The sequence below is a fragment of the Streptomyces sp. NPDC030183 genome (assembly GCF_055573455.1).
On the sequence record NZ_JBVIBK010000027.1, the window covers coordinates 1 to 57,671 of the forward strand.

The window sequence follows — 57,671 nt, forward strand, 5'->3', positions numbered from 1 at the left end:
CCCTGACCCGAGTACGTCCAGTACACGGGTCAGGGCCCGGCACGCCGAGAGCACGCACCTGACGCCGCGGGGCCGCCCTCCGGGCGACGGCGGGAATATGACGACAGGCCTAGCGGCCTCCCCGTTTGCTCGCGGAGCGCCACGTGGGTGCGGGCCACTCGGATCCACGACATGCGGTTCGGGCGGATGCGGCCCGGCCCGTCCGTCTGCTGGACCTGTGACCGGCTCCCGCCCCGGACGTGGGAGGATCGGAAGTGGCGGGCCGGGGCCGCGCACCCGGTCGCCGTCGCCGTACGCGAGGACACGCGTACACGCAGGCAGGACGCAGTACCAGGGCGCGAGCACTGAGGAGCACCGTTGAGCAGGTTGCGCTGGCTGACCGCGGGGGAGTCCCACGGTCCCGCACTTGTCGCGACGCTGGAGGGCCTTCCCGCCGGCGTGCCGATCACCACGGAGATGGTGGCGGACCACCTGGCCCGCCGGCGCCTCGGTTATGGGCGCGGTGCGCGGATGAAGTTCGAGCGCGACGAGATCACGTTCATCGGCGGCGTGCGGCACGGGCTGACCATGGGCTCGCCCGTGGCGATCATGGTCGGCAACACCGAGTGGCCCAAGTGGGAGCAGGTCATGTCGGCCGACCCGGTCGACCCCGAGGTCCTCGCCGGCCTCGCCCGCAACGCCCCGCTGACCCGCCCCCGCCCCGGCCACGCCGACCTGGCCGGCATGCAGAAGTACGGCTTCGACGAGGCCCGGCCGGTCCTGGAGCGCGCCTCCGCCCGGGAGACCGCCGCCCGTGTGGCCCTCGGCGCCGTGGCCCGGTCGTACCTCAAGGAGACGGCCGGGATCGAGATCGTCAGCCATGTCGTCGAGCTGGCCGCGGCGAAGGCGCCCTACGGCGTGTACCCGACCCCCGCCGATGTCGAGAAGCTGGACGCCGACCCGGTGCGCTGCCTCGACGCGGACGCCTCGAAGGCGATGGTCGCCGAGATCGACCAGGCCCACAAGGACGGCGACACGCTCGGCGGTGTCGTCGAGGTGCTGGCGTACGACGTGCCGGTGGGCCTCGGCTCCCACGTGCACTGGGACCGCCGCCTCGACGCCCGGCTCGCCGCCGCGCTGATGGGCATCCAGGCGATCAAGGGCGTCGAGGTCGGCGACGGCTTCGACCTGGCCCGGGTGCCGGGCTCCAAGGCGCACGACGAGATCCTCGCCACCGACCAGGGCATCAAGCGGGCCACCGGCCGCTCCGGCGGCACCGAGGGCGGCCTGTCCACGGGCGAGCTGCTGCGGGTGCGCGCCGCCATGAAGCCCATCGCGACCGTGCCGCGCGCGCTCCAGACCGTGGACGTCACCACCGGCGAGGCCGCGCAGGCCCACCACCAGCGCTCCGACGTGTGCGCGGTGCCGGCCGCCGGCATCGTCGCCGAGGCCATGGTCGCGCTGGTCCTGGCCGACGCGGTGGCCGAGAAGTTCGGCGGCGACAGCGTCACCGAGACCCGCCGCAACGTCCGCTCGTACCTCGACAACCTCGCGATCCGGTGAGCCCGGTGCCTCTGGTCGTTCTCGTCGGCCCCATGGGGGTCGGCAAGTCCACCGTCGGACAGCTGCTCTCCGAGCGGCTCGGCGTCGCCTACCGCGACACCGACGACGACATCGTCGCCGAGCAGGGCCGCACGATCGCGGGGATCTTCGTCGACGAGGGCGAGGCCGCCTTCCGCGCCATCGAGAAGCAGGCCGTGCACTCGGCGCTCGCCTCGCACGACGGGGTCCTCGCCCTCGGCGGCGGCGCGATCCTCGACCCGGACACCCGCGCCCTCCTCGCCGGACAGCGTGTCGTCTACCTCTCGATGGACGTCGAGGAGGCCGTCAAGCGCACCGGCCTCAACACCGCCCGGCCGCTGCTCGCCGTCAACCCCCGCAAGCAGTGGCGGGAGCTGATGGAGGCCCGCCGCCACCTGTACGAGGAGATCGCCACGGCCGTCGTGCCCACGGACGGCCGCACGCCCGAGGAAGTCACCCAAGCGGTCCTGAACGCCCTGGAGTTGAAGGAAGCATGAGCGAGACAGTGACCCGGATCCAGGTCGGCGGCACGGCGGGCACGGAGCCGTACGAGGTCCTGGTGGGCCGCCAACTCCTCGGTGAGCTGGGTGGGTTGATCGGCGGCAGTGCCAAGCGTGTCGCGGTGATCCATCCCGAGGCGCTGGACGAGACCGCCGAGGCCCTGCGCGCCGACCTCGCCGAGCAGGGCTACGAGGCGGTCGCCATCCAGGTGCCCAACGCGGAGGAGGCGAAGACCGCGGAGGTCGCCGCCTACTGCTGGAAGGCGCTCGGCCAGTCCGGCTTCACCCGCACCGACGTCATCGTGGGCGTGGGCGGCGGCGCGACCACGGACCTCGCCGGGTTCGTGGCGGCGACCTGGCTGCGCGGCGTCCGCTGGATCGCCATCCCGACCACCGTCCTCGCCATGGTGGACGCGGCCGTCGGCGGCAAGACGGGCATCAACACGGCGGAGGGCAAGAACCTCGTCGGTTCCTTCCACCCGCCCGCCGGGGTCCTCTGCGACCTCGCCGCGCTGGACTCGCTGCCGGTCAACGACTACGTGTCCGGGCTCGCCGAGATCATCAAGGCCGGCTTCATCGCCGACCCGGTGATCCTCGACCTCATCGAGGCCGACCCGCAGGCCGCCCGGACGCCCGCCGGACCGCACACCGCCGAGCTGATCGAGCGGTCCATCCGGGTCAAGGCCGAGGTCGTCTCAGGCGACCTCAAGGAGTCCGGTCGCCGCGAGATCCTCAACTACGGGCACACCCTCGCCCACGCCATCGAGAAGAACGAGCGCTACAAGTGGCGCCACGGCGCGGCCGTGTCCGTCGGCATGCACTTCGCCGCCGAACTGGGCCGCCTGGCGGGCCGGTTGGACGACGCGACCGCCGACCGGCACCGCACGGTCCTGGAGTCCGTCGGACTGCCGCTGCACTACCGCTACGACCAGTGGCCCAAGCTGCTGGAGACCATGAAGGTCGACAAGAAGTCCCGTGGCGACCTGCTGCGCTTCATCGTCCTCGACGGCCTGGCCAAGCCCACCGTCCTGGAGGGCCCCGACCCCGCGGTCCTCCTCGCGGCATACGGCGAAGTGGGCCAGTAACGCCCGTTCGGGCGCCACTTGCCCGATTCGCCTTGTGGCCATGGCCACTTGGGCACTCCGGGACGCCCCCGGCCGTTCACCAAACGGCGGCCGGGGGCGGTACCGTTCGGTGAGGGCGGGGGTCCCAGAGTCCCGCCTGCCAGTGTCGATGTGACTGTACGAGACGGAGTGGCACCGGATGCAGCACGCAGTGGGAGCTCCGCTGCCGCCGCCCCACCGGCCGGGGCAGGACCCGGCGACCCCCTGGTCGCCCGCCGCGAACCACCAGGGACACCCCGCCGCGCCTCACTCGGGAGCGCCGGGCGCCACCCCGCCCGGACACCCCGGCGCGAGCCACCCCGTGCCTCCCCCCGTGCCCCCGGGCCCGCATCCGGGCCACGCCCCGGCAAACCCGCCCGCGCCCATGGCGCCCCCCGCGCCGGCGGCACCGCCGGGATCGGTGCCCCCGCCCGCGCCGGGCTTCGCGGGAGGCTCCGGGCACCCGCCCGCCTCGCCCCCGCAGCACACCGTCGTTCCCCGGGACACCACCGGACACGTGCAACTGCCGCCGGGCGGCCCGGTCACCATGCCGAGCCCGCCGCCCGCCGCCGGCGCACCGGACGTCACGACCACCACGCTCGCGGTGCTCCTCATCGGCCCCGCCGGCGCGGGCAAGACGAGCGTCGCCAAGTACTGGGCGGACCACCGCCGGGTGCCCACCGCGCACATCAGCCTCGACGACGTCCGCGAATGGGTGCGCTCCGGCTTCGCCGACCCGCAGTCCGGGTGGAACGACAACTCCGAGGCGCAGTATCGTCTCGCCCGCCGCACCTGCGGCTTCGCCGCGCGCAACTTCCTGGCCAACGGGATCTCGTGCATCCTCGACGACGCCGTCTTCCCCGACCGCCCGGTCGTCGGCCTCGGCGGCTGGAAACGCCACGTCGGCCCCGGCCTGCTCCCCGTCGTCCTCCTGCCCGGCCTGGAGATCGTCCTCGAACGCAACGCGAAGCGCACGGGCAACCGCCGCCTCACCGACGAGGAGGTCGCCCGCATCCACGGCCGCATGGCCGGCTGGTACGGCTCGGGCCTCCCCATCATCGACAACTCCCAACTCGACGTCCCCGCCACAGCCCGGGTCCTGAACGAGGTCCTGGCCAGATCAATAGCAAGCCCCCCGAAGTGGTAGCGGGACCGGCGAGACGGCTCCAGGTCCGACGGGGCAGACCGGGGTCGGCCGGGTAGTCCGGGCATGTCTGCCGGCAGGGTAGGTCGGGGCTGTCGGGGCTGTCGGGGCGGTAGGCCGAAGGCGGCCAGGCGGATCTGGGACCGGCGGGGTAGGCCGCGGGCGGCCAGGCGGATCTGGGACCGGCGGGGTAGGTGGAGGGCGGCCAGGCGGATTGAGACCGGCAGGGCAGACCGAGGTCGGCGCGAGGTAGGTCGAGGGCGGCGAGTTAGTTCTGAGGGTGGCGCCCCAGGTCACAAGGGCGGCAGGCGGGCCAGGGGCCGCGAGGCAGCCCGACGGAACCGGTGATCACCGCTCAGCCGCAGCCACCCCAGGGGCGCGGGGAACTGCGCGACCAGCCCCCACCCATCCGCACCCGGCCCACAACCTCCCCACCCCCCTCCAGACACCGCCCCCACCCACCCGTATCCACACTCGACCCCCCACCCCCCGCGGAGCGCCCCCCCACTCGGCCGCACTGAACCGGCGCTCGCCCAGCGGAGCTCATACGCTCGGGGCATGTCAGACGCCCACGCCGCCCGCCGGGCCCGGCTGAGAGAACGCTGCCAGGCGAGCGGCAGCGCCACCGCTCTCGTGACCCGCCCGGCCAACGTGCGCTACCTCACGGGCGCGGCCCCCCACGGCGCCGTCCTCCTGCTCGGCGCGACCGAGGACGTCCTCCTCTGCGGCGCGCCCCCGAGGGGCGACAGCGCCGAGGGGCGGCCCGACGACGCCGTACGCCTCCATGTCCTGCCGAAGCCCGGCGGCGACCCGGCGGTGGTGGCCGCCGACTTCGTCACCGCCGCCGGCGCCGAATCCCTCGCCGTGGAGGAACACCACCTCACCGTGGCCCGCCACCGAGCCATCCGCTCGGTCGCACCCCGGCTGCGGCTCGCCGACCTCGGCGGCGCCGTCGAGCAGCTCAGGGTCGTCAAGGACGAGGAGGAGATCTCCTGCCTGCGGATCGGCGCGGAGATCGCCGACCAGGCCCTGGGCGAACTCCTGGAGTCGATCCTCGTCGGCCGCACCGAACGCCACCTCGCCCTCGAACTGGAGCGCCGCCTCGTCGACCACGGCGCCGACGGCCCCGCGTTCGCCACCTCCGTCGCCACGGGCCCGAACGCCGGCCGCCGAGGCCACCTCCCCACCGACCGCCGCGTCGAGGAAGGCGACTTCCTCTCCGTGTGCCTCGGCGCCGTCTACCGCGGCTACCGCTGCGAGATCGGCCGCACCTTCGTCATCGGGACCTCGCCGGCCGACTGGCAGATCGAGCTGTACGACCTCGTCTTCGCAGCCCAGCGGGCGGGCCGCGAGAGCCTGGTCCCGGGCGCCGCCTACCGCGCCGTCGACCACGCGGCCCGTCACGTACTGGACTCCGCGGGCCACGGCGCGGACCTCCCGGCACTGATGGGGCACGGTGTGGGACTCGAAATCGACGAGGACCCGCAGTTGGCCCCCGCGGCCATGGGTAAACTGGACGCTTGCGTGCCGGTCACCGTCGAACCGGGGGTCCACCTCCCGGGCCGGGGCGGTGTCCGGATCGATGACACGCTCGTCGTGCGCCCCGAGGCGGACGGCGGACCCGAGCTACTCACCATCACGACCAAGGAGCTGCTCGCGCTCTAGCCCTTGAGCTGCGCGCGTGCCCCGGGGTCGTCCACGTAAGTCCAGGAGATTGAAGCAACCGTGGCTTCCACGAACGACCTCAAGAACGGCATGGTGCTCAAGCTCGACGGCGGCCAGCTCTGGTCCGTCGTCGAGTTCCAGCACGTCAAGCCCGGCAAGGGCCCGGCCTTCGTGCGCACCAAGCTCAAGAACGTGCTCTCCGGGAAGGTCGTCGACAAGACCTTCAACGCCGGCGTGAAGGTCGAGACGGCCACCGTCGACAAGCGCGACATGCAGTTCTCCTACATGGACGGCGAGTACTTCGTCTTCATGGACATGGAGACCTACGACCAGCTGATGGTCGACCGCAAGGCCGTCGGCGACGCCGCCAACTTCCTGATCGAGGGCTTCACCGCCACCGTCGCGCAGCACGAGGGCGAGGTGCTCTTCGTGGAGCTGCCGGCCGCCGTCGAGCTCGTCATCCAGGAGACCGAGCCGGGCGTCCAGGGCGACCGCTCCACCGGTGGCACCAAGCCCGCCACCCTGGAGACCGGCCACCAGATCCAGGTGCCCCTCTTCATCACCACCGGTGAGAAGATCAAGGTCGACACCCGCACGAGCGACTACCTCGGCCGGGTGAACAGCTAACCGTGGCTGCCCGTAACACGGCCCGCAAGCGCGCCTTCCAGATCCTCTTCGAGGGCGACCAGCGCGGGGCCGACGTCCTGACCGTCCTCGCGGACTGGATCCGGCACTCCCGGTCCGACACCAGGCAGCCGCCGGTCAGCGAGTACACGATGCAGTTGGTCGAGGGGTACTCCGAGTACGCCAAGCGCATCGACGAGCTGATCGCGCAGTACTCGGTGGGCTGGACCCTCGACCGGATGCCGGTCGTGGACCGCAACATCCTGCGGCTCGGCGCCTATGAGCTGATCTGGGTGGACGAGACCCCGGACGCGGTGGTGCTGGACGAGATGGTGCAGCTGGCGAAGGAGTTCTCCACGGACGACTCCCCGTCGTTCGTGAACGGACTGCTCGGGCGCCTCAAGGACCTGAAGCCGTCGCTCCGCAGGGAAGCCGAATAGGGGCCTCCCAGGCGAGGCCGACCCCCCTGCGAGGCCGCGGGAGGGCGACCTGGCACGGGAGGTCGTCGGCGATGCGGACCCGTCCGCGTCCCCGCCCGCCCCTCCGCGTCCCTGAAGACAGAAAACCGCCGGGGTGGCCCGAACCGAAAGGTTCCGGCCACCCCGGCGGCACGTTTCTGCTGAGCCCGTCCGAGGGGTCAGCCCTCGTCGTGGGAGACGGCGCGACGCGCGTCCGCGTCCAGGACACCCCAGCTGATCAGCTGCTCGGTCAGGACCGAGGGGGACTGGTCGTAGATGACGGCGAGTGTGCGCAGGTCGTCCTGGCGGATGGAGAGCACCTTGCCGTTGTAGTCACCGCGCTGGGACTGGATCGTCGCGGCGTACCGCTGGAGCGGGCCCGCCTTCTCGGCCGGGACGTTGGCCAGGCGCTCCAGGTCGAGGACGAGCTTCGGCGGCGGCTCGGCCGCGCCACCGGGGGTCGTCCCGGGAAGCAGCTCCTGCACGGGGACCCCATAGAAATCCGCCAGCTCCGCAAGGCGCTGCACGGTGACGGCGCGGTCGCCGCGCTCGTACGAACCGACCACGACCGCCTTCCAGCGTCCCTGGGACTTCTCCTCGACTCCGTGGAGGGAAAGGCCCTGCTGGGTGCGGATGGCCCGGAGCTTGGCCCCGAGCTGTTTGGCGTATTCGCTGGACATATAGCTCCCCGGACGAAGGCTGGTAACTCACTGTGAGGTTACGCAGCGTGACTCTGCCCCGTCAAGCCGAATGGTCCGGACCGACTCTTCCGTGGTAAACGCTCTCCATTGGGCCAGGGGGGTGATCAGGGGCGTTGCCCGGGCCTGCTACCGTGGATGGCGCAAATCCGACGTCCTTTAAGGTCCGTCCCGTGAGGCGGAGAAGGAGGTCCGTTTCGTATGGACACGCAGGAAAATCCGCAACAGGATCCGCAGCCGTCCGATGCCAGGCCCGTCCTCGAGGCCCCCGACATCGCACGCGTACTGACCCGCATCGCCCACGAGATCGTCGAACGCGCCAAGGGTGCCGACGACGTGGTGCTCCTCGGCATCCCGACCCGGGGCGTCTTCCTCGCCCGGCGGCTCGCCGACAAGCTGGCGGAGATCACCGACCGCAAGATCCCGGTCGGCTCGCTCGACATCACCATGTACCGCGACGACCTGCGTATGCACCCGCCGCGTGCGCTGGCCCGTACGGAGATCCCCGGTGACGGGATCGACGGCCGCCTCGTCGTCCTCGTCGACGACGTCCTCTTCTCCGGCCGCACCATCCGCGCCGCGCTCGACGCGCTGAACGACATCGGCCGCCCGCGCGCCGTCCAGCTCGCGGTCCTCGTCGACAGAGGCCACCGCGAACTGCCCATCCGCGCCGACTACGTCGGCAAGAACCTCCCCACGTCGCTGCGGGAGACGGTCAAGGTCCAGCTCGCCGAGGAGGACGGTCGGGACACCGTGCTGCTCGGTGCGAAGCCGGCCGCCCGGGGCGCGCAGCTGTAGCGACGGGCCGGCGTGCGGCGTTGCCGCGCGCCCGACGTCGCGCGCTCGCGCACCCGCCCGCCCGGCTGTGCCCGGCCGGCCGGGCCTCGCCTCCCGACACCGAACTGCCTTACGGAGCCTGACAGATGCAGCGTCATCTCATCTCGGCCGCCGACCTCACCCGCGACGACGCCGTCCTGATCCTCGACACCGCCGAGGAGATGGCCCGGGTCGCCGACCGGCCGATCAAGAAGCTGCCGACCCTGCGCGGCCGCACCATCGTCAACCTCTTCTTCGAGGACTCCACCCGTACCCGGATCTCCTTCGAGGCCGCCGAGAAGCGCCTCTCCGCGGACGTCATCAACTTCTCCGCCAAGGGATCGAGCGTGTCCAAGGGCGAGTCCCTCAAGGACACCGCCCAGACCCTCGAAGCGATGGGGGTCGACGCCGTCGTCATCCGCCACGGCGCCTCCGGAGCGCCGTACCGCCTGGCGAACTCCGGCTGGATCGACGCCGCCGTCATCAACGCGGGCGACGGCACCCACCAGCACCCCACCCAGGCCCTGCTCGACGCCTTCACCATGCGCCGCCGGCTCGTCGGCAGGGACGCCGGCCTCGGCCAGGACCTGTCCGGCAAGCGCATCACGATCGTCGGCGACGTCCTGCACAGCCGCGTCGCCCGCTCCAACGTCGACCTACTGCACACCCTCGGCGCCGAGGTCACCCTCGTCGCCCCGCCCACCCTGCTGCCGGTCGGCATCGAGACCTGGCCCTGCGAGGTGTCGTACGACCTCGACAGCACCCTGCCGAAGGCCGACGCCGTGATGATGCTGCGCGTCCAGCGCGAGCGCATGCACGCCGCGTTCTTCCCCACCGAGCGCGAGTACTCCCGGCGCTACGGCCTCGACGGCGACCGCATGGCGCGGATGCCCGAGCACGCCATCGTGATGCACCCCGGCCCGATGGTCCGCGGCATGGAGATCACCGCCGAGGTCGCCGACTCCGACCGCTGCACCGTCGTCGAGCAGGTCGCCAACGGCGTCTCCATCCGCATGGCCGTCCTGTACCTGCTGCTCGGGGGCAACGAGCCCGCCGTCACCCACACCCGTACCACCGAGGAGAAGTAAGACAGATGAGCAAGATCCTGATCCGTGGTGCGAAGGTGCTCGGCGGCGAGCCGCAGGACGTGCTGATCGACGGCGAGACCATCGCCGAGGTGGGCGCCGGGCTGTCCGCCGAGGGCGCCGAGGTCGTCGAGGCCGGCGGCAAGGTCCTCCTGCCGGGCCTGGTCGACCTGCACACCCATCTGCGCGAGCCCGGCCGCGAGGACTCCGAGACCGTCCTCACCGGCACCCGCGCGGCCGCCTCCGGCGGCTACACGGCCGTGTTCGCCATGGCCAACACCTTCCCGGTCGCCGACACCGCCGGCGTGGTCGAGCAGGTGTACCGGCTCGGCCAGGAGCACGGCTACTGCGACGTCCAGCCCATCGGCGCCGTCACCGTCGGCCTGGAGGGCCAGAAGCTCGCCGAGCTGGGCGCCATGCACGAGTCGGCCGCCGGCGTCACCGTGTTCTCCGACGACGGCAAGTGCGTGCACGACGCGGTGATCATGCGCCGCGCCCTGGAGTACGTGAAGGCCTTCGACGGGGTCGTCGCCCAGCACGCCCAGGAGCCGCGGCTCACCGAGGGCGCCCAGATGAACGAGGGCGTCGTCTCCGCCGAGCTGGGGCTCGGCGGCTGGCCCGCGGTGGCCGAGGAGTCGATCATCGCCCGTGACGTCCTGCTCGCCGAGCACGTCGGGTCCCGCGTCCACATCTGCCACCTGTCGACCGCCGGGTCCGTCGAAATCGTCCGCTGGGCCAAGTCCCGCGGCATCGACGTCACCGCCGAGGTCACCCCGCACCACCTGCTCCTCACCGACGAGCTGGTGCGCTCGTACAACCCGGTCTACAAGGTCAACCCGCCGCTGCGCACCGAGCGCGACGTGCTCGCCCTGCGCGAGGCGCTCGCCGACGGCACGATCGACATCGTCGCCACCGACCACGCCCCCCACCCGCACGAGGACAAGGACTGCGAGTGGGCCGCGGCCGCCATGGGCATGGTCGGCCTGGAGACCGCCCTGTCGGTGGTCCAGGAGACGATGGTCGAGACCGGGCTGCTCGACTGGGCGGGCGTCGCGGACCGTATGTCCTTCAAGCCCGCGCGGATCGGCCAGGCGGCCGGTCACGGCCGTCCCGTCTCGGCAGGTGAGCCCGCCAACCTCACGCTCGTCGACACGGCATACCGTGGTGCGGTGGACCCCGCGGGCTTCGCCTCGCGCAGCCGCAACACCCCGTACGAGGGCCGCGAGCTGCCGGGCCGTGTCACGCACACGTGGCTGCGGGGCAAGGCCACGCTCGTCGACGGGAAGCTCACGTGACACCTGTAATTCTGCTGGCCGCCCAGAAGGAGTCGGCCGAGGTCACCAACTGGGCCGGACGCATCGGCTGGGTCGTCGGACTCGCCCTCTTCGTCGCCCTCGTCTACTGGCTGATGCGCGAGGGCTGGAAGTGGCGCGGCACGCTCCAGAGCGACCTGCCGGAGCTGCCCACCGTGCCGGAGAAGCCCGGTGCGGCCAGACTGACGATGAGCGGCCGCTACCACGGCTCCACCACCGCCGGGCAGTGGCTCGACCGCGTCGTGGCGCACGGCCTGGGCACCCGCAGCAGGGTCGAGCTCACCCTGACGGACACGGGCCTTGACGTCGTACGGCCCGGAGCGACGGACTTCTTCGTCCCCCGCGAGGCACTGCGCGAGGCCCGGCTGGACAAGGGCATCGCCGGCAAGGTCCTCACCGAGGGCGGACTGCTCGTCGTCACCTGGGCCCACGGCGACAAGCTCCTCGACTCCGGGTTCCGATCCGACCGCGCGGCCGAACACAACGAGTGGGTCGAGACCCTGAACCAGATGATCAAGAAGACGGAAACGGAAGGCGCACGATGACGACCTCCACCAGGGGAGCCACCAAAGTTCCCGCCGTACTCGTCCTGGAGGACGGCCGGATGTTCCGCGGCCGCGCCTACGGGGCCGTGGGGGTGACCTTCGGCGAGGCCGTGTTCTCCACCGGTATGACCGGCTACCAGGAGACCCTCACCGACCCGTCGTACCACCGCCAGGTCGTCGTGATGACCGCCCCGCACGTCGGCAACACCGGTGTCAACGACGAGGACCCCGAGTCCAAGCGGATCTGGGTCGCGGGCTACGTCGTACGCGACCCCGCGCGCGTGCCCTCGAACTGGCGCTCCCGGCGCACCCTCGACGAGGAGCTCGCCCAGCAGGGCGTCGTCGGCATCAGCGGCGTCGACACCCGCGCCCTCACCCGCCACCTGCGCGAACGCGGCGCCATGCGCGTCGGCATCTTCTCCGGCAACGCCCTGCCCGACGAGGGCACCATGCTCGCCGAGGTCCGCCAGGCCCCCGAGATGAAGGGCGCCGACCTCTCCGCGGAGGTCGCCACCCAGGAGGCGTACGTCGTCCCCGCGATCGGTGAGAAGAAGTTCACCGTCGCCGCCGTCGACCTCGGCATCAAGGGCATGACCCCGCACCGCATGGCCGAGCGCGGCATCGAGGTGCACGTGCTGCCCGCCACGGCGACCGCCGACGAGGTGTACGCCGTGAACCCCGACGGCGTCTTCTTCTCCAACGGCCCCGGCGACCCGGCCACCGCCGACCACCCCGTCTCCGTGATGCGGGCGGTCCTGGAGCGCGGCACCCCGCTGTTCGGCATCTGCTTCGGCAACCAGATCCTCGGCCGCGCCCTCGGTTTCGGCACCTACAAGCTGAAGTACGGCCACCGCGGCATCAACCAGCCGGTGCAGGACCGTACGACCGGCAAGGTCGAGGTCACCGCGCACAACCACGGCTTCGCCGTCGACGCCCCGCTCGACAAGGTCTCCGAGACCCCCTTCGGCCGCGCCGAGGTCTCCCACGTCTGCCTCAACGACAACGTGGTGGAGGGGCTCCAGCTCCTCGACCGCCCGGCTTTCAGCGTCCAGTACCACCCCGAAGCGGCAGCCGGCCCGCACGACGCCGCCTACCTGTTCGACCGCTTCGTATCCCTGATGGAGGGCCAGCGTGCCTAAGCGCACCGATATCCAGTCCGTCCTGGTCATCGGCTCCGGCCCGATCGTCATCGGCCAGGCCGCCGAGTTCGACTACTCCGGCACGCAGGCGTGCCGCGTCCTCAAGGCCGAGGGCCTGCGCGTCGTCCTGGTGAACTCCAACCCGGCGACGATCATGACCGACCCGGAGATCGCCGACGCCACCTACGTCGAGCCGATCACCCCCGAGTTCGTCGAGAAGATCATCGCCAAGGAGCGCCCCGACGCGCTGCTCCCGACCCTCGGCGGCCAGACCGCGCTCAACACCGCCATCTCGCTCCACGACAACGGAGTCCTGGAGAAGTACGGCGTCGAGCTGATCGGCGCCAAGGTCGAGGCGATCCACAAGGGCGAGGACCGCGACCAGTTCAAGCTGGTCGTCGAGGCGGTCAACGCCAAGATCGGCCACGGCGAGTCCGCCCGCTCGGTCATCTGCCACTCCATGGACGACGTCCTCGAAGGCGTCGAGACGCTCGGCGGCTACCCCGTCGTCGTCCGCCCGTCCTTCACCATGGGCGGCGCCGGCTCCGGCTTCGCCCACGACGAGGAGGAGCTGCGCCGCATCGCCGGCCAGGGCCTCACCCTCTCGCCGACCACCGAGGTGCTCCTGGAGGAGTCCATCCTCGGCTGGAAGGAGTACGAGCTGGAGCTGATGCGCGACAAGAACGACAACGTCGTGGTCGTCTGCTCCATCGAGAACTTCGACCCCATGGGCGTGCACACCGGTGACTCGATCACCGTCGCGCCCGCGATGACGCTCACCGACCGCGAGTACCAGGTGCTGCGTGACGTCGGCATCGCGATCATCCGCGAGGTCGGCGTCGACACCGGCGGCTGCAACATCCAGTTCGCCGTGAACCCCGTCGACGGCCGGGTCATCGTCATCGAGATGAACCCCCGTGTGTCGCGCTCGTCCGCCCTCGCCTCCAAGGCGACCGGCTTCCCGATCGCCAAGATCGCCGCGAAGCTCGCCGTCGGCTACACGCTGGACGAGATCCCCAACGACATCACCGAGCAGACCCCGGCCTCCTTCGAGCCGACGCTCGACTACGTCGTCGTGAAGGCCCCGCGCTTCGCCTTCGAGAAGTTCCCGTCCGCCGACTCCTCGCTCACCACCACCATGAAGTCGGTCGGCGAGGCCATGGCGATCGGCCGCAACTTCACCGAGGCGCTGCAGAAGGCGCTGCGCTCGCTGGAGAAGAAGGGCAGCCAGTTCACCTTCGTCGGCGAGCCCGGCGACAAGGCGGAGCTGCTGCGCGAGGCGGTCCGGCCGACCGACGGGCGCATCAACACCGTCATGCAGGCCATCCGCGCCGGCGCCACCCAGGAGGAGGTCTTCGAGTCCACGAAGATCGACCCCTGGTTCGTCGACCAGCTCTTCCTCATCAAGGAGATCGCGGACGAGCTGGCCGCCGCCGACAAGCTCGACCCCGACCTCCTCGCCGAGGCCAAGCGGCACGGCTTCTCCGACCAGCAGATCGCCGAGATCCGTGGGCTGCGCGAGGACGTCGTGCGCGAGGTCCGGCACGCGCTGGGCGTACGCCCGGTGTACAAGACGGTCGACACCTGCGCCGCCGAGTTCGCGGCGCGGACCCCGTACTTCTACTCCTCCTACGACGAGGAGAGCGAGGTCGCGCCCCGCGAGAAGCCGGCCGTCATCATCCTCGGCTCCGGCCCGAACCGCATCGGCCAGGGCATCGAGTTCGACTACTCCTGCGTCCACGCCTCCTTCGCGCTCAGCGACGCGGGCTACGAGACCGTGATGGTCAACTGCAACCCGGAGACCGTCTCCACGGACTACGACACCTCCGACCGGCTCTACTTCGAGCCGCTCACCCTGGAGGACGTGCTGGAGATCGTGCACGCCGAGTCGCTGGCCGGCCCGATCGCGGGCGTCGTCGTCCAGCTCGGCGGCCAGACCCCGCTGGGCCTGTCGCAGGCGCTCAAGGACAACGGCGTACCGGTCGTGGGCACCTCCCCGGAGGCCATCCACGCCGCCGAGGACCGCGGAGCCTTCGGTCAGGTCCTCGCCGAGGCCGGCCTCCCGGCCCCGAAGCACGGCACGGCGACCACCTTCGCGGGCGCCAAGGCCATCGCCGACGAGATCGGCTACCCCGTCCTCGTCAGGCCGTCCTACGTCCTCGGCGGACGCGGTATGGAGATCGTCTACGACGAGGCGCGCCTGGAGGCGTACATCGCCGAGTCGACCGAGATCAGCCCCTCCCGGCCCGTCCTCGTCGACCGGTTCCTCGACGACGCGATCGAGATCGACGTCGACGCCCTCTACGACGGCGAGGAGCTGTACCTCGGCGGCGTCATGGAGCACATCGAGGAGGCCGGCATCCACTCCGGCGACTCGGCGTGCGCCCTGCCCCCGATCACCCTCGGCGGCTTCGACATCAAGCGCCTGCGCGCCTCCACCGAGGCCATCGCCAAGGGCGTCGGCGTCCGCGGACTGATCAACATCCAGTTCGCGATGGCCGGCGACATCCTCTACGTCCTGGAGGCCAACCCGCGCGCCTCCCGCACCGTCCCCTTCACCTCGAAGGCGACCGCGGTGCCGCTCGCCAAGGCCGCCGCCCGGATCTCGCTGGGCGCGACCATCGCCGAGCTGCGCGAGGAGGGCCTGCTGCCGAGGAACGGCGACGGCGGCGAGCTGCCGCTGGACGCGCCGATCTCCGTCAAGGAGGCCGTCATGCCGTGGTCGCGCTTCCGCGACATCCACGGACGCGGCGTCGACACGGTCCTCGGCCCGGAGATGCGCTCCACCGGCGAGGTCATGGGCATCGACTCGGTCTTCGGCACGGCGTACGCCAAGTCGCAGGCCGGCGCGTACGGCCCGCTGCCCACCAAGGGCCGCGCGTTCATCTCGGTCGCCAACCGCGACAAGCGCTCGATGATCTTCCCGGCGCGCGAGCTGGTCGCCCACGGCTTCGAGCTGCTCGCCACGTCCGGCACGGCCGAGGTGCTGAGGCGCAACGGCATCAACGCCACGGTCGTGCGCAAGCAGTCCGAGGGCACCGGCCCGAACGGCGAGAAGACCATCGTCCAGCTCATCCACGACGGCGAGGTCGACCTCATCGTCAACACCCCGTACGGCACCGGCGGCCGCCTCGACGGCTACGACATCCGTACGGCCGCCGTGGCCCGCTCCGTGCCGTGCCTGACGACGGTCCAGGCGCTCGCCGCGGCCGTCCAGGGCATCGACGCGCTCAACCACGGTGACGTCGGGGTGCGCTCGCTTCAGGAACACGCCGAACACCTGATCGCGGCCCGCGACTAGCAGCCCTGAGGGGGACACCGGAAACGGTGTCCCCCTCTTCATGAGGACACCTGTCATGAGGACGTCCGCCCCTCATGAGGACCTTGAGCACCTGAGGACTTCGAGATGTACAAGCTGTTCTTCCGTCTGGTTTTCAAACGGATGGACCCGGAGGAGGCCCACTACCTGGCCTTCCGCTGGATCCGCCTGGCCGCCCGGATCCCCGTGCTGCGCACCTACCTCGCGGCCGCCCTCGCACCCCGCTACGAGGAACTGCGCACAGAGGCGTTCGGACTGCGCATGCACGGCCCGTTCGGACTGGCCGCCGGCTTCGACAAGAACGCCGTCGCCGTCGACGGCATGTCGATGCTCGGCTTCGACCACGTCGAGATCGGCACGGTCACGGGCGAGGCGCAGCCCGGCAACCCCAAGAAGCGGCTGTTCCGCCTGGTGCCCGACCGGGCGCTGATCAACCGCATGGGCTTCAACAACGAGGGCTCCCTGGCCGTCGCCGCCCGGCTGGCCTCCCGCAACCCCGTCTTCAGGACGGTCGTCGGCGTCAACATCGGCAAGACCAAGGTCGTCCCCGAGGAGGAGGCCGCCGCGGACTACGTGAAGTCCACCGAGCGCCTCGCCCCCTACGCCGACTACCTGGTCGTGAACGTCTCCTCGCCCAACACCCCCGGTCTGCGCAACCTCCAGGCCACCGAGGCGCTGCGCCCGCTGCTGACCGCCGTCCGCGAGGCCGCCGACCGCACGGTGCGCACCCGCCGGGTGCCGCTGCTGGTCAAGATCGCCCCGGACCTCGCCGACGAGGACGTCGACGCCGTCGCCGACCTCGCGGTGGAGCTGGGCCTGGACGGCATCATCGCCACCAACACCACCATCGCGCGCGAGGGACTCGGTCTGACCTCCGAACCCTCCCTCGTGAAGGAGACCGGCGGCCTCTCCGGCGCCCCGCTGAAGGCCCGCTCCCTGGAAGTCCTGCGCCGCCTCTACGCGCGCGTGGGCGACCGGATCACCCTGGTGGGCGTCGGCGGCATCGAGAACGCCGAGGACGCCTGGCAGCGCATCCTCGCCGGCGCCACCCTCGTCCAGGGCTACAGCGCCTTCGTCTACGAGGGCCCCTTCTGGGCGCGTTCCGTCCACAAGGGCCTCGCCGCCCGGCTGCGCACCAGCCCGTACGCCACCCTCGCCGACGCGGTCGGCGCCGACGTGAGGAAGAAGACGGCATGACCGAGCCCTTCGGCGCGCGACTGCGCCACGCCATGGACGAACGCGGCCCGCTCTGCGTCGGGATCGACCCGCACGCCGCCCTGCTCACCGCCTGGGGCCTGAACGACGACATCGCGGGCCTGGAGCGCTTCAGCCGCACCGTCGTCGAGGCGCTGGCGGGCCGGGTGGCCGTCCTCAAGCCGCAGAGCGCGTTCTTCGAGCGGTTCGGCTCGCGCGGCATCGCCGTCCTGGAGAAGTCCGTCGAGGAGGCGCGGGCGGCCGGTGCGCTGGTCGTGATGGACGCCAAGCGCGGCGACATCGGCTCCACCATGGCCGCCTATGCCGAGACCTTCCTGCACAAGGACGCGCCCCTGTTCTCGGACGCCCTGACGGTCTCGCCGTACCTGGGCTACGGCTCCCTGAAGCCGGCCGTGGACCTCGCGCGGGAGAACGGCGCCGGGCTGTTCGTGCTGGCGCTGACCTCCAACCCGGAGGGCGCCGAGGTGCAGCACGCCGTACGCACGGAGGACGCCGCCGGGCGGGACGTCGGGGCGACGATGCTGGCGCACCTGGCGGCCGAGAACGCGGGGGAGGAGCCCCTGGGGTCCTTCGGCGCCGTCGTCGGCGCCACGCTCGGCGACCTCTCGTCGTACGACCTCCAGATCAACGGACCTCTCCTCGCGCCCGGCATCGGGGCGCAGGGGGCCACCCCGTCCGATCTCCCGGCGGTCTTCGGGGCCGCCGTGCGCCATGTGGTGCCCAATGTCAGCCGGGGTGTTCTTCGTCACGGTCCCGACGTCGTCGCGCTGCGTGACGCCTCGGATCGTTTCGCGGACGAGATCAGGGCCGCCGTGGAGGCCGCCTGAGACCTCCGATGAGTGCTCCGGCGGCGCTTACCGGACGGCTTGAGTCTGAATACATTCTCAAATCCGGGGCAGTATGCGGCTTATGTCCGACTCCAGGGAGGCTGACCAGGACTTTTCCGCTGTTCTCGCTGACTCTGGCGGAGTTGGCCGCTAGTCTCCGACGAGTGAGGGCACCTCCCACGCCCTCCAGGCAGTAGGGGGAGAACGGGCAGGCGTGTTGCTCGTACCTCCCCAGGTGTGGGGCGACTAGGTTCCTCACCGGTCCGTATCCGACAGTTCGACATCCGAGGTGACGTAGGCGTGGCTCTTCCGCCCCTTACCCCTGAACAGCGCGCAGCCGCGCTCGAAAAGGCCGCCGCGGCTCGCCGGGAGCGGGCCGAGGTCAAGAATCGACTCAAGCACTCCGGCGCCTCCCTGCACGAGGTCATCAAGCAGGGCCAGGAGAACGACGTCATCGGCAAGATGAAGGTCTCCGCCCTCCTTGAGTCGCTGCCCGGCGTGGGCAAGGTCCGCGCCAAGCAGATCATGGAGCGACTCGGCATCTCCGAGAGCCGTCGTGTGCGCGGCCTCGGCTCCAACCAGATCGCATCCCTGGAGCGTGAGTTCGGCAGCACCGGTTCCTGACCCGGTACTGCGGGCAGGGAGTCCCGGGCACTCCGGGATTGCTGGAATAATCGCTGCATGGCTGCAACATTCCGGGGGACGACCCCCGAGCCCCCGGACGTACGTCCGCGGCTGACCGTGCTCTCCGGCCCCTCCGGGGTCGGCAAGAGCACGGTCGTCGCCCATATGCGCAAGGCACACCCCGAGGTGTGGCTCTCGGTGTCGGCGACGACCCGCAAGCCCCGCCCCGGCGAGAAGGACGGCGTCCACTACTTCTTCGTCACCGACGACGAGATGGACAAGCTGATCGCCAACGGCGAGCTGCTGGAGTGGGCCGAGTTCGCCGGCAACCGCTACGGCACCCCGCGGGGCGCCGTGCTCGAACGGCTGGAGCGCGGCGAGCCGGTCCTGCTGGAGATCGACCTCCAGGGCGCCCGGCAGGTCCGCGAGACCATGCCCGACGCCCAACTGGTGTTCCTGGCCCCGCCCTCCTGGGACGAGCTGGTCCGCCGGCTCACCGGCCGGGGCACCGAACCGCCCGAGGTGATCGAACGCCGCTTGGACGCGGCCAAGGTCGAACTCGCGGCCGAGCCGGAGTTCGACGTCACCCTGGTCAACACCTCCGTCGAGGATGTGGCGCGCGAGCTGCTAGCCTTGATGGACGTTGTGTGATCGTCGCTGATCCTGTCGACCGCGCACACTGAATCTTTCCCATCCATCGGAAGGTAGAGCGTGTCCTCTTCCATCTCCGCGCCCGAGGGCATCATCAACCCGCCGATCGACGAGCTCCTCGAGGCCACGGACTCGAAGTACAGCCTCGTGATCTACGCGGCCAAGCGTGCCCGCCAGATCAACGCGTACTACTCGCAGCTCGGCGAGGGCCTCCTCGAGTACGTCGGTCCCCTCGTCGACACCCACGTCCACGAGAAGCCGCTCTCGATCGCCCTGCGCGAGATCAACGCGGGTCTGCTCACGTCCGAGGCCATCGACGGCCCCGCGTAAGCAGCACTCGACGGTTCCGCGCAGATAGTCATATCGGCGGACCGCGATAGGTTTGTCCACAGGCCCGGCAGCGCGACTGTCGGGCCTGTGGTGTGTGATGGATGCGTACGCCGACGAGCCGCGGTGTGCGTCTGTCAGGTTCGGGTTCGAGTGCGGGGAGGCCCGGTGGGCAAGCCGAAGGTCGTTCTGGGGGTCAGCGGCGGTATCGCCGCCTACAAGGCGTGCGAGCTGCTGCGCCGGCTGACCGAGTCCGGGCATGACGTACGGGTCGTGCCGACCGACTCCGCGCTGCACTTCGTCGGCGCCGCCACCTGGTCCGCGCTCTCCGGCAACCCGGTCTCCACCGAGGTCTGGGATCGCGTCCACGAGGTGCCGCACGTCCGCATCGGCCAGGAGGCCGACCTGGTGGTCGTGGCCCCGGCGACGGCGGACATGCTCGCCAAGGCCGCCCACGGCCTCGCCGACGACCTGCTGACGAACACCCTGCTCACCGCCCGCTGTCCCGTCGTGTTCGCCCCCGCGATGCACACCGAGATGTGGGAACACCCGGCCACCCAGGAGAACGTGGCGACGCTGCGCCGCCGCGGCGCCCTCGTCATCGACCCGGCCGTGGGCCGGCTGACCGGCGTCGACACCGGCAAGGGCCGGCTGCCGGACCCCGCGGAGATCTTCGAGGTCTGCCGCCGGGTGCTCGCCCGCGGGGTCGCCGGACCGGACCTCGCCGGCCGGCACGTCGTGGTGAGCGCGGGCGGCACCCGGGAGCCCCTCGACCCCGTCCGCTTCCTCGGCAACCGCTCCTCGGGCAAGCAGGGGTACGCCCTCGCCCGCACGGCCGCCGCGCGCGGCGCACGGGTCACGCTGATCGAGGCGAACACGGGGCTGCCCGACCCGGCGGGTGTGGACGTCGTCCGCGTCGGCACGGCGGTGCAGCTGCGCGAGGCGGTGCTCAAGGCGGCGCCGGACGCCGACGTGGTGGTGATGGCGGCCGCCGTGGCGGACTTCCGCCCGGAGACCTACGCCACCGGCAAGATCAAGAAGAAGGACGGCCAGGACCCCGAGCCGATCGTCCTGGTTCGTAATCCGGACATCCTCGCGGAGATATCGGCCGACCGCCCCCGTCCGGACCAACTGGTCGTCGGCTTCGCCGCGGAGACCGACGACGTCCTCGCCAACGGCCGCGCCAAGCTGGCACGCAAGGGGTGCGACCTGCTCGTGGTGAACGAGGTGGGGGAGCGCAAGACCTTCGGTTCCGAGGAGAACGAGGCCGTTGTGCTGGGAGCCGACGGAAGTGAGACGGCCGTGCCGTACGGCCCGAAGGAAGCCCTGGCCGACACGGTGTGGGACCTGGTCGTGAACCGGCTGGGCTGACTGCTCCATTCGCGCCACGGTCCGTCAGAGGTAGGCAACTTAGGGGTGTGGCGACCCTGGCGGACAGCGACGACCATTGGGCAGAATGCACGTGCCGCAGGTCACAGAGCTCCCGAGAGGCGAGACGGGTGGGCCGGTGGTCGAGACCGACCGATAAACTGTTCACGGACGACGCCGGGCGCAGCCCCCGTCCCGTCCGCCAATGATCAGCCAGCAGCCGCTGCAACCACAGGGAGCGTTGTGTCCCGTCGCCTGTTCACCTCGGAGTCCGTGACCGAGGGTCACCCCGACAAGATCGCTGACCAGATCAGCGATGCCATTCTCGATGCGCTGCTGCGCGAGGACCCCACGTCCCGTGTCGCGGTGGAGACGCTCATCACGACCGGCCTGGTGCACGTGGCCGGCGAGGTCACGACCAAGGCCTACGCGCCGATCGCCCAGCTCGTCCGCGACACGATCCTGGCCATCGGCTACGACTCGTCGAAGAAGGGCTTCGACGGCGCGTCCTGTGGTGTGTCGGTGTCGATCGGTTCGCAGTCCCCGGACATCGCGCAGGGTGTCGACACGGCGTACGAGACCCGGGTCGAGGGCGACGAGGACGAGCTGGACCGCCAGGGCGCCGGCGACCAGGGCCTGATGTTCGGTTACGCGACGGACGAGACGCCGACGCTGATGCCGCTGCCGATCTTCCTGGCGCACCGGCTGTCCAAGCGCCTCTCCGAGGTCCGCAAGAACGGCACCATCCCCTACCTGCGTCCCGACGGCAAGACCCAGGTCACCATCGAGTACGACGGCGACAAGGCGGTCCGCCTCGACACGGTCGTCGTCTCCTCGCAGCACGCCAGCGACATCGACCTGGAGTCCCTGCTCGCCCCGGACATCCGCGAGTTCGTGGTGGAGCCGGAGCTGAAGGCCCTCCTCGACGACGGCATCAAGCTGGACACCGAGGGCTACCGCCTCCTGGTCAACCCGACCGGCCGCTTCGAGATCGGCGGCCCCATGGGCGACGCCGGCCTCACCGGCCGCAAGATCATCATCGACACCTACGGCGGTATGGCCCGCCACGGCGGCGGCGCCTTCTCCGGCAAGGACCCGTCCAAGGTCGACCGCTCCGCCGCGTACGCGATGCGCTGGGTCGCCAAGAACGTGGTCGCTGCGGGCCTCGCCTCCCGCTGCGAGGTCCAGGTCGCCTACGCCATCGGCAAGGCCGAGCCCGTCGGCCTCTTCGTCGAGACCTTCGGCACCGCCAAGATCGACACGGACAAGATCGAGAAGGCGATCGACGAGGTCTTCGACCTCCGCCCGGCCGCGATCATCCGCGACCTCGACCTGCTCCGCCCGATCTACGGCCAGACCGCCGCGTACGGCCACTTCGGCCGCGAGCTCCCCGACTTCACCTGGGAGCGCACGGACCGCGTGGACGCGCTGCGTGAGGCGGCGGGTCTGTAGCCCACGGAACCCTCAGGTTCTCTTCCGAGGCCCGGTGTCCCTCTGGGGGCGCCGGGCCTCGGCGCTGTCACCGGGCTTCAGGGGGAGCCTGGCGTCCTGTCCCGAGCCTGCGGGCGCCGTCGGATGTCAGTGGGGTTTGGGAGAATGCTGGCGTGAGCAGCGAGGACGGGACGAGCGGTGGGGGCGCGGGGGGTGCGGCGCCGGAGCAGCTCGCGCTCATTCGGGAGGCCGTGAAGAAGGCCAGGGCGCCCCGGGCCAAGCCGCGGACGTGGCGGGGGGCCGCCCTGGCGAAGGAGCTTCCGGTCGCCCGTGTGCTGGTCGACAAAGGGGTGCTGCATCTCGACCGCTACTTCGACTACGCGGTGCCCGAGGAGTTGGACGCCGTCGCTCGCCCCGGGGTGCGGGTGCGGGTGCGCTTCGGGGCCGGGGGACGGAATGTCCGGGAGGGGCGGCGGGAGGGCGGCTCGCTGATCGACGGGTTCCTCGTCGAGCGGGTCGCCGAGTCGGACTACGCGGGGCCGTTGGCCGCGCTCGCGCAGGTCGTGTCACCGGAGCCGGTGCTCAGCCCGGAGCTGCTGGGGCTCGCACGGGCGGTCGCGGACCGGTACGCGGGGAGCCTCGCGGATGTGCTGCAACTGGCCGTGCCGCCGCGGCACGGCCGGGCCGAGGCGGCGGAGATGGGCGGGCCGCCGCCCGCTCCGGCCGCACCGGAAACGGGGTCCTGGGCAAGGTACACGCGGGGCCCGGAGTTCCTGAAGGCTCTGGCCGCCGGTCGTTCGCCGCGCGCGGTGTGGACCGCTCTGCCGGGGCCCGAGTGGGCGGAGGAGATCGGGCGGGCCGTGCAGGCGACCCTGGCCTCCGGGCGGGGCGCCCTCGTCGTCGTACCGGCGGGGCGGCCTGCCGCGCGGGTCGACGAGGCCCTCCGGGAGCTGCTGGGGGAGGGGCAGCACGCGCTGCTGACCGCCGACGCGGGGCAGGAGCGGCGGTACCGGGAGTGGCTGGCCGTGCGGCGGGGGGCCGTGCGCGCGGTCGTCGGGACCCGGGCCGCCATGTTCGCCCCCGTGCGGAATCTCGGGCTGGTCGTCGTCTGGGACGACGGCGACGCCAGTCACAGCGACGACAACGCTCCCTTCCCGCATGTGCGGGAGGTGCTGGAGCTGCGAGCCACTCGGGACAAGGGTGCCTTCCTGCTGGGGAGTTGGAGCTGCACCGTGGAGGCGGCCCAGCTCGTCGAGAGCGGGTGGGCCGCGCCGATCGTCGCCGCGAGGGAGCAGGTACGGGCCGTCGCGCCCCTGGTGCGGACCGTCGGGGACGGGGAGTTGGCGCGCGACGAGGCGGCTCGGGCCGCGCGTCTGCCCAGCCTCGCCTGGCAGGTCGCCCGGGACGGGCTGCGGGACGGGCCCGTCCTCGTCCAGGTGCCCCGGCGGGGGTACGTGCCGAGGATGGCCTGTGTGCGGTGCCGGGAGCCCGCGCGGTGCCAGCACTGCGCGGGGCCGTTGGAGGCGCGGGAGGGCGCCGGCGCCCTGGTGTGCGGGTGGTGCGGGCGTGAGGAGGCGGGCTGGCACTGCCCGGAGTGCGGGAGCCATCGGCTGAGGGCCCAGGTCGTCGGTGCCCGGCGTACCGCCGAGGAGCTGGGGCGAGCCTTTCCCGCCGTGCCGGTGCGTACCTCCGGGCGGGAACATGTGCTCGACACCGTGCCGGGGACGCCCGCACTGGTCGTGAGCACGCCCGGCGCCGAACCGGTCGCCGAGGGCGGGTACGCGGCCGCTCTGCTGCTCGACGGCTGGGCCATGCTCGGGCGCCCCGATCTGCGGGCAGGGGAGGAGGCGCTGCGCCGGTGGATCGGGGCGGCCGCGCTGGTGCGGAACCAGGGGGCGGGCGGCACGGTCGTCGTGGTCGCCGAGCCGACGCTACGGCCCGTACAGGCCCTCGTACGGTGGGACCCGGTGGGGCACGCGGTGCGGGAGCTCGCGGACCGTGCCGAGCTGGGGTTTCCGCCGGTGTCCCGGATGGCGGCCGTGTCCGGCACGGCGCAGGCCGTGGCCGATTTCCTGGGCGGGATCGAACTGCCGCCGGACGCGGAGGTGCTGGGGCCCGTGCCGCTGCCCGTCCTGGAGGCGGGGCGGGCACGGAGGGTGGGGGCGCCGCCGCCCGGAGAGGCGTGGGAACGGGCCTTGATCCGGGTGCCGCCCGGCAGCGGGGCGGCACTGGCCGCCGCGCTGAAGAGCGCGCAGGCCGCGCGGATGGCCCGCGGAGGGGGAGAAGGGGTGCGGATCCGGGTGGATCCGCTCGACATCGGGTGACTCGACGTCGGGTGACCAGACGTCGGGTGAGGTGACGGGTCACGGGTGACAGGTGATCGGTGGCACGCGACTGCCTCCCGGGTCGGTCGGGACCGGGAGGCAGCCGGGGTGTCGTCAGCCGTTGCGCGGGCCGGGGAAGGCCGTGGGTCTTGCCTCGTCCCGCAGGGTGGGGCTGCCGGCCGTCGGCTGGGTGGGCATCTGACTCGGCACCTGTCCGGCCATCTGGCCCGGCACCTGTCCGGGCAACTGGCCCGGCACGGAACGGGCCGCGGGGACCGTCGGCAGGCCGGAGCCCACGTTGACGGCGCGGCTGCCCTGGGGCTCGCCCGTGCGCTCCGCCTCGGCGGCGGCCTGCGCGGCTGCGCGGCGGGCGCCGTAACGGCGGTGGACCGCTTGCTTGGTCACCCCGAGAGCCGAGCCCACCGCGTCCCACGAGAATCCGAGTGAGCGGTCGAAGTCCACGGCGGCCGTGACCAGGGTCTCGACGCTGTCCCGCAGCTCCTGGGCGAGGCGGACGGTCGGGGCGGGTGCGCGTCCGTAGACGACGAAGCCCGTGGAGGGGCCGGAGCGGCGCGGGCGGTAGACGTTGCCCAGTTGGGCGGTGAGGGTGCGTAGTGCGTCCACCTGCCGGCGGACCCGCTCGATGTCCCGCACCAGCAAGTGCAGGCTGGCCCGAGCCTGGGCGTCGTGGGTTGCGTGGTCGGCCATGAACAAGCCTCTCGAACCGGCGTTGAAAAGGATGTGCCGCGATTGCGGCCGGTAGTGGTCAACTCTTTCTTGACCAACGCGGATCAGCTCCGCTGGTAACGGGGTGGGGGCGTGGGGGCATATGCGCAGGGCGCGTGGGGGGCGCTGCGCGACGTGATCTCCCGCCCGCGCACCGTCCGTGCCGTTCCGCCGCAGCGGGCCCGCCGGGGCGGCCGCCGAATGCGGGTCTTCCGTGGGGGCGTGCGCCGGGGCACGGGGCAGGGGACCCGGTGGTGCGGAGGGGCGGCGGAGGCCGGATCGGGCGTGGTCGGTGGCGTGCCGAGCGGCGGACGCCGGGGGCATAGACTGGTGCGTTGTCCTGTGTCTTGTGCGCGGGGCTCGTTCGTGCAGGGGTTGTTGAAGTTCCGTCCGAGAGGCCCACAGTCACCCATGAGGCTTGTCTTCGCTGGTACCCCCGAGGTCGCGGTTCCCGCCCTGGACGCGCTGATCGCGTCGGGGCGGCATGAGGTGGCCGCGGTGGTCACGCGGCCCGACGCCCCGGCGGGACGCGGACGGCGGCTCGTCGCGAGCCCTGTGGCGCAGCGGGCGGAGGAGGCCGGCATCGAGGTGCTGAAGCCCCACCGGCCGCGCGACGAGGACTTCCTCGCCCGGCTGCGGGAGATCGGGCCGGACTGCTGCCCGGTCGTGGCCTACGGCGCCCTGCTGCCCCGGGTCGCCCTCGACGTCCCCGCGCACGGCTGGGTCAACCTGCACTTCTCGCTGCTGCCGGCCTGGCGCGGTGCCGCTCCCGTGCAGCACTCGATCATGGCGGGGGACGAGATCACGGGGGCCTCCACGTTCCTCATCGAGGAGGGGCTCGACTCCGGGCCGGTGTACGGGACGGTCACCGAGGAGATCCGGCCCACCGACACCAGCGGCGACCTGCTGACGCGGCTCGCCTTCGCGGGGGCCGGACTGCTCGCCGCCACGATGGACGGGATCGAGGACGGCACCCTGAAGGCCGTGCCGCAGCCCGCCGAAGGAGTCACCCTCGCCCCGAAGATCACCGTCGAGGACGCGCGGATCGACTGGGCGGCGCCCGCGCTGCGGGTCGACCGGGTCGTGCGCGGGTGCACACCGGCGCCTGGCGCGTGGACCACGTTCCGGGGCGAGCGGCTGAAGCTCATCCATGTCGCGCCGGTGCCCGAGCGGACCGAACTCGCGCCGGGCGCGTTGGAGGTCGGCAAGAACAACGTGTACGCCGGGAGCGGCTCGTACGCCGTGGAACTGCTCTGGGTGCAGGCGCAGGGCAAGAAGCCGATGAAGGCCGCCGACTGGGCACGCGGCGTGCGCATCTCCTCCGGGGAGACCCTCGGCACCGAGGGCACCGCCTAGAGGCAGTTCCTCGGTATCGAGGGCGCCGCCCAGAGGCCGTCCCTCGGCAACGGGGGCACCGCACAGAGGCGTGGACCCCCTGCCCCGCCCGACCGCACGGTGCCGCGTCGTACGCTGGTCGTGGCATCTCGACCCATATCCGGAGCACCTTTTCGTGAGTGAGCAGTCCCCCCGTCCCCGTAAGCCGGGCAAGCCGTACCGACGGCCCCAGAAGGACCCCGTCCGCCTCCTCGCCTTCGAGGCGTTGCGGGCCGTGGACGAGAGGGACGCCTACGCCAACCTCGTTCTGCCGCCGCTGCTGCGGAAGGCGCGGGAGAAGGAGGGGCCCGAGAAGTTCGACGCGCGGGACGCCGCCCTGGCCACCGAGCTGGTGTACGGCACGCTGCGCCGGCAGGGGACCTACGACGCGGTGATCGCCGAGTGCGTGGACCGGCCGCTGCGCGAGGTCGACCCGCCGGTGCTGGACGTGCTGAGCCTGGGCGCGCACCAGTTGCTCGGGACGCGCATCCCGACGCACGCGGCCGTCTCCGCCACCGTGGACCTCGCGCGGGTGGTGCTCGGCGACGGACGCGCCAAGTTCGTGAACGCCGTGCTGCGGAAGATCTCCCAGCACGACCTCGACGGCTGGCTGGAACGGGTCGCGCCGTCGTACGACGAGGACCCCGAGGACCACCTCGCCGTCGTGCACTCGCACCCCCGGTGGGTCGTCTCCGCGCTGTGGGACTCCCTCGGCGGCGGTCGCGCCGGGATCGAGGACCTGCTGGAGGCGGACAACGAGCGGCCCGAGGTCACGCTCGTCGCCCGGCCGGGACGGGCCACCACCGAGGAGCTGCTCCGTGAGGACGCCGCGATGCCGGGGCGCTGGTCGCCCTACGCCGTGCGGCTCACCGAGGGCGGGGAGCCGGGGGCCGTCGACGCCGTACGGGAAGGGCGCGCGGGGGTGCAGGACGAGGGCAGCCAGCTCGTGGCGCTGGCCCTCGCGAACGCGCCGCTCGACGGGCCCGACCGGGCCTGGCTGGACGGGTGCGCCGGACCCGGCGGCAAGGCCGCGCTGCTGGCCGCGCTGGCCGCCGAACGCGGTGCCGTCCTGCTCGCCTCCGAAAAGCAGCCCCACCGGGCCGGCCTGGTCGCGAGGGCGCTGGACGGCAACCCCGGCCCGTACCAGGTGATCGCGGCCGACGGTACGCGCCCGCCGTGGCGGCCGGGTTCCTTCGACCGGGTGCTGATGGACGTGCCGTGCACGGGGCTGGGGGCGCTGCGCCGGCGGCCCGAGGCGCGCTGGCGGCGCCGCCACGACGACCTGGAGAACTTCGCCCCGCTGCAACGGGCCCTGCTGCGGACCGCGTTGGAGTCCGTACGGGTCGGGGGCGTCGTCGGGTACGCGACCTGCTCGCCGCACCTGGCCGAGACCCGCGCGGTCGTCGCGGACGTCCTCAAGCAGTACGGCGACGCCGCCGACCTCATCGACGTCCGGCCCATGCTGGACGGCGTACCGGCGCTCGGCGAGGGCCCCGACGTCCAGCTGTGGCCGCATCTGCACGGCACGGACGCGATGTACCTGGCACTGATCCGCCGTACCGCCTGAACGACAGGCCCTAAGCTCGCGGGCGGGCGCCGCCGGGCGGTCGCTCCCCGGGTGTCTCCTCGGGTGTCTCCTCGGGTGTCTCCTCGTCCGGTTCGTCGTCCGGTTCGTCGTCGTCCGCGAGGTCGCGCACGTCGGCGTCCGGTGATGTGCGGACCGCCTCGCGCCACCGGGCCAGGAGGCGGTCGTCGCCGATGTCGTCGAGGAGCATGCCGAGGCCGTTCATCGCGAAGACGTCCGCCAGTTCGTCGTCGTCGTTCAGGGTGCCGGTGACCAGCGGGGCCAGGGCGTCGTGCAGGTCGGTCGTCCGGCCGAGGGCGCGCAGGATCTCCCGGCCCCAGATGCTGGTCCTGTTGACGCCCAGACAGCAGTCGTACAGCTCCGGGAGCAGGGCGAGGACCAGGTCCGGGTGGTCGCCCCCCACCTCGCGCAGCAGATCCAGCACGGACAGGGTGTGCCGTCCCCTGCGCATCTCCTTCTTGAGCGCCGGCGCCAGATCGCCCTCCAGGGCGCGCTCCCGGGCGGCCGCCAGCTTCTCCTCGGCCTCGCGGAGCGCCTCCTCGGCGATGTAGACGTCGTGGCTCGCCCCCAGGAAGTCCGTCCACAGACGATCCGGGTCGCCGGTCTCCAGAACGTCCTCCAGCTTGTCCATCATGTTGTCGAACCAGCTCACCGGCTGCCCCCTGGACCCCGTACGCCACCGTCTGACGACGGTTCAGACCGACGACGGGGTCCGGGGGTTGTCCTCGCGGGCCAGCCGGTTGGGCCACCACACCTTCGGGCCGATGTCCAGGAAGAGGGAGGTGACGAGGACGGACCGGACGATCAGGGTGTCCAGGAGGACGCCCAGGGCGACCGCGAAGCCGATCTCGGCGAAGGCCACCATGGGCAGGGTGGCGAGCGCGGCGAAGGTACCGGCCAGGACCAGGCCCGCCGAGGTGATCACCGCGCCGGTCGCCGCGAGGCCCGTCACGACGCCCTTGCGGGTGCCCAGATGGGTGGCCTCCTCGCGGATGCGGGTGGTGAGGAAGATGTTGTAGTCGATGCCCAGCGCCACCAGGAACACGAAGACGAAGAGCGGGAAGTCCGTCGTCTCGCCCGCGTAGTCGAAGAGATGGCGGAAGGCGAGCGCGCTGATGCCGAGGGCCGCCGCGAACGACAGGATCACCGTGCCGATCAGCACCAGCGGGGCGATCAGCGCGCGGAGCAGGGCGCAGAGGATCAGCAGGACCACCAGCAGCACCAGCGGGATGATCAGCAGATTGTCGTGCGTGGTGGCCCTGTCCATGTCCAGCAGGGCCGCCGTACCGCCGCCGACCTGCGCGTCGGCGTCCGGGACCGCGTGGACGGCGTCCCTGACCCGCTCGACGGTGTCCTTCGCGGCCTCGCTGTCGGCCGGGTCGGACATGGTCGCCTCGAAGAGGACCTTGCCGTCGTGGAAGGGTTTCGTGCCCGGCGGCAGCCCGAGGGAGTCCGGTACGACCCCCTCGGTGTCGGCGACCGCGCGGCCCACCTCCCGGGCCTGCGCCTGATTGCTGATGATCACCAGGGGATCGCCGCTGCCCGCCGGGAAGTAGCGCGCGGAGACCTCCTGGCCGACGATCGAGTCCGGTTTCCCGGTGAACGCGTCCGCGTTGCCGATGCCCTCGGCGCGCAGCTGGATCAGGCCCAGCGAGCACAGGGCCAGGGCGGCCGCCGTGGCGATCCAGGTCGTGCGCGGACGGCCGGAGATCCGCCGGCCCATCCGCGCCCACACGCCCCGCTCGGTGGGGTCGGCGGTGCCGAAGTGCGGGATCGCCGGCCAGAAGATCCAGCGGCCGACGATCACCAGCAGGGCGGGGAAGAGCGTCATCATCGCGAGCAGCGCGACCGTGACGCCGATGGCCGCCACCGGGCCGAGACCGCTCGTCGAGTTCATCTCGGCGGCCAGCAGCACCAGCATGCTCAGCACGACCGTCGCGCCGGAGGCGATCACCGCCGGGCCCGCCCGGTGCAGTGCCAGCGCCATCGCCTCGTGGCGGTCCTCGTGGCGGCGCAGCTCCTCGCGGTAGCGGGCGACGAGGAGCAGGGCGTAGTCGGTGCCCGCGCCGAAGACCAGCACGGTGAGGATGCCCGCGCTCTGCCCGTTGACGGTCAGCCCCGCGTGCTCGGCCAGCAGATAGATCAGCGCCTGGGCCGTGAACAGCGCGGCGACCACCGCGAGCAGCGGGATCACCAGCAGGGTCGGACTGCGGTACGTGATGAGCAGCATCACGATGACGACGGCCATCGCCGACAGCAGCAGCGTGGAGTCGATGCCCTCGAACGCCTCGGAGAAGTCGGCGCTCGTCCCGCCCGGACCCGTGATGTGCACGGCGAGCCCGTCGCCGCCCTCGCCCACGTCGTCCCGGATCGAGTCGACCGCGGGCGCGATCCGCTCCCACCCCTTCTCGTCCATCGTGATCGGCACATAGATCTGGGCGGCCCTCGGGTCGGCCGCCCGGTCGTACACCGGCCCCCGGGTCTGGGCGCCGATGATCCCGTGATCGGTCAGCTGTTTGAGCTCCCGCACGTCCTCCTCGATCGCCGCCCGGTCCTCGGCGGTGAGCCCGCTCTCCCGGGCGTAGACGACCACCGCGGGGATCTGCTCGGGCCGGAAGTCCTCGGACATCTCCAGGACCTGTGTGGACTCGGCGGACCCCGGCAGCCACGACGCCGCGTCGTTGTCCTGCGCGTCGGTCAGCTTGGAGGCGAGCGGCGCCACCACGAAGAGCAGGACCAGCCACAACCCCAGCACGACCCACTTCGCGCGCCGCCCGCACACCAGGTGGCCGACACCCCGGCCCCCCGTCATGACAACCCTCGCAACCTCGCCGCCCCAGGAACGCGGGCAACTGCGCGAGCGAGCACGGACAGCCCGCGGCCGGCGTACCACGGTGCCCACCCCGGCCCCGCCACCCCCGGAGGGCATGGCAGGCTTGGTCCATGGCCGCGCAGATCAACCCAAGCATCCTGTCCGCCGACTTCGCCCGTCTCGCCGACGAGGCGAAAGCGGTCGAAGGGGCCGACTGGCTCCATGTAGACGTGATGGACAACCATTTCGTCCCGAACCTCACGCTCGGTGTGCCGGTCGTAGAGTCCCTGGCCCGTGCGACGCGGACGCCGCTGGACTGTCATCTGATGATCGAGGCCCCCGATCGGTGGGCGCCCCAGTTCGTGGAAGCGGGTGCCGGTTCCGTCACCTTCCATGCCGAGGCGGCCGCCGCACCGCTGCGGCTCGCCCGTGAGATCCGGGCCAAGGGTGCCCGGGCCTCCATGGCGCTCAAGCCCGCGACGCCGATCGAACCGTTCGAGGACCTGCTGCCCGAGCTCGACATGGTGCTGATCATGACGGTCGAACCGGGCTTCGGAGGCCAGGCCTTCCTCGACATCATGCTCCCCAAGATCCGCCGGACCCGCGAGTTGATCAGCAAGCACGGCCTCGACCTGTGGCTCCAGGTCGACGGCGGCGTCGCCGCGTCCACCATCGAGCGCTGCGCCGAGGCGGGCGCCGACGTCTTCGTCGCCGGTTCCGCGGTCTACGGGGCCGACGACCCGGCCGAGGCGGTCCGCGCGCTCCGCGCCCAGGCCGACGCGGCCACGGCCACCGCGGGGTGGGCCTGCGGCCACTGAGGCACCACCTCGTCGTACGACCGTGCGGCCGCCGGACGAGCGGGGCAGGTCAGGCGACCACCGGGCCAAGGAAACGTGAACGACGTTCCTTCCGGCTGATCGAAAACGTCGGATCTGCAAGGATGAACGGCGTATCCATGTGTGAAGAGCAGTGAGGAGATGGCCGTGTCGGGTATGTCGGCGGGCCGGTCAGCCATGCGGATGGGACCCGCTGAGCTGGTTCAGGCGGCGGCGATGGCCCGCCGCTTCTACCTCGAGGGCAAGTCCAAGATCCAGATCGCCGAGGAGTTCGGCGTGAGCCGCTTCAAGGTGGCCCGTGTCCTGGAGACCGCCCTCGAAAGGGATCTCGTACGTATCGAGATCCGAGTCCCCGCGGAACTGGACGCCGAGCGCTCCGACGCCCTGCGCGCCCGCTACGGCCTCCGGCACGCCGTGGTCGTCGAGTCCCCGGCCGAGGCCGAGGAGTCGCCCGACCCGGAGAACCTCGGCGAGGTCGCCGCGGACCTGCTCGGCGAACTGGTCAACGAGGGCGACGTCCTCGGGCTGGCGTGGGGGCGCTCGACCATCCACATGGCGGCCGCCCTCGACCGGCTGCCGCCGTGCACGGTGGTGCAGCTGACGGGGGTCTACGACGCGGGGACCGCCGAGCGCGGCTCGGTGGAGGCGGTACGGCGGGCCGCGCAGGTGTCGGGCGGCGACGCCCACCCCATCTACGCGCCGATGCTGCTGCCGGACGCGGCCACCGCGGCCGCGCTGCGTCACCAGACGGGGATCGCCCGGGCCTTCGAGTACTTCGACAAGGTCACGGTCGCCTGTGTCTCCATCGGCTCCTGGGAGGCGGGTATCTCCACGGTGCACGACATGCTCAGCGACGAGGAGCGGGCCCACTACGCCTCCCTCGGTGTCGCCGCCGAGATGTCGGCGCACCTCTTCGACACCGAGGGCCGCCGGGTCGGGCGGGACCTCGGGGAGCGGTGCATCACGGTCAAGGCCGACCAGCTCCGCCGTATCCCCGAGGTCGTCGCGATCGCGGGCGGGCAGCGCAAGGCGTCGGCGATCGACGCCGTCCTGCGGTCGGGCCTGGTCACCAGCCTCGTCACCGACACCTCCGCGGCGGACTATCTGCTGACGGCCGGACAGACCCCCCGCCCCGCGCTCAACCGCGCGGACCCGGACGGGCACTGAGCGGCCACGGGAGCAGAACGGACGGTCCCGGCGGGGAGCCGGGCAGGGGCGGGCGCGGTGGTACCGGCAGGTGCCGCGGCGGTCCGCCCCTCGCGCTCTCGGCGGGTCGGCGCCGGAGGACGGAGAACGCGGGGGACGCAGGAAGCCGAACGCCACCAGGCGTCGGTCACGGCGGTACCCGAGACGAAGGCGGTACGGAGATGAGCGGCAGCACACTCGCGGAGGTGCTGGGCGCCGGTGACTGGCTCCATGTCGAGCTGGACCTCACCGGCGTCACCGACAAACCCGCGTTCATGGACCGCTGCGCCCGCGCCCTGGAGCTGCCGGACCACTTCGGCCGCAACTGGGACGCCCTCGCCGACTGCCTCACGGACCTGTCCTGGGCGCCACCCGTACGGGGACGGCTGGTCGTGATCACCGGCTGGCAGGAGTACGCGCTGGCCGAGCCCAACGACTGGAGCATGGCCCAGGAGGTGTTCGCCGAGGCCGCGGACCACTGGACGGGCACCGGGACCGAGCTGCGCGTCGTGCTCGCTCTCGGAGGATCCTCCTAGCCCGTGCCCGGTCCTCTGGATGATCCGTCGGGGACGGCCGTACCCGCCGACATGGGACAATGAAGTACGTGCTCTTCCCCCTGACGGTCCTGTCAGGGGGTCACCTCTGAACGACTGGGATGTGCGGCACGTGCGTTTCCTCAATGACATCCAGCCCGCGTACGACCTGACCTACGACGACGTCTTCATGGTCCCGAGCCGTAGCGCCGTCGGATCGCGGCAGGGCGTCGACCTGGCCTCCCCGGACGGCACGGGCACCACCATCCCGCTGGTCGTGGCCAACATGACGGCCATCGCCGGCCGCCGCATGGCCGAGACGGTCGCCCGCCGCGGCGGGCTCGTGGTCATCCCGCAGGACATCCCGATCGAGGTCGTCACCGACGTCATCTCCTGGGTGAAGAGCCGCCACCTCGTCCTCGACACCCCGATCGTGCTCAACCCGCACCAGACCGTCGCCGACGCGCTCGCCCTGCTGCCGAAGCGCGCCCACAACGCGGGCGTCGTGGTCGACGACCAGCTGCGGCCCGTCGGCGTCGTCACCGACCAGGACCTGACCGGGGTCGACCGCTTCACCCAGCTCGAAGTCGTCATGTCCAAGGACCTGTTGCTCCTCGACGCGGACATCGACCCCCGCGAGGCGTTCAACCGCCTCGACCACGCCAACCGCCGCTACGCGCCCGCCGTGGACAAGGACGGCCGTCTCGCCGGCATCCTGACCCGCAAGGGCGCCCTGCGCGCCACGCTCTACACCCCGGCCGTCGACGCGCACGGCAGGCTGCGCGTCGCCGCCGCCGTCGGTATCAACGGCGACTTCGAGGGCAAGGCGAAGCAGCTGCTCGACGCCGGAGTCGACACCCTCGTCATCGACACCGCGCACGGGCACCAGGAGTCGATGATCAACGCGATCAAGCTGGTGCGGGACCTCGACCCCCGGGTGCCGATCGCCGCGGGCAACATCGTCGCGGCGGAGGGCGTCCGCGATCTGATCGAGGCGGGCGCCGACATCGTCAAGGTCGGTGTCGGACCCGGCGCCATGTGCACGACCCGGATGATGACCGGCGTGGGGCGGCCCCAGTTCTCGGCGGTCCTGGAGTGCGCGGCCGAGGCCAGGAAGTACGGCAAGCACGTGTGGGCCGACGGCGGTGTCCGGCACCCGCGTGACGTCGCCATGGCGCTGGCCGCGGGCGCGTCCAACGTGATGATCGGCTCGTGGTTCGCGGGGACGTACGAGTCGCCGGGCGACCTTCAGCAGGACGCCGACGGCCGGCTGTACAAGGAGTCGTTCGGCATGGCCTCGGCGCGGGCGGTACGCAACCGCACGAGCGAGGAGTCCGCCTACGACCGGGCCCGCAAGGCGCTGTTCGAGGAGGGCATCTCCACGTCGCGGATGTTCCTGGACCCGGCCAGGCCGGGCGTCGAGGACCTGATCGACTCGATCATCGCGGGCGTGCGGTCCTCGTGCACCTACGCCGGTGCCGGCTCCCTGGAGGAGTTCGCGGAGCGGGCCGTCGTCGGGATCCAGAGCGCGGCCGGGTACGCGGAGGGAAAGCCGCTGCACGCCAGCTGGAGCTGACGGCCGCCCGACGTTCCGCTGAGCGCGGGGTGACTTCGTTGCGCGCACGCCGGCCCGAAAAGACACCGTTCGCAACGGTGTGAAGCGGGCGTGCAACGAACACACGCCCCTCCCGGAGGAACGCAACGATCTTGCGTGGCTGCGCAAGGTTGCCGCATTACGCACGTAAAGCCCTGGCTCATAGGGTCGTGCGCTGTACGTGGCGTGGCGGGGACCTCCTGCTCGGTGGCCCTCGGTTCCCCGGTGCTGTCGGTCCTCTCTCGCCCTGAGTTTCATTCGAAGAAGGAGCCGGCGCGTGCTCGACCAAGGCGCACCCCCGCAGCAGCAGAGTCACCCCGTCCCGCCCCCCGGCGGTGTCGCCGGACGGCTGCTGCGCCGTAAGCCCGTGGAACGCCTGGTCGCGGAGGGTGGGCAGGGCGAGGGAGGCTCGCTGCGGCGCTCCCTCGGGATGTGGCGGCTGACGATGATCAGCATCGGCGCCACCCTCGGCACCGGCATCTTCGTCGTCCTCGGCGAGGCCGTCCCCAAGGCCGGGCCGGCCGTCACCCTCTCCTTCGTGATCGCCGGTCTCACCGCCCTGTTCTCGGCCCTCTCCTACGCGGAGCTGGCCGGCAGCATCCCCGTCTCCGGGTCCTCCTACTCGTACGCGTACGCAACGATGGGCGAGCTGATCGCCTGGGTCTGCGGCTGGTGCCTGGTCCTGGAGTACGGCGTCTCGGTGTCGGCCGTCGCGGTCGGCTGGGGCGAGTACCTCAACGAACTGCTCGACGGGACGATCGGCGTGACCATCCCGGACGCGCTGTCGGCGCCGCCCGGAGACGGCGGGATCTTCAACCTGCCCGCGCTCATCGTGGTCCTGCTCGCCATGGCGTTCCTGCTCGGCGGTGCCCGTGAGTCCGCCCGCGCCAACACGATCATGGTGGCCGTGAAGATCGCCGCGCTGCTGCTGTTCTGCCTGATCGGCCTCCAGGGCTTCCGCTCCGGCAACTACGAGAACTTCATGCCGCTCGGCATGGCCGGCGTCAGCGCCGCCGGGGCCACGCTGTTCTTCTCGTACATCGGGTTCGACGCCGCCTCCACCGCCGGTGAGGAGGCGAAGAACGCGCAGCGGGACCTGCCGCGGGCCATCATGCTGTCGCTGGTCATCGTCACCGCGCTGTACGTCCTGGTCGCCGCCGTCGCCATCGGGGCCCGGCCCTGGAAGAGCTTCGACGGCTCGGAGGCCGCGCTCGCCGGGATCATGAAGGACGTCACCGGCGACGCGTTCTGGGGGACGCTGCTGGCCGCCGGCGCGGTCATCGCCATCGCCAGTGTCGTGCTGACCGTGCTCTACGGGCAGACGCGCATCCTCTTCGCCATGTCGCGCGACGGGCTCGTGCCGAAGGTGTTCTCGCGGGTCAACCCGAAGACGGGGACGCCTCGGGTGAACACCGTCATCGTGTCGCTGTTCTGCGGTGTGCTCGCCGCCGCCATTCCGCTCGGGGAGCTCGCCAACGCCACCAGCATCGGCACGCTGTTCGCGTTCGCGCTGGTCAACGTGGCGGTCGTGGTGCTGCGGCGGACCCGGCCCGACATGCCGCGCACCTTCCGGGTGCCGCTGTCGCCGGTGCTGCCCGCCCTCGGGTGCGCGTTCTGTGTGTGGATGATGGGCAGCCTCGACACCATCACGTGGGTCGTCTTCGGGGTCTGGATGGCCGTCGGGCTCGTGTTCTACTTCAGTTACGGCTATCGCCGCTCCCGTCTCGCAACTCCAGAGAAGTGATCCACCCGCAGTGCTGAACGATCTCGACGAACGCATCGTGCACGCCCTCGCCGAGGACGCCCGCCGCTCCTTTGCCGACATCGGCCAACTCGTCGGCCTGTCCGCCCCCGCGGTCAAGCGGCGCGTGGACCGGCTGCGGGCGACCGGGGCCATCACCGGGTTCACGGTCCGGGTGGACCCCGCCGCGCTCGGCTGGGAGACCGAGGGGTTCGTCGAGATCTACTGCCGGCGCAACACGTCGCCGGAGACCATCCAACGGGGGCTGGAGCGCTACCAGGAGGTCGTCGCCGCGTCCACGGTCACCGGCGAGGCCGACGCCGTGGTGCAGGTCTTCGCCTCGGACATGCGGCACTTCGAGCGGGTGCTGGAGCGGATCGCGGGGGAGCCGTTCGTGGAGCGGACGAAGTCCGTGCTCGTTCTCTCTCCTTTGCTGCGGCGGTTCTCCTCCGGGGCGCCCGCCTGAGAGCTCGGGGCGTGCGGTTGAGGGCTCGGGGCGTGCGGTGGAGAGCATCGGGGCGTGCGGTGCCTCGGGAGCTCCACGTCACTCCGCGGTCTTCCTGGCCAGCGCGTTGTTGCCGATCGAGTTGTGGACGCTGAAGCTCACCGCGTCCGGGCGGTAGCGGTCGTCGGACCACTCCACCGGGCGGCCCTCGCGGGTGGTGGTGACGCGTCGGACGCGCAGGAGGGGGCTGGTGCGGCGTACGGCGAGGAGTTCGGCGTCCCGGGCACCCGCGGCCACCGCGTCGATGACGTGCTCGCCGTAGGCGAAGACCAGCCCGGTGTCGTCCAGCAGACGCTGCGTGACCGACGGGCAGTCCGCCTCGATGTGCTCGACGGCGGGGGAGATCCAGTCCGCGTAGACCGTGCGCTCCAGCAGGACCGGCTGTCCGTCGAGACCGCGCAGCCGCAGAACGTGCAGGACGCGGGCGCCCGGGTCGAGCTGGAGGCGGACCCGGTCCTCGGCGGTGGCCGTCCGCCACTCCTGGGTGATCACCCGGCCCGTCGCCTCTCGGCCCATCGCCCGCGCCCACTGCGCGAAACTGCGCAGCTCCGCGAAACTCTGACTGCGCCGGCCGGCCAGCACCACCCGGCGGGCGCCCTGGCGTGAGCCGATGAGGCCCTCGGCGGTCAGCGTCGCCACCGCCTGGCGGACCGTGCCCCGCGAGACGCCGTAGCGGGCCGCGAGTTCGGTCTCCGGGGGCAGCAGACTCCCCACCGTGTAGTCCTCACGGTCGATCGCCCGCCGCAGCGCCTCGGCGATCTCCTCGTGTCGGGCCGCCATGGTCCCCCTCCGTCGTCCGCGTCGTGACCGGTCATCGGCTGTCTACAGCGCGACCAGCCTAACGAGCCGGGGAGGAGACCGCTGAACAAGACCGTCCGCCGGTGATTGTGCGGGAAAACGTGCACGAGTATTTCGCGGGAGTTTACGCGCGTGATATGAAGCGCGGACCTAATGAGGCCAACTTGTTCAGACAAGTGCTCCACCCAGATCGTCCCCTGCGCGTACCCCTGGAGAGCCAGTGAACCTCTTCCCGCCGAGAACCGCCGTCATCGGCGGTGCCCTCGCCGCCGCCGTCCTCACCCTCGGCGCCTGTGGCGCGGCACCCGAGACCACCACCACCGGCGACGGCGTCGACGCGGCCACCGCGACCTCGGCCGAGGACTTCGGCGGCATGGACGCGCTGGTCGCGGCGGCCAAGCGGGAGGGCAAGCTCAACGCGATCGCCCTGCCCCGCGACTGGGCCAACTACGGCGCGCTGATCGACGGCTTCCAGAAGAAGTACGGCATCAAGATCGAGGTGGAGAACCCGGACGGGGCCAGCCAGGACGAGATCAACGCCGTCACCTCCCGCAAGGGGCAGGACCGCGCGCCCGACGTGCTCGACCTCGGCAGCTCCTTCGCTCTGAGCGCCGCCCAGCAGGGACTGCTGGCGCCCTACAAGGTCGCCTCGTTCGCCGACATCCCCGAGGGCCAGAAGGACCCAAAGGCCCGCTGGTACAACGACTACGGCGGCTACATATCCATCGGGTGCGACGCGGGGCGCGTGAAGGAGTGCCCGGAGACCTTCGCCGACCTGCTGAAGCCGAAGTACAAGGGCCAGGTCGCCCTCAACGGCAACCCCACCAAGTCGGGCTCCGCCTTCGGCGGCGTATGGGCGGCGTCCCTGGCGAGCGGCGGCTCCTTCGACGACATCCAGCCCGGCCTCGACTTCTTCGCCAAGCTGAAGAAGAACGGCAACTACACGCCGGTCGAGTCCACCCCTGCCACCGTCGAGAAGGGCGAGACGCCCATCAGCATCGACTGGGACTACCTGAACGCCGGGTACGCCGACGAGTTCAAGTCCAAGGGCGTCGACTGGAAGGTCGTCGTCCCGAAGGACGGCAAGTTCTCCCAGTACTACTCCCAGGCCATCAACAAGGACGCGCCGCACCCAGCTGCCGCCCGGCTGTGGCAGGAGTACCTCTACAGCGCCGAGGGCCAGAACCTGTGGCTCGCCGGATACGCCCGCCCGGCCCTGATGCCCGCCATGGAGAAGGCCGGCACCCTCGACAAGGCGGCCGCGGCCAAGCTGCCCAGGGTCGACGGCACCCCCGAGTTCCCGACCGAGGACCAGCAGACCAAGGCCAAGGACGTGCTCGGACAGGGCTGGGGCAAGGCGGTCTCCGGGTGACCGCCGTCGTCACCGAGGCCGACACCCCGCTGGTGGCCGCCGCTTCCCCCAAGCGGCGGCCCCGCGCCGGCGGCTGGCTCGCCGTCCTCCCCCTGCTCGCCTTCGTCGCCGTCGCGTTCGGACTGCCCGCCCTCGCCATGCTGAACGGCGCGTTCACCGTCAAGGACCAGACGACCGGCGCCACGTCGTACACCACGGCGAACATGACGGCCTCCGTGCAGGGGGCCTACCTCACGGCCATGGTCGGCAGCGTGAAGCTGTCAGCCGTCTCGGCGGGGCTCGCCGCCCTCCTGGGGCTGCCGCTCGCCCAGGCCGTCGTGACCTCCCGCTTCCCGGCGCTGCGCGAGGCCGTGCTCACCGCCTCCGGGGTGCTCGCCAACTTCGGCGGCGTCCCGCTCGCGTTCGCGTTCGTCGCCACCCTCGGCAACTCCGGTGTGCTGACCCGGCAGCTGGGCCTCACGGACAAGGGCTGGGACCTCTACAGCTTCTGGGGTCTGGTCATCGTCTACCTGTACTTCCTCATCCCGCTGATGGTCCTCACCATCACCCCCGCCCTCGACGGACTGCGCGTCCAGTGGCGGGAGGCCGCCCAGAACAACGGCGCCACCGGCCTCCAGTACTGGCTCCACGTGGCCCTGCCCGTGCTCGCGCCCTCCCTGCTCGGCGGGCTCGTGCTCCTCTTCGGCAGCGCCTTCGCCGCGTACGCCACCGCCGCGGCCATGGTGGGCAGCTCCATCCCCTTGGTCACGCTCCAGATCGCCGACGCCATCTCCGGCAACGTCCTCGTCGGCCAGGAGAACGTGGCACTCGCCCTCAGCCTCGACATGGTCCTCATCGCCGGACTGGTCATGGCCGTCTACCTGCCCCTGCAACGTCGGAGCGCCCGATGGCTGGCCTGAACCCCGGCCGCGCGGCGCGGCGCCCCGCCCTGTGGCGCCCGCTCGTCCTCGCCTGCGCCGGGCTGTACTTCCTCGTTCCGCTCGCCGCCTCCGTGATCTTCACGGTCGACGTGCCGGGCGAAGGGGTCACCTTCGACGCGTACACGCGGATCCTCGGCACCGACGGCTTCGTCTCCAGCCTGCTGCTGTCGCTGGAGCTGGCCGCCGCGACCATCGCCGTCGTCCTGCTGCTGATGGTGCCCGCCATGGTCGCGCTGCGGCTCGGCGCGCCCCGGCTGCGGCCGGTCGTGGAGGTGGTGTGCTCCCTGCCGCTGGTGGTGCCGCCGATCGCGTTCGTCGCCGGGCTCGGCACCGTGCTCAAGTGGGGGCCCGAGCAGCTCTCCCGCACCCCGCTGTTCCAGACCTTCGTGGCGATCCAGAACCCCGACTTCCCCGTGGTGCTGGTCCTCGCCTACGTGGTGATGGCGCTGCCCTTCGTGTACCGGGCCCTCGACGCCGGCCTGCGCGCCATGGACGTCCGCACCCTCGTCGAGGCCGCCCGCAGCTGCGGGGCGAGCTGGCCGCAGGCGCTGGTGCGGGCGGTGCTGCCCAATCTGCGCGGGGCCCTGCTGAACTCCGCGTTCCTCACGCTGGCGCTCGTCCTCGGCGAGTTCACCGTCGCCCAGCTGCTGGGCTTCCGGCCCTTCGCGGTGTGGATCGTCAACGTCAGCGGCTCGCAGGCCCAGCTCTCCGTCGCCGTCTCGGTGCTCAGCCTGCTCGTCACCTGGGCCCTGCTCCTCGCGCTCGCCTCCTCCGGCGGACGCACCCGAACCGCTTTCGCCTCACGGGGATGAACGATGACCGTGCTTGAGACCACCGCCACCATCGCCACCGACACCGCCGCCACCGTCGAGTTCCGGGGCCTGCGCCGGGAGTTCGGGACGACCGTCGCCCTCGACGGACTCGACCTCACCGTACGGCCCGGCGAACTGCTCGCCCTGCTGGGACCCTCCGGCTGCGGCAAGACCACCGCGCTGCGGATGCTCGCCGGGTTCGAACACCCCGACGCCGGCGAGGTGCTGGTCGACGGGGAGGACGTCACCCGCGTTCCGGCCCACCGGCGCGACGCCGGCATGGTCTTCCAGTCGTACAGCCTCTTCCCTCACCTCAGCGCCCTCGACAACGTGGCGTTCGGGCTGCGCATGCGCAAGGTGCGCACGGCCGAACGGCGGTACCGCGCGGCCGAGTTGCTGGACCTCGTGGGTCTCGCCGACAAGGGCGACCGGTACCCGCACCAGCTCTCCGGCGGCCAGCAGCAGCGCGTGGCCCTCGCCCGGGCGCTGGCCCTGCGGCCCCGCGTCCTGCTGCTCGACGAACCCCTCTCCGCCCTCGACGCCAAGGTGCGGCTCACGCTCCGCGAGGAGATCCGCCGGCTCCAGCAGGAGCTGGGCATCACCACCCTCTTCGTGACCCACGACCAGGAGGAGGCCCTGTCCATGGCCGACCGGGTCGCCGTGATGCACGCCGGGCGCCTCGAACAGTGCGCGGCCCCGGTCGAGTTGTACGGGCGTCCGGCCACCGCGTTCGTCGCCGAGTTCGTGGGCACGATGAGCCGTGTCCCCGGGCGGCTGGACGGCACGACGGTCGAGGTGCTGGGCCGGCGGCTCCCGGTGGACGGGACGGCGCCCGCCGCCGACGAGGTGGACGTCCTCGTCCGGCCGGAGGCGGTCGGGGTACGGCCCGACGACACGGGCGACGCCCGCGTAGTGGCCTCCGCGTTCCTCGGCGCCGCGACCCGCCTCACCGTACGGCTCGCCGACGGCACCGAGGTCAAGGCCGACCTGCCCACCCACGAGGCGGCGCGCCTCGGCGCCGGCACGGCCGTGGCGGTGAGCCTCCCGGACCGACCGGTGCTGGTCGCTCCACGAGCCACGCGCTGACCACCCGGTCGTGGGGGCCATGCGCTGATCGCCGGGCCTTGCCGGGCCTTGCGGGGCATGCGCCGGCCGTGCGCGCCACGCGCTGACCGCACCGGCCTGCGGGCCACGGGCTGACCAGCCCGCCCGCATGCCACCCACCCACCGACCCCCTGGCCTGCGGGCCCCCGGCTGACCACCCCGTCCCCCTGCCACCCACCGACCGTCCCGCCCGGCCCCCGCGGCCGGGCACAGCCCCGGCACCCCCACGGAAAGGGAGACCCTTGTCCCGACCCCCGCTCCAGGCCGCCCTGTTCGACATGGACGGCACGCTCGTCGACACCGAGCGGCTCTGGTGGGAGGCGGTGGAAGAGGTGGCCGCCGGCCTCGGCCGCACGCTCACCCCGGCCGACCAGCCGGACGTCCTGGGCCGCCCGGTCGAGCACACCGCCGCCTGGCTCGCCGGGATCACGGACGCGGCCCCCGGCGATCTCGGCGTCGCGCTCCACCGGGAGTTCGCCGACCGGGTCCGCACCGGGATCGTGCCCCGGCCGGGCGCACTGGAACTGCTGCGGACCCTGGCCCGCGAGGGCGTCCCCACCGCCCTGGTCACCGCCTCGCCGCGCGCCGTCGCCGACACCGTCCTCGACGTCCTCGGCCGCGACCTGTTCGCCGTCTCCGTCACCGCCGACGACACCGAGCACACCAAGCCCGCCCCCGACCCCTACCTCGCCGCCTGCCGCGCCCTCGGCGTCGACCCCGCCGCCTGCGTGGCCGTCGAGGACACCGAGACCGGTGTCGCCTCGGCCGAGGCGGCGGGCTGCGTGGTCCTCGCCGTGCCCTCGCTCGCGCCGATCGACGAGGCGCCGGGCCGCACCGTGCGGCAGAGCCTGGAGGACGTGACCCCGGCGAGCCTGCGCCGGCTGGTCGCCCCCGAAGGACCCACCCTGCGCGTGATGACCTGGAACCTCTGGCACGGCGGCACCAAGGTCCGCGACCACCGGGCCAAACAGCTCGCGGTGATCGCCGAGACCGGTGCCGACGTGGTGGGCCTCCAGGAGACGTACGGTACCGCCGCCGAGGAACTCGCCGAGGCCCTCGGCTGGCACCACCACCGGGCCGGCGACAACCTCGGCGTCATCAGCCGCCACCCGATCACGGCCCGCCTCGGCGACCCGGACGTCGGCTTCTACGGGGCGGCGGGCGTCCGGGTCAGGACCGGCACCGGCACCGAGGTGGACGTGTGGACCGTCCACCTCGACTACAAGCCGTACGGCCCGTACGAGGCCGCCTTCGACGGGCTGGGCGCCGACGAGCTGATCGCCCACGAGGGGGTCCGCCTCGCCCAGATGCGGGACTGCCTGAGCCGACTCGACGACACCGTGCCGGTGGTCGTGGTGGGCGACTTCAACAGCCCCTCGCACCTCGACCGGCCCGAGGTCGACTGGCCGGTGACCCGGGCCGCCGAGGCGGCCGGCCTGCGCGACTCCTACCGCGAGGCCCACCCCGACCCCGAGCGGGACCCCGGCCACACCTGGTCGCCGATACACGCCGAGCACGAGGACGGCAGCGGCCGACCGGAGCCGCAGGACCGCATCGACTTCGTCCTGCACCGGGGCCTCACGGTCCTCGGCTCCCGCACCTACGTCCGCGGCACGCCCCGCCCCTGGCCGGACGTCGAGGACAACGACTGGCCGTCGGACCACGCGGCCGTCATCACGACGTTCGCGCTGCGCCCGGCCGACGGGCAGTGACGACCGATATCCAGTGGGCCGGGCGGGACGGCCCGGCTAGCATCGGTGCCATGACCTGGCGACATTGATCCACCGGCCATGCCTCCCGAGGGCCGCCTCGGACGCCGTACCCCGGACGTCCGAATCGCCCCTGCGGGAAGGCCCCATGACACTCTCACCTGCGCGCGCGCCCCGCGCCGCGGACTCCCGGACCACCGGAGTCCGACGGCTGACGGCCACGCTGTACGGCTACGCGTTCCTCGACGACTTCGTGCTGCTCTACCCGGTGTACGCGCTGCTGTTCAGCGACACCGGTCTGACCCTCTGGCAGATCTCCTCGCTCTTCGCCCTGTGGTCGATCACCGGGATCCTGCTGGAGGTCCCCTCCGGCGCCCTGGCCGACGCCGTCTCCCGACGGCTGCTGCTGTGGCTCGGCCCGCTGCTCACCGCCACCGGCTTCGCCCTGTGGGTGATCGTCCCGTCGTACGGGGCGTTCGCCCTCGGCTTCGTGCTGTGGGGGGTGCGCGGAGCGCTCGGCTCCGGCGCGCTGGAGGCGCTGGTCTACGACGAACTGGACCGCCTCGGCGCAGCCGACCGGTACGCGCGGGTGATCGGCCGCGCCCAGGTGGCCGGCATGATCGCCGTGATGGCGGCCATGGGACTGGCCGGGCCCGTGCTCGACCTCGGCGGCTACCCGGCCGTCGGCGCGGCGAGCGTCCTGGTGTGTGTGCTGACCTCGGCGCTGGCGACACGGTTCCCCGAGCACCGGCCGGCGACGGCCGCGGGCGCCGACGGGACGACCACCCTGCGGAACGGGCTCGCCGAGGCCCGTCGGAACCGTTCCGTGCGCGGGGCCCTGCTCCTCGTCCCGGCGGTCGGAGCCGTGTGGGGCGCCCTCGACGAGTACACCCCGCTGCTGGTCCGCGACACCGGCGTGGCCGAGCAGACGGTGCCCTACCTGCTGCTGATCTGGGCCGGACCCATGATCGGCAGCCTGCTGACCGGCGCCGCCGAGCGCCTGGGCACGACCGGGCTCGCAGTGGTCCTCGCCGTCTCGGCGTTCGCCCTCGCCGGGGGCGCCCTGACGTCCAGCCCGGCCGGTGTCGCCCTCGTGGGCGTCGCCTTCGGCGGCTTCCAGCTGGTCACCGTGCTCGCCGACGCCCGGCTCCAGGACCGCATCGAGGGGGAGCGGCGGGCCACTCTCACCTCGGTCGCGAGCATGGGCACCGAGGTCGCCACGGTCGCCGTCTTCGCCGGGTACGCCGCGCTCGGCGCACACCACCCCCACAGCACCGTCTTCGCGGTGCTCGCGGTGCCCTACCTGGTGACGGCGCTGGTCCTGGCGGCGAGGAAGGGGACGCCCACGGCACGCGCCTGACCCCCGCCCGAGGTGCGCAACGAATCGCCGCGGATCCCGCCCAGGACGCAACGAACCGCTCACCGGCGCGCAACGGCTCCTCCTTGTCCGGCCTGGTCAGCCGCCCGTACCGTCTACATGACCCCCAGACCCCCTCCTTCCGGTGAGGAACGCGCATGCGCATCGCCCTGCTCCAGAGCTCCGGCCGCCCCGGCTCGGTCGTCGAGAACCTCAAGGTGCTCGACGAAGCCGCGGGCCGCGCCGCCGCTGCCGGGGCGGGGCTGCTGGTGGCCCCCGAGATGTTCCTGACGGGGTACGCGATCGGCGACGACATCGCCCGGCTCGCCGAGCCCGCCGACGGCGACTCGGCGGACGCGGTCGCGGAGATCGCCGGACGCCACGGGCTCGCGGTCGCCTACGGATACCCGGAGCGGTCCGGCGAGGTCGTCTTCAACGCGGCGCAGCTCGTCTCCGCCGACGGCACCCGGCTCGCCAACTACCGCAAGACGCACCTCTTCGGCTGCTTCGAGCGGGACCACTTCACCCCGGGCGAGCAGCCCGTCGTCCAGACCGAGCTGGACGGCGTCCGCGTCGGGATCATGATCTGCTACGACGTGGAGTTCCCGGAGAACGTCCGCGCCCACGCCCTCGCCGGCACCGACCTGCTCGTGGTGCCCACGGCCCAGATGCATCCGTTCCAGTTCGTCGCCGAGTCGATGATCCCGGTGCGGGCCTTCGAGAACCAGATGTACGTCGCGTACGTCAACCGGGTCGGCCGCGAAGGGGAGTTCGAGTTCGTCGGACTCTCCACCCTGGCCGGGCCCGACGGGGTCGCGCGCACCCGCGCCGGACGCGACGAGGACCTCGTCCTCGCCGACGTCGACCCCGCGTTCGTCGCGGCGAACCCGTATCTGACGGACCGCCGCCCCGGTCTCTACGGGTCCCTCGTCTGACCCTCCCGCCAGCCCCGCCCCGCCGCTTTCCCGCAAGGAGTCCGTACCCCATGACGTCCACCGTGCCCAACGCCATCGAGCACGCAGACGAGCAGCAGCCGCCGATCACCATGTTCGGCCCGGACTTCCCGTACGCGTACGACGACTTCCTGGCCCACCCGGCGGGCCTCGGCCAGATCCCGGCGACCGAGCACGGCACCGAGGTCGCCGTCATCGGCGGCGGGCTGTCCGGCATCGTGGCGGCGTACGAGCTGATGAAGATGGGCCTCAAGCCGGTCGTGTACGAGGCCGACCGGATCGGCGGACGGCTGCGGACGGTGGGCTTCGAGGGCTGCGACCCCTCGCTCACCGCCGAGATGGGCGCCATGCGCTTCCCGCCGTCCTCCACCGCCCTCCAGCACTACATCGACCTGGTCGGCCTGGAGACGCGGCCCTTCCCCAACCCCCTCGCCGAGACGACGCCCTCGACCGTCGTCGACCTCAAGGGCGAGTCCCACTACGCCGAGACCATCGACGACCTGCCGCAGGTCTACCGCGATGTCGCCGACGCCTGGAACAAGTGCCTCGAAGAGGGCGCCGACTTCTCCGACATGAACCGGGCCATGCGCGAGCGGGACGTCCCGCGCATCCGCGAGATCTGGGCGCGGCTCGTGGAGAAGCTCGACAACCAGACCTTCTACGGCTTCCTCTGCGACTCCGAGGCGTTCAAGTCCTTCCGGCACCGCGAGATCTTCGGCCAGGTCGGCTTCGGCACCGGCGGCTGGGACACCGACTTCCCGAACTCCATCCTGGAGATCCTGCGCGTCGTCTACACCGAGGCCGACGACCACCACCGCGGCATCGTCGGCGGCAGCCAGCAGCTCCCGCTCCGCCTCTGGGAGCGCGAGCCCGAGAAGATCGTGCACTGGGCGTACGGCACGTCCCTCGCCACGCTGCACGAGAACGGCGAGCCCCGCCCGGCCGTGACCCGGCTGCACCGCACGGCCGGCAACCGCATCACCGTGACGGACGCCCACGGCGAGATCCGCACCTACAAGGCGGCCGTCTTCACCGCCCAGTCCTGGATGCTGCTGTCGAAGATCGACTGCGACGACTCGCTCTTCCCGATCGACCACTGGACGGCGATCGAGCGCACCCACTACATGGAGAGCTCCAAGCTCTTCGTGCCCGTCGACCGGCCCTTCTGGCTGGACAAGGACGAGGAGACCGGGCGGGACGTCATGTCGATGACCCTCACCGACCGGATGACGCGCGGCACCTACCTCCTCGACGACGGCCCGGACAAGCCCGCCGTCATCTGCCTCTCCTACACGTGGTGCGACGACAGCCTGAAGTGGCTGCCGCTGTCCGCGAACGAGCGGATGGAGGTCATGCTGAAGTCGCTCGGCGAGATCTACCCGAAGGTCGACATCCGCAAGCACATCATCGGTAGCCCCGTCACCGTCTCCTGGGAGAACGAGCCCTACTTCATGGGCGCGTTCAAGGCCAACCTGCCCGGCCACTACCGCTACCAGCGGCGTCTGTTCACCCACTTCATGCAGGACCGGCTGCCCGAGGACAAGCGCGGCATCTTCCTCGCCGGCGACGACATCTCCTGGACGGCCGGCTGGGCCGAGGGCGCGATCCAGACCGCACTCAACGCCGTCTGGGGCGTCATGCGCCACCTCGGCGGCACCACCGACGCGACCAACCCCGGCCCCGGCGACCTGTACGACGAGATCGCGCCCGTGGAACTCCCGGAGGACTGAGCCCTCCGCCGACCAGCCGGCGGGGGCTTCGGAACTCCGCGGATCAGTTTGGCAGCGGCGTCAGGAGCATCCGTCCCGAGAAGCCCACCGCCGCGTCCAGGCGGTGGGCCAACTCCTCCGCGAGATCGGGGAGTCCGCGCAGCGCCCACAGCGCCCGGGCCGCCGCCCAGGTGGCCTCGCGGGCCCGCTCCAGGCTCCACGACCCGAGCAGATGCGTGAGCGGATCGGCGACCTGGAGAAGGTCGGGACCCGGCATCAGCTCCTCGCGGACGCGCTCCTCCAGCGATACGAGGAGATCGCCCACGTGCTCGAACTCGTCCTCCAGGTCGGCGGGTTCGCAGCCGAGGGTACGACAGGCGTCCACGACGGCGAGCGCGAGGTCGTGCCCGATGTGCGCGTTGATGCCCGAGAGGGCGAACTGCAGCGGACGTACGCCGGGATGGCGCCGGAGCTGCAGCAGCGGCCGCCAGCAGGCGGGCGCGCAACGGCCCTCCGCCACCCGCAGGTACCGCTCCGCGAAGCGCACGTCGAGGGCGGTCGCCGCCTCGGGATCCGGGAAGCAGCCGGTGTCGATGCGCCGGCCGACGGCCTCCGTGACGGTGAGGTAGACACGGTTGAAGACCGCGATCCCGTCCCGCTCGGGCAGGGTGGCGTCGAGGGCCCGCATACGGGCGACGACGGTGTCCACCGAGTCCACGGAATTGGTGAAATGTTCCAACTGCGCCATAGGGGGCAGGGTCCCAGTCCTAGGCTGACACCGACACCGCCGTGCCCGGCGCGTCCCCGGAACGGGGGAACGCGGGCCCGGCGGGGAGTACCGGGAGGCCGGTGGGCCCCGGTCCGGGGAGCAGGGGGGAGCACCACGTGTCAGGGTCACGCGCCCAGCGACTGGCGGCACGCCGAGCCGCACACAGGCGCAAGGTGCGACGCGGCGCCATGATCGCCGTCGCGTCGATCGTGGCCGTCGCCGGAACCGTCTCCGGCGCGATGGCCGGGCTGAGCGGCGACGGGGGAGCCGCCGAGGCGCGGACCCTGTCCGGCGGCTCACCCGCCCCCACGGCCCATCCGAGCCCGGCCACACCCTCACCGGCGCGGACCTCGCCCTCGCCCTCGTCCCCCTCGTCCCCCTCGTCCCCCTCGTCCTCCGCGTCGACCGATCCGTCCGGGACGGCCGACGCCCGACCCTCGGCGGACGGGACCGGCCGGCACACCGGGCCGGACGAGCCCGTCGGCCTCTACCGGCACCCCGAGTCCCAGGTCCGCGACTGGGTGCGGGCCCACCCCGACGACCCGCGCAGCGCCGTCATCGAGTCCCGTATCGCCGACCGCCCGGCCGCCGTCTGGTTCACCGACCCGAACCCGGCCACCGTCACCTCGGAGGTCGCCGAGGTCGCCTCCGCAGGCGCCCGGCACGACCGGGTGCCGGTCCTCGTCGCCTACGCGATCCCCGACCGCGACTGCGGCGGAGCCTCCCAGGGCGGTGCCCGGAGCCTGGACGCGTACGACGCCTGGATCGACGCGTTCGCCGCCGGGCTGGGCCGGGACGAGGTCATCGTCATCCTGGAACCGGACGCGATCGCCCAGTCCGGCTGTCTCTCCGCCGACGCGCGGGCCGACCGGTTCACCTCGCTCGTCCGCGCCGGCCGCGTCCTGAAGGAGGCGAACCCCGAGGCCCGCGTCTACTACGACGCCGGCCACTCGGAATGGAACGCGCCGGACAAACAGGCCACCCTGCTCCGTCTGGCGGGCGCTGCCTCACCGGACTCCTCCGACGGCGTCTTCAGCAACGTGTCCAACTTCAACCGCACCGACGCCGAGATCACCTACACCCGGAAGGTCCTGGACGGCCTCGGCGGTCCGGCGGACCTCGGCGCCGTCATCGACACCAGCCGCAACGGCAAGGGCGCCCCGTCCGACGGAGCCTGGTGCGACCCCTCAGGACGGGGCCTCGGTCGCCCGCCGACGCTCACCACCGGCGAGCCCCGCATCGACGCCTACCTGTGGGTGAAACTGCCGGGGGAGTCCGACGGATGCCGGGGCAGGGCCGGGAAGTTCTCGCCGGGGTACGCGTACGAACTGGCGCGAGGCTGAGGGCTCACGCCCCGCCGGGGCCGGGCGTCGGCACCGTGCCCACCGCCCGCACTGAGCGGTTGCTTAGGATGAGGGCGTCCCGTCAGCGCCCACTTCCCCAGGAGCACCACCCGTGACCGCCGAAGCTGCGACAGCCCCCGCCCTCGCCTACGGCAGGCTCGTCCCCGTCACCGTGCACTTCGACGACCTGGACGCCCTCGGCATGCTGCACAACGCCCGCTACCCGCTGATGGTCGAGCGCGCCTGGACCCAGCACTGGCGGGAGCAGGGCTACGGCTTCGACGGCGACTGGGCCGCGGCCGGCGACTTCTGCAACGTCGTCAAGGAACTGCGGATCAGCTACGAGGCGCCGGTCACCCAGCCCGGCACCTACGCCGTGCACCTGTGGCTGGAACGGCTCGGCACCACCGGTCTGACCTACGGCTTCCGCTTCTGCTCGCCCGACGGTGCGCGGACCTACGCGCAGGGCACCCGCGTCCTCGTGCGGCTGGACGCGGACACCCTGCGGCCCACCGCGTGGACCGACGGCTTCAGGGCTTCGGGTCGGGAACTGCTGCGTCCTGCCGACTGACGCGCGGCCGGTCGCCCTCCCCGGCCCGCAGGACCCCGGCGAACACAACGAGCCCGGACGCCAGCAGCGTCACCAGACCGAACGACACCACCAGGCTGGTCAGCTGCGCCAGACCGCCGATCGCGCTCGGCGCGATCAGCCCCGAGGTGTAGGTGATCGTCGCGACACCCGCGATGGCCTGGCTCGGGTTCGGACCGCTGCGGCCCGCGGCGGCGAAGCAGAGCGGTACGACCACGGCGATGCCCAGCCCCATCAGAGCGAACCCGGCCATGGCGGCCGCCGGGTGGTTGGCGACGACGATCAGCACACCGCCGAGCGTCGCGAGGACGCCGCTCGCCCGCACGGTGCGTACCGTGCCGAAGCGGTTGACCACGGCGTCACCCGTCAGCCGGGCCGCCGCCATGGTGAGCATGAACCCGGTGGTGCACGCCGCCGCGAGGCCCGCCGAGGTCGCCAGCTCGTCCCGCAGATAGACCGCGGACCAGTCCAGGGCCGCCCCCTCCGCGAACACCGCGCAGAACCCGATCGCGCCGATGAGCAACGCCGACCTGGGCGGCAACGCGAACCGGGGCGGCGGCTCCTCGTCCTCGGTGGCCCGGATGTCCAGCACCCACTGACAGGCGGCCAGACCGAGGACGGTGAGGGTGGCCGCCGCCAGCGCGTGGTGCAGCCGGGCGTCCGAGCCGATGTGCGCGGCGAGCGTGCCGGCCGCCGAGCCGATCAGGGCGCCCGCGCTCCACATGCCGTGCAGGCCCGACATGATCGACTTGCCGAGGCGGGTCTCGACCTCCACACCGAGCGCGTTCATCGCGACGTCGGCCATGCCGGCCGTCGCGCCGTAGACGAACAGGGCGACGCAGAGCGTCCACAGGTTCGGCGCGAGGGACGGCAGGATCAGGGCGAGCGTCCACAGCGCGATCAGGGCACGCATCGCCGTTCGGGCGCCGAGCCGGTGGCTCACCCAGCCGGCGAGCGGCATCGCCACGGACGCGCCGATCGCCGGGAACGCCAGGGCCAGCCCCAGCTGACCCGCGCTGAGCTGGGCATGGTCCTGGATCCAGGGCACCCGGGTCGCGAACGAGCCGGTCACCGCTCCGTGCACGGCGAAGACGGCGGCCACGGCGTACCGGGCCCGCCGCACATCGCGCCGCTCGTAGACCACTGCGGTCATTCTCCGCCCTCCCTGGTGTTCCCGGGTGCCTCGGGAATCCGACGTCCAGCCGCTCCGGACCTCCTTCCCGGCCGGGGCGTGCGCCGCCGTAAACTATCAGGAACCCTGCCTGATAGATAGAGAGCGCTGTCCGTACGGTGTCGCGGGCTCGGTGGCCGGTGCCGTGCGCCCGGCCGCCCAGGGCCGGCAACCGTACGCGTCGTCGATCTGGGAGGATCCCGGCATGCCCGCATCACCCAGCACCGCCCGGGCCATCAACGACCGGCTCGCCCTGCGGCTGCTGCAGGAGGAAGGGCCGTTGACGGCGGGGCAGTTGAAGCAGCTCACCGGACTGTCCCGGCCCACCGTCGCCGACCTCGTGGAGCGACTGACCGAGGCCGGACTGATCTCGGTCGTGGGGGAGTCGGGCGAGCAGCGGCGCGGCCCGAACGCCCGCCTCTACGGCATCGTCGCCGACCGCGCGCACCTCGCCGCGCTCGACGTGCGCACCGAGGGCGTGACCGTCGTCGTCGCCGATCTGCTCGGAGCGGAACTGGCGCGGGCGTCCGTGCCGATCGCGGACGGCACGGGTACGGGGCCCGCGGTCGAGCAGGCCGTCGGCCTCGTGGAGCGCGCCGCGAAGGAGGCGGGCGCCGACCGGCTGCACACCGTGGGGATCGGCGCCCCCGGGCTCATCGACCCGGTCACCGGCGAACTGCGCGACAGCACCGGGCTGCCCGCTTGGCACCGCCGGCTGGCCGCCGCCCTCGGGGAACGCCTCCCGGCCCGGGTCCTCGTCGAGAACGAGACCAACCTGGCCGCGCTCGCCGAACAGCGCGACGGCGCCGCCCGCGACCGCGACACCTTCGTCCTCCTCTGGCTCGGCCTCGGCACCGGCGCCGCCGTCGTCCTCGACGGCACCCTCCGCCGCGGCGCCTCCGGCGGCACCGGCGAGATCGGCTTCCTCCCGGTCCCGGGCACCGCGACCCTGCCCTCGGCCACCGACTGCGAGGGCGGCTTCCACTCGCTGGGCGGCGCCGCGGCGATCGCGTCCCTGGCGGCCGAGCACGACCTGACGGCCGCACCCGCGAGCCCCGAGCCACACGCCGCGGCCCTGGTGAGGGCGGCCGCGGAAGCGCTGACCGCCGCACCCGACCCCACGGCGGACGAAAGCGCGACCGCACCGGCCGAGGCGGACGCGCCCGAGGCGGACGCGCCCGAGGCGGCAGACGGTGTGGCCGTCGCGACCGGGCGTGTGGTCATGGCGACAGGCGGGACGGGTGCCCGGGCGCCGTCCGCAGGGCCCCCGGCCGATGCCCACGCGGAGCCGGCGACGCGCCCGCCGACCGGCGCGCACGCCCGTTTCCTCGACGCCCTGGCCGATCGTCTCGCCATCGGCGCCGCCTCCGTCGTCGCCGTCCTCGACCCCGGCTGTGTGGTCCTCGGGGGTGAGGTCGGGCAGGCCGGCGGCGAGGTGCTCGCCGCCCGCGTCGAGGCCCGGCTGGCGGCCCTGTCGCCGCTGCCCACCGAGGTCCGCCCGAGCGCCCTCGGCGGCGCCGCCGTCCTGCGCGGGGCCCTCCTCATGGCAAGGGACGCAGCCCAGGACGACCTGTTCGCACCGCCACCTCGCTAGGCCCTGTCGTCACATTCCCACCTACCCCGCGACGCCATGCACGCGCTCTCGACGCACCGGGCCCCGACCCGAGTACGTCCAGTACACGGGTCAGGGCCCGGCACGGCGGGATTCTGACGACAGGGCCGAGGGCCCTCCGTCTCGGCCGCTCGCGTCGAACCCTTCGCTCACCCCGTCCTCCGCTGTCCACCGAAGCGTTCGGCCACGTGCTGCCCGAACGTCCCCTTGCCCACCGCCCTTTCCGGCGCCAGGTGACCCCCGGCCCGGAACCCCGCGTACGCCTTGCCGACCAGGGGCACCGTCAGGAGGGCGCGGCGGCGGCCGGTGGCGGTCAGGTAGACCCGGGCCAGGGAGCCGAGGCTCAGGATCTCGGGGCCGGCCAGGTCGGGGACGCGGCCGGCGGGGGCGGACACGGCCAGTTCGGCCAGCCGGGCGGCGACCTCGGCGACGGCGACAGGCTGGTCGCTCACGCCGGCGGGCACCGGCATCACCGGGGACTTCGACAGGCCCTCGAAGAGGGTCACGAGCAGGTCGTGGAACTGCGTCGCCCGCAGAATCGTCCAGCCGAGCCCCGATTCCTCGACCATCCGCTCGACGGCCAGCTTGCTCCGGTAGTAGCCGAGCGGCACCCGGTCGACGCCCACGATCGAGATGTACACGAGGTGCCCCACCCCCGCCCGCCGTGCCGCGGCGATCAGATGCGCCGCCGCCTTCTCGTCGCCCCCGCGCGGCGAGGACGCGCAGTGCACGACCGTGTCCACCCCCGCCACCGCCGCGTCCGGCCCGCCCCCGCCCGCGAGCAGATCGACGGCGTACGGCTGCGCGCGCCGGCTCAGCACCCGCACCTCGTGCCCGTCGGCCCGCAGCCGCTCGGTGACGAGCCGGCCGAGGACACCGGTCCCGCCGGTCACCAGGATCGCGGTCATGGGTCCCACCCTTCGACGCCGGCTTCCCCCCACGGGAACGCCTCTCGGTACCCATGACCGGACAGCGCCCGCGGAATGTGACATCGGGGAACGGCCCCCCCGGCGGGGGAAAGGGGACCCGGCGGCGGGGCAAGGGCCGTCGTCACCGCCGCCGGGCCGACTGAGGGCGGCCAGCGCGCCTTCGGGACGAGTAACCGCGATCGCCGACCTTAAAAGGACTAGACCAAACTGGTCAATGGTCCGGAGCACCGTCCGACGCGGTTCGACTGGGGCGGAGGGGGCGGGAATTGACTCGTGGTCAGTCAAGGGTGGGTCCAGGCGTCACTCGCCGTGGAAGTCCAGTGACACCTTCTGTGAGCCACCCCACAGTCATCACCCGCATGGGTGCCGATCAGGCGTGGCACACTGGCCCTGTACCAGAAGCAGCGCACTCCGGGGTCGGTGAAAGTCCGAACCGGCGGTTACAGTCCGCGACCCGGTCGCTTCCAGCGGCCGGTTGACCAGGTGAAATTCCTGGACCGACGGTTAAAGTCCGGATGGGAGGCAGTGCGCGGCGGGCGGGCATGCGTGCGCGCCGCCGACTGTTGTCGGCCTGCTCCAGGAGGAGTGGGTCCTTCACACGGCGTCGCCCCCTGTGCCGTTGTCCGCTGATCTCTGTCGTCTTCGACAGCCCCGGAGTCCACGCCCTACGAGGCAGGAGGACCCGGGAAGTGTTCACCGGAATCGTCGAAGAGCTGGGTGAGGTCACCGCCGTCGAGAACCTCGGCGACTCCTCCCGCTTCCGACTGCGTGGCCCCGTCGTCACCCAGGGGGCGAAGCACGGCGACTCCATCGCCGTCAACGGCGTCTGTCTCACGGTCGTGGAGCACGAGGACGACTGGTTCACCGCCGACGTCATGGCGGAGACCCTCGACCGCTCCAGCCTCGGCGCCCTCACCGTCGGCTCCCGCGTCAACCTCGAACGCCCCATGGCCGTCGGCGAACGCCTCGGCGGGCACATCGTGCAGGGCCACGTCGACGGCACCGGCCAGGTCATCGAGCGCAAGCCCTCCGAGAACTGGGAGATCGTCAAGATCTCGCTCCCCGCCGACCTCAGCCGGTACGTCGTCGAGAAGGGCTCCATCACCGTCGACGGCATCAGCCTCACCGTCGTCGAGGCCGGCTCCGACCACTTCACCGTCAGCCTCATCCCCACCACCCTCGACCTGACCACCCTCGGCCGCAAGCAGCCCGGCGACCCGGTCAACCTCGAGGTCGACGTCATCGCCAAGTACGTCGAGCGGCTCCTCGGATCGCAAGGGGCCACGCGATGAACTCGCTGAACTCGGTCGCCTTCACCGTGTTCGACCAGCAGATCCGCTGGTCGGACATGATCGGGAACATCTTCGGCCTGATCGCCCTCGCACTCGGCGCCGTGCGCTCCCTGTGGAACTGGCCCGTGCAGTTCCTCTCCGGGCTCATCCTCTTCGGTGCCTTCGTCGGCCACCTCACCGGCAGCGCCGGCAAGCAGGTCATCGTCATGGCCGTCGCCGCGTACGGCTGGTGGCAGTGGAACCGCACCAAGGGGCAGTCGACGGACGGCGCGATCGCCCCGCGCTTCGCCACCTGGCGCGAGCGCGGCTACCTCATCGCCGGCGCCGTCCTCGGCACCCTCGCCGTCGGCGGACTCTTCACCGCGTTCCCCACCCTGTCCTGGGACCCCTGGCCGGACGCGTACATCTTCACCGGCACCGTCGTCGCCATGTACGCCCAGGCGCGCGGCATGGTCGAGTTCTGGTTCGCCTGGCTGCTGGTCGACCTCGTGGGCGTACCGCTCAACTTCGCCAACGGCTACGCCTTCTCCGGTTTCGTCTACATCATCTACGGCGCGCTCGTCCTGTGGGGCATGCGCGACTGGTGGCTGCGGTCCCGCAAGCCCGCCCTGGAAGGAGCCCCGGCATGACCATGGCGCCGATTCTCTACAGCACCGACGGCATCGAGAACTTCGGGCTCGACCCGGTGGAGCAGGCCATCGCGGACATCGCGGCAGGCCGCCCCGTCGTGGTCGTCGACGACGAGGACCGGGAGAACGAGGGAGACCTCGTCATCGCCGCCGAGAAGGCCACCCCGGAGATCGTCGCCTTCATGATGAGCGAATGCCGGGGCATGATCTGCGCCCCCATGGAGGGCGACGAACTGGACCGGCTCGAACTGCCGCAGATGGTGCAGCAGAACACCGAGTCCATGCGCACCGCCTTCACCGTCACCGTCGACGCCGCCCCCGAGCACGGAGTGACCACCGGCATCTCCGCCGCCGACCGCTCCACCACGCTCCAGCTGCTGGCGAGCGGCACCGCCCGGCCCACCGACTTCGTCCGCCCCGGCCACATCTTCCCGCTGCGCGCCCGCACCGGCGGCGTCCTCGTACGCAACGGCCACACCGAGGCCGCCGTCGACCTCGCCCGCCTCGCGGGCCTGCGCCCGGCCGGCGCGATCGTCGAGATCGCCGGCGAGGACGGCCGCATGCTGCGCCTGCCCGAGCTGATCCCCTTCGCGCGCAAGCACGGCCTGACGATCATCTCCATCGAGGACCTGATCGCCTACCGCCGCTCCTCCGAGCCCACCGTCAAGCGTGAGGCGAAGACCCAGCTGCCCACCGCCTTCGGTGACTTCACCGCCTACGGCTACCGTTCCCCCGTCGACGGCGTCGAGCACGTCGCCCTCGTCCACGGCGAGATCGGCGACGGCGAGGACGTCCTCGTCCGCGTCCACTCCGAATGCCTCACCGGCGACGTCTTCCACTCCCTGCGCTGCGACTGCGGCCCCCAGCTGGAGACCTCCCTCGAACGCATCGCCGCCGAGGGCCGGGGGGTCGTCGTCTACCTGCGCGGCCACGAGGGACGCGGCATCGGCCTGCTGTCCAAGCTGCGCGCCTACGA

General features: G+C 72.1%; 51 protein-coding genes and 1 riboswitch (1 of these 52 running past the window's edge). Of the genes, 43 read left to right on the forward strand and 8 right to left on the reverse strand.

Going from position 1 to position 57,671, the window contains the following annotated elements; translation table 11 throughout:
• The first annotated feature begins 357 nt into the window (after positions 1-357).
• From aroC to nusB, 7 genes are all read left to right on the forward strand, one after another.
• Positions 358-1,542, forward strand: coding sequence for a chorismate synthase (gene aroC / locus ACZ4Z2_RS29000; protein ID WP_159766280.1), 1,185 nt, complete (start codon positions 358-360; stop codon positions 1,540-1,542).
• Positions 1,539-2,057, forward strand: a complete 519-nt coding sequence (locus ACZ4Z2_RS29005; protein ID WP_468079949.1) for a shikimate kinase — start codon at positions 1,539-1,541, stop codon at positions 2,055-2,057. Before aroC ends, ACZ4Z2_RS29005 begins: the two co-directional genes overlap by 4 nt.
• Entirely contained in the window at positions 2,054-3,145 is a 1,092-nt protein-coding gene (gene aroB / locus ACZ4Z2_RS29010) for a 3-dehydroquinate synthase (RefSeq protein ID WP_468079951.1), read from the forward strand. The genes ACZ4Z2_RS29005 and aroB overlap by 4 nt, the downstream gene beginning before the upstream one ends.
• Positions 3,146-3,323: 178 nt before the next feature.
• On the forward strand, positions 3,324-4,310 hold the full coding sequence (locus tag ACZ4Z2_RS29015) for a Pro-rich N-terminal domain-containing protein (protein ID WP_468079953.1): 987 nt from the start codon (positions 3,324-3,326) through the stop codon (positions 4,308-4,310).
• A gap of 555 nt (positions 4,311-4,865) precedes the next feature.
• Complete coding sequence (locus tag ACZ4Z2_RS29020) at positions 4,866-5,972, forward strand: aminopeptidase P family protein (RefSeq protein WP_468079954.1); 1,107 nt, start codon at positions 4,866-4,868, stop codon at positions 5,970-5,972.
• Between the two features lie 60 nt (positions 5,973-6,032).
• Positions 6,033-6,599, forward strand: coding sequence for an elongation factor P (efp, locus tag ACZ4Z2_RS29025; protein ID WP_055522452.1), 567 nt, complete (start codon positions 6,033-6,035; stop codon positions 6,597-6,599).
• Positions 6,600-6,601: 2 nt separating this feature from the next.
• Positions 6,602-7,036: a transcription antitermination factor NusB gene (gene nusB, locus ACZ4Z2_RS29030; RefSeq protein ID WP_055542045.1), complete on the forward strand. Its 435-nt coding sequence runs from the start codon at positions 6,602-6,604 to the stop codon at positions 7,034-7,036.
• 197 nt (positions 7,037-7,233) lie between these two features.
• Here nusB and bldD read toward each other — a convergent pair whose 3' ends face one another.
• Positions 7,234-7,734, reverse strand: a complete 501-nt coding sequence (gene bldD / locus ACZ4Z2_RS29035; RefSeq protein WP_055522449.1) for a transcriptional regulator BldD — start codon at positions 7,732-7,734, stop codon at positions 7,234-7,236.
• Positions 7,735-7,953: 219 nt separating this feature from the next.
• Here bldD and pyrR point away from each other — a divergent pair, with 219 nt between their 5' ends.
• The 14 genes from pyrR (at position 7,954) to ACZ4Z2_RS29105 (ending at position 24,736) form a co-directional block, all read left to right on the forward strand.
• Positions 7,954-8,550: a bifunctional pyr operon transcriptional regulator/uracil phosphoribosyltransferase PyrR gene (pyrR, locus tag ACZ4Z2_RS29040; RefSeq protein WP_468079955.1), complete on the forward strand. Its 597-nt coding sequence runs from the start codon at positions 7,954-7,956 to the stop codon at positions 8,548-8,550.
• 125 nt (positions 8,551-8,675) lie between these two features.
• A complete protein-coding gene (locus ACZ4Z2_RS29045; RefSeq protein WP_468079956.1) occupies positions 8,676-9,656 on the forward strand; it encodes an aspartate carbamoyltransferase catalytic subunit in 981 nt (326 codons plus the stop codon).
• A 5-nt stretch (positions 9,657-9,661) separates the two neighbouring features.
• Positions 9,662-10,948: a dihydroorotase gene (locus ACZ4Z2_RS29050; RefSeq protein WP_468079958.1), complete on the forward strand. Its 1,287-nt coding sequence runs from the start codon at positions 9,662-9,664 to the stop codon at positions 10,946-10,948.
• Positions 10,945-11,511: a PH-like domain-containing protein gene (locus tag ACZ4Z2_RS29055; protein ID WP_468079960.1), complete on the forward strand. Its 567-nt coding sequence runs from the start codon at positions 10,945-10,947 to the stop codon at positions 11,509-11,511. The genes ACZ4Z2_RS29050 and ACZ4Z2_RS29055 overlap by 4 nt, the downstream gene beginning before the upstream one ends.
• The gene (gene carA, locus ACZ4Z2_RS29060; protein WP_468079962.1) at positions 11,508-12,650 is read left to right on the forward strand and encodes a glutamine-hydrolyzing carbamoyl-phosphate synthase small subunit; all 1,143 of its coding nucleotides are present in this window, start codon (positions 11,508-11,510) and stop codon (positions 12,648-12,650) included. Before ACZ4Z2_RS29055 ends, carA begins: the two co-directional genes overlap by 4 nt.
• Positions 12,643-15,951: a carbamoyl-phosphate synthase large subunit gene (gene carB / locus ACZ4Z2_RS29065; protein WP_468079964.1), complete on the forward strand. Its 3,309-nt coding sequence runs from the start codon at positions 12,643-12,645 to the stop codon at positions 15,949-15,951. Before carA ends, carB begins: the two co-directional genes overlap by 8 nt.
• A gap of 105 nt (positions 15,952-16,056) precedes the next feature.
• Complete coding sequence (locus ACZ4Z2_RS29070) at positions 16,057-17,166, forward strand: quinone-dependent dihydroorotate dehydrogenase (protein WP_468079966.1); 1,110 nt, start codon at positions 16,057-16,059, stop codon at positions 17,164-17,166.
• Complete coding sequence (gene pyrF / locus ACZ4Z2_RS29075) at positions 17,163-18,011, forward strand: orotidine-5'-phosphate decarboxylase (protein WP_468079967.1); 849 nt, start codon at positions 17,163-17,165, stop codon at positions 18,009-18,011. Before ACZ4Z2_RS29070 ends, pyrF begins: the two co-directional genes overlap by 4 nt.
• Before the next feature lie 300 nt (positions 18,012-18,311).
• Positions 18,312-18,635, forward strand: a complete 324-nt coding sequence (locus ACZ4Z2_RS29080; RefSeq protein ID WP_003977346.1) for an integration host factor — start codon at positions 18,312-18,314, stop codon at positions 18,633-18,635.
• A gap of 57 nt (positions 18,636-18,692) precedes the next feature.
• Entirely contained in the window at positions 18,693-19,286 is a 594-nt protein-coding gene (gene gmk / locus ACZ4Z2_RS29085) for a guanylate kinase (protein ID WP_055521903.1), read from the forward strand.
• A 60-nt stretch (positions 19,287-19,346) separates the two neighbouring features.
• Positions 19,347-19,616, forward strand: a complete 270-nt coding sequence (gene rpoZ, locus ACZ4Z2_RS29090; protein WP_055521902.1) for a DNA-directed RNA polymerase subunit omega — start codon at positions 19,347-19,349, stop codon at positions 19,614-19,616.
• 165 nt (positions 19,617-19,781) lie between these two features.
• Positions 19,782-20,984 (forward strand): bifunctional phosphopantothenoylcysteine decarboxylase/phosphopantothenate--cysteine ligase CoaBC, encoded by a 1,203-nt coding sequence (gene coaBC / locus ACZ4Z2_RS29095; protein ID WP_468079969.1) that lies wholly within the window; start codon positions 19,782-19,784, stop codon positions 20,982-20,984.
• Between the two features lie 240 nt (positions 20,985-21,224).
• Complete coding sequence (gene metK, locus ACZ4Z2_RS29100; protein WP_468079971.1) at positions 21,225-22,433, forward strand: methionine adenosyltransferase; 1,209 nt, start codon at positions 21,225-21,227, stop codon at positions 22,431-22,433.
• A 152-nt stretch (positions 22,434-22,585) separates the two neighbouring features.
• The gene (locus ACZ4Z2_RS29105) at positions 22,586-24,736 is read left to right on the forward strand and encodes a primosomal protein N' (protein ID WP_468079973.1); all 2,151 of its coding nucleotides are present in this window, start codon (positions 22,586-22,588) and stop codon (positions 24,734-24,736) included.
• A 114-nt stretch (positions 24,737-24,850) separates the two neighbouring features.
• Here the strand turns inward: ACZ4Z2_RS29105 and ACZ4Z2_RS29110 are convergent, their stop codons facing one another.
• Positions 24,851-25,444 (reverse strand): hypothetical protein, encoded by a 594-nt coding sequence (locus ACZ4Z2_RS29110; protein WP_468079975.1) that lies wholly within the window; start codon positions 25,442-25,444, stop codon positions 24,851-24,853.
• A gap of 429 nt (positions 25,445-25,873) precedes the next feature.
• On the opposite strand from ACZ4Z2_RS29110, the gene fmt reads away from it, so the two are divergent.
• Together fmt and ACZ4Z2_RS29120 are read left to right on the forward strand one after the other, a co-directional pair.
• Positions 25,874-26,818: a methionyl-tRNA formyltransferase gene (fmt, locus tag ACZ4Z2_RS29115; protein ID WP_468079977.1), complete on the forward strand. Its 945-nt coding sequence runs from the start codon at positions 25,874-25,876 to the stop codon at positions 26,816-26,818.
• Between the two features lie 154 nt (positions 26,819-26,972).
• Positions 26,973-28,403 carry an RsmB/NOP family class I SAM-dependent RNA methyltransferase gene (locus ACZ4Z2_RS29120; protein WP_468079978.1) on the forward strand — a complete coding sequence of 477 codons (1,431 nt, stop codon included), beginning with the start codon at positions 26,973-26,975 and terminating at the stop codon, positions 28,401-28,403.
• Between the two features lie 10 nt (positions 28,404-28,413).
• On the opposite strand, the gene ACZ4Z2_RS29125 is transcribed toward ACZ4Z2_RS29120, so the two are convergent.
• The gene (locus tag ACZ4Z2_RS29125; RefSeq protein WP_468079979.1) at positions 28,414-29,073 is read right to left on the reverse strand and encodes a hypothetical protein; all 660 of its coding nucleotides are present in this window, start codon (positions 29,071-29,073) and stop codon (positions 28,414-28,416) included.
• Positions 29,074-29,115: 42 nt separating this feature from the next.
• Positions 29,116-31,233, reverse strand: coding sequence for an MMPL family transporter (locus ACZ4Z2_RS29130; RefSeq protein ID WP_468079980.1), 2,118 nt, complete (start codon positions 31,231-31,233; stop codon positions 29,116-29,118).
• Positions 31,234-31,364: 131 nt separating this feature from the next.
• On the opposite strand from ACZ4Z2_RS29130, the gene rpe reads away from it, so the two are divergent.
• From rpe to ACZ4Z2_RS29160, 6 genes are all read left to right on the forward strand, one after another.
• A complete protein-coding gene (gene rpe / locus ACZ4Z2_RS29135) occupies positions 31,365-32,051 on the forward strand; it encodes a ribulose-phosphate 3-epimerase (RefSeq protein ID WP_468079982.1) in 687 nt (228 codons plus the stop codon).
• Between the two features lie 141 nt (positions 32,052-32,192).
• Positions 32,193-33,236 carry a sugar-binding transcriptional regulator gene (locus ACZ4Z2_RS29140; protein ID WP_468079983.1) on the forward strand — a complete coding sequence of 348 codons (1,044 nt, stop codon included), beginning with the start codon at positions 32,193-32,195 and terminating at the stop codon, positions 33,234-33,236.
• 200 nt (positions 33,237-33,436) lie between these two features.
• A complete protein-coding gene (locus ACZ4Z2_RS29145) occupies positions 33,437-33,790 on the forward strand; it encodes a barstar family protein (RefSeq protein WP_468079985.1) in 354 nt (117 codons plus the stop codon).
• Between the two features lie 130 nt (positions 33,791-33,920).
• Positions 33,921-35,363, forward strand: a complete 1,443-nt coding sequence (locus ACZ4Z2_RS29150; protein ID WP_468079987.1) for a GuaB1 family IMP dehydrogenase-related protein — start codon at positions 33,921-33,923, stop codon at positions 35,361-35,363.
• A gap of 295 nt (positions 35,364-35,658) precedes the next feature.
• Positions 35,659-37,125: an amino acid permease gene (locus ACZ4Z2_RS29155; RefSeq protein WP_468079989.1), complete on the forward strand. Its 1,467-nt coding sequence runs from the start codon at positions 35,659-35,661 to the stop codon at positions 37,123-37,125.
• Between the two features lie 10 nt (positions 37,126-37,135).
• Positions 37,136-37,588, forward strand: coding sequence for an Lrp/AsnC family transcriptional regulator (locus tag ACZ4Z2_RS29160; RefSeq protein WP_466802675.1), 453 nt, complete (start codon positions 37,136-37,138; stop codon positions 37,586-37,588).
• A gap of 78 nt (positions 37,589-37,666) precedes the next feature.
• On the opposite strand, the gene ACZ4Z2_RS29165 is transcribed toward ACZ4Z2_RS29160, so the two are convergent.
• On the reverse strand, positions 37,667-38,407 hold the full coding sequence (locus ACZ4Z2_RS29165) for a GntR family transcriptional regulator (RefSeq protein ID WP_055540255.1): 741 nt from the start codon (positions 38,405-38,407) through the stop codon (positions 37,667-37,669).
• Between the two features lie 238 nt (positions 38,408-38,645).
• Between ACZ4Z2_RS29165 and ACZ4Z2_RS29170 the strand changes: the two genes are divergently transcribed.
• The 8 genes from ACZ4Z2_RS29170 (at position 38,646) to ACZ4Z2_RS29205 (ending at position 48,382) form a co-directional block, all read left to right on the forward strand.
• Positions 38,646-39,797: an ABC transporter substrate-binding protein gene (locus ACZ4Z2_RS29170; protein WP_468079990.1), complete on the forward strand. Its 1,152-nt coding sequence runs from the start codon at positions 38,646-38,648 to the stop codon at positions 39,795-39,797.
• Complete coding sequence (locus ACZ4Z2_RS29175) at positions 39,794-40,696, forward strand: ABC transporter permease (protein ID WP_468079992.1); 903 nt, start codon at positions 39,794-39,796, stop codon at positions 40,694-40,696. The genes ACZ4Z2_RS29170 and ACZ4Z2_RS29175 overlap by 4 nt, the downstream gene beginning before the upstream one ends.
• Positions 40,684-41,529 (forward strand): ABC transporter permease, encoded by an 846-nt coding sequence (locus ACZ4Z2_RS29180; RefSeq protein WP_468079994.1) that lies wholly within the window; start codon positions 40,684-40,686, stop codon positions 41,527-41,529. The genes ACZ4Z2_RS29175 and ACZ4Z2_RS29180 overlap by 13 nt, the downstream gene beginning before the upstream one ends.
• A 3-nt stretch (positions 41,530-41,532) precedes the next feature.
• Complete coding sequence (locus ACZ4Z2_RS29185; RefSeq protein ID WP_468079995.1) at positions 41,533-42,615, forward strand: ABC transporter ATP-binding protein; 1,083 nt, start codon at positions 41,533-41,535, stop codon at positions 42,613-42,615.
• A 260-nt stretch (positions 42,616-42,875) separates the two neighbouring features.
• Positions 42,876-44,345 (forward strand): HAD-IA family hydrolase, encoded by a 1,470-nt coding sequence (locus ACZ4Z2_RS29190; RefSeq protein ID WP_468079996.1) that lies wholly within the window; start codon positions 42,876-42,878, stop codon positions 44,343-44,345.
• Between the two features lie 145 nt (positions 44,346-44,490).
• Complete coding sequence (locus ACZ4Z2_RS29195) at positions 44,491-45,702, forward strand: MFS transporter (RefSeq protein WP_468079998.1); 1,212 nt, start codon at positions 44,491-44,493, stop codon at positions 45,700-45,702.
• Positions 45,703-45,857: 155 nt separating this feature from the next.
• Positions 45,858-46,634 carry a carbon-nitrogen hydrolase family protein gene (locus ACZ4Z2_RS29200; RefSeq protein ID WP_468080000.1) on the forward strand — a complete coding sequence of 259 codons (777 nt, stop codon included), beginning with the start codon at positions 45,858-45,860 and terminating at the stop codon, positions 46,632-46,634.
• Between the two features lie 50 nt (positions 46,635-46,684).
• Positions 46,685-48,382, forward strand: a complete 1,698-nt coding sequence (locus ACZ4Z2_RS29205; protein WP_468080002.1) for a flavin monoamine oxidase family protein — start codon at positions 46,685-46,687, stop codon at positions 48,380-48,382.
• Between the two features lie 43 nt (positions 48,383-48,425).
• On the opposite strand, the gene ACZ4Z2_RS29210 is transcribed toward ACZ4Z2_RS29205, so the two are convergent.
• Positions 48,426-49,109 carry a DUF5995 family protein gene (locus ACZ4Z2_RS29210; RefSeq protein ID WP_468080004.1) on the reverse strand — a complete coding sequence of 228 codons (684 nt, stop codon included), beginning with the start codon at positions 49,107-49,109 and terminating at the stop codon, positions 48,426-48,428.
• Between the two features lie 209 nt (positions 49,110-49,318).
• Between ACZ4Z2_RS29210 and ACZ4Z2_RS29215 the strand changes: the two genes are divergently transcribed.
• Together ACZ4Z2_RS29215 and ACZ4Z2_RS29220 are read left to right on the forward strand one after the other, a co-directional pair.
• Positions 49,319-50,473: a glycoside hydrolase family 6 protein gene (locus ACZ4Z2_RS29215; RefSeq protein WP_468080006.1), complete on the forward strand. Its 1,155-nt coding sequence runs from the start codon at positions 49,319-49,321 to the stop codon at positions 50,471-50,473.
• 112 nt (positions 50,474-50,585) lie between these two features.
• Positions 50,586-51,044, forward strand: coding sequence for an acyl-CoA thioesterase (locus ACZ4Z2_RS29220; protein ID WP_468080008.1), 459 nt, complete (start codon positions 50,586-50,588; stop codon positions 51,042-51,044).
• Here the strand turns inward: ACZ4Z2_RS29220 and ACZ4Z2_RS29225 are convergent.
• Entirely contained in the window at positions 51,004-52,215 is a 1,212-nt protein-coding gene (locus tag ACZ4Z2_RS29225) for an MFS transporter (protein WP_468080010.1), read from the reverse strand. The genes ACZ4Z2_RS29220 and ACZ4Z2_RS29225 overlap by 41 nt on opposite strands.
• A gap of 223 nt (positions 52,216-52,438) precedes the next feature.
• Here ACZ4Z2_RS29225 and ACZ4Z2_RS29230 point away from each other — a divergent pair, with 223 nt between their 5' ends.
• Positions 52,439-53,827, forward strand: a complete 1,389-nt coding sequence (locus ACZ4Z2_RS29230) for an ROK family transcriptional regulator (protein WP_468080012.1) — start codon at positions 52,439-52,441, stop codon at positions 53,825-53,827.
• Between the two features lie 167 nt (positions 53,828-53,994).
• On the opposite strand, the gene ACZ4Z2_RS29235 is transcribed toward ACZ4Z2_RS29230, so the two are convergent.
• On the reverse strand, positions 53,995-54,753 hold the full coding sequence (locus ACZ4Z2_RS29235) for an SDR family oxidoreductase (RefSeq protein ID WP_468080014.1): 759 nt from the start codon (positions 54,751-54,753) through the stop codon (positions 53,995-53,997).
• 423 nt (positions 54,754-55,176) lie between these two features.
• Positions 55,177-55,307, forward strand: a riboswitch (FMN riboswitch).
• A 156-nt stretch (positions 55,308-55,463) separates the two neighbouring features.
• Here ACZ4Z2_RS29235 and ACZ4Z2_RS29240 point away from each other — a divergent pair.
• The 3 genes in view from ACZ4Z2_RS29240 to ACZ4Z2_RS29250 are tightly spaced (each overlapping or abutting the next) and all read left to right on the forward strand, a layout consistent with a single transcriptional unit that may run on beyond the window.
• Positions 55,464-56,066 carry a riboflavin synthase gene (locus ACZ4Z2_RS29240; RefSeq protein WP_468080015.1) on the forward strand — a complete coding sequence of 201 codons (603 nt, stop codon included), beginning with the start codon at positions 55,464-55,466 and terminating at the stop codon, positions 56,064-56,066.
• Complete coding sequence (locus ACZ4Z2_RS29245; protein ID WP_468080017.1) at positions 56,063-56,695, forward strand: nicotinamide mononucleotide transporter family protein; 633 nt, start codon at positions 56,063-56,065, stop codon at positions 56,693-56,695. Before ACZ4Z2_RS29240 ends, ACZ4Z2_RS29245 begins: the two co-directional genes overlap by 4 nt.
• On the forward strand, positions 56,692-57,671 hold the 5' portion of the coding sequence (locus ACZ4Z2_RS29250; RefSeq protein WP_468080019.1) for a bifunctional 3,4-dihydroxy-2-butanone-4-phosphate synthase/GTP cyclohydrolase II. 310 nt of this gene lie beyond the right edge of the window; only the first 980 of its 1,290 coding nucleotides appear in the window; it begins with the start codon at positions 56,692-56,694; its stop codon lies beyond the right edge, outside the window. Before ACZ4Z2_RS29245 ends, ACZ4Z2_RS29250 begins: the two co-directional genes overlap by 4 nt.

What these genes read in the sequence shown, in the direction of transcription:
- ACZ4Z2_RS29165 (WP_055540255.1), bottom strand. Translation starts at nt 38,407, where the DNA reads ATGGCGGCCCGACACGAGGAGATCGCCGAGGCGCTGCGGCGGGCGATC.
- ACZ4Z2_RS29045 (WP_468079956.1), top strand. Translation starts at nt 8,676, where the DNA reads ATGCAGCGTCATCTCATCTCGGCCGCCGACCTCACCCGCGACGACGCC.
- fmt (WP_468079977.1), top strand. Translation starts at nt 25,874, where the DNA reads ATGAGGCTTGTCTTCGCTGGTACCCCCGAGGTCGCGGTTCCCGCCCTG.
- ACZ4Z2_RS29050 (WP_468079958.1), top strand. Translation starts at nt 9,662, where the DNA reads ATGAGCAAGATCCTGATCCGTGGTGCGAAGGTGCTCGGCGGCGAGCCG.
- ACZ4Z2_RS29215 (WP_468080006.1), top strand. Translation starts at nt 49,319, where the DNA reads ATGATCGCCGTCGCGTCGATCGTGGCCGTCGCCGGAACCGTCTCCGGC.
- ACZ4Z2_RS29230 (WP_468080012.1), top strand. Translation starts at nt 52,439, where the DNA reads ATGCCCGCATCACCCAGCACCGCCCGGGCCATCAACGACCGGCTCGCC.
- ACZ4Z2_RS29195 (WP_468079998.1), top strand. Translation starts at nt 44,491, where the DNA reads ATGACACTCTCACCTGCGCGCGCGCCCCGCGCCGCGGACTCCCGGACC.
- carA (WP_468079962.1), top strand. Translation starts at nt 11,508, where the DNA reads ATGACGACCTCCACCAGGGGAGCCACCAAAGTTCCCGCCGTACTCGTC.
- ACZ4Z2_RS29225 (WP_468080010.1), bottom strand. Translation starts at nt 52,215, where the DNA reads ATGACCGCAGTGGTCTACGAGCGGCGCGATGTGCGGCGGGCCCGGTAC.
- ACZ4Z2_RS29020 (WP_468079954.1), top strand. Translation starts at nt 4,866, where the DNA reads ATGTCAGACGCCCACGCCGCCCGCCGGGCCCGGCTGAGAGAACGCTGC.
- ACZ4Z2_RS29245 (WP_468080017.1), top strand. Translation starts at nt 56,063, where the DNA reads ATGAACTCGCTGAACTCGGTCGCCTTCACCGTGTTCGACCAGCAGATC.
- bldD (WP_055522449.1), bottom strand. Translation starts at nt 7,734, where the DNA reads ATGTCCAGCGAATACGCCAAACAGCTCGGGGCCAAGCTCCGGGCCATC.
- rpe (WP_468079982.1), top strand. Translation starts at nt 31,365, where the DNA reads ATGGCCGCGCAGATCAACCCAAGCATCCTGTCCGCCGACTTCGCCCGT.
- ACZ4Z2_RS29130 (WP_468079980.1), bottom strand. Translation starts at nt 31,233, where the DNA reads ATGACGGGGGGCCGGGGTGTCGGCCACCTGGTGTGCGGGCGGCGCGCG.
- ACZ4Z2_RS29180 (WP_468079994.1), top strand. Translation starts at nt 40,684, where the DNA reads ATGGCTGGCCTGAACCCCGGCCGCGCGGCGCGGCGCCCCGCCCTGTGG.
- ACZ4Z2_RS29015 (WP_468079953.1), top strand. Translation starts at nt 3,324, where the DNA reads ATGCAGCACGCAGTGGGAGCTCCGCTGCCGCCGCCCCACCGGCCGGGG.
- pyrR (WP_468079955.1), top strand. Translation starts at nt 7,954, where the DNA reads ATGGACACGCAGGAAAATCCGCAACAGGATCCGCAGCCGTCCGATGCC.
- gmk (WP_055521903.1), top strand. Translation starts at nt 18,693, where the DNA reads ATGGCTGCAACATTCCGGGGGACGACCCCCGAGCCCCCGGACGTACGT.
- pyrF (WP_468079967.1), top strand. Translation starts at nt 17,163, where the DNA reads ATGACCGAGCCCTTCGGCGCGCGACTGCGCCACGCCATGGACGAACGC.
- ACZ4Z2_RS29185 (WP_468079995.1), top strand. Translation starts at nt 41,533, where the DNA reads ATGACCGTGCTTGAGACCACCGCCACCATCGCCACCGACACCGCCGCC.
- ACZ4Z2_RS29110 (WP_468079975.1), bottom strand. Translation starts at nt 25,444, where the DNA reads ATGGCCGACCACGCAACCCACGACGCCCAGGCTCGGGCCAGCCTGCAC.
- ACZ4Z2_RS29205 (WP_468080002.1), top strand. Translation starts at nt 46,685, where the DNA reads ATGACGTCCACCGTGCCCAACGCCATCGAGCACGCAGACGAGCAGCAG.
- ACZ4Z2_RS29145 (WP_468079985.1), top strand. Translation starts at nt 33,437, where the DNA reads ATGAGCGGCAGCACACTCGCGGAGGTGCTGGGCGCCGGTGACTGGCTC.
- ACZ4Z2_RS29210 (WP_468080004.1), bottom strand. Translation starts at nt 49,109, where the DNA reads ATGGCGCAGTTGGAACATTTCACCAATTCCGTGGACTCGGTGGACACC.
- ACZ4Z2_RS29235 (WP_468080014.1), bottom strand. Translation starts at nt 54,753, where the DNA reads ATGACCGCGATCCTGGTGACCGGCGGGACCGGTGTCCTCGGCCGGCTC.
- ACZ4Z2_RS29070 (WP_468079966.1), top strand. Translation starts at nt 16,057, where the DNA reads ATGTACAAGCTGTTCTTCCGTCTGGTTTTCAAACGGATGGACCCGGAG.
- aroB (WP_468079951.1), top strand. Translation starts at nt 2,054, where the DNA reads ATGAGCGAGACAGTGACCCGGATCCAGGTCGGCGGCACGGCGGGCACG.
- ACZ4Z2_RS29200 (WP_468080000.1), top strand. Translation starts at nt 45,858, where the DNA reads ATGCGCATCGCCCTGCTCCAGAGCTCCGGCCGCCCCGGCTCGGTCGTC.